55 protein-coding genes and 1 other annotated feature (2 of these 56 cut by a window edge) are annotated in these 57671 nt (G+C 37.7%); of the genes, 52 read left to right on the forward strand and 3 right to left on the reverse strand.

The annotated features are described in order from the left end of the window. Positions 1 to 328, forward strand: the 3' portion of a protein-coding gene (locus tag J2Z40_RS02765; protein WP_066393320.1) for a patatin-like phospholipase family protein. The gene continues 464 nt to the left of window position 1, outside the view; 328 of the gene's 792 nt are visible here — the last part of the coding sequence; the start codon falls outside the window, past its left edge; its stop codon occupies positions 326 to 328. Beyond that, positions 325 to 1341 (forward strand): SepM family pheromone-processing serine protease, encoded by a 1017-nt coding sequence (locus J2Z40_RS02770; protein WP_066393322.1) that lies wholly within the window; start codon positions 325 to 327, stop codon positions 1339 to 1341. Before J2Z40_RS02765 ends, J2Z40_RS02770 begins: the two co-directional genes overlap by 4 nt. Positions 1342 to 1354: 13 nt before the next feature. Here the strand turns inward: J2Z40_RS02770 and J2Z40_RS02775 are convergent, their stop codons facing one another. Further along, positions 1355 to 2572 (reverse strand): nucleotidyltransferase, encoded by a 1218-nt coding sequence (locus J2Z40_RS02775; RefSeq protein ID WP_066393330.1) that lies wholly within the window; start codon positions 2570 to 2572, stop codon positions 1355 to 1357. 611 nt (positions 2573 to 3183) lie between these two features. On the opposite strand from J2Z40_RS02775, the gene J2Z40_RS02780 reads away from it, so the two are divergent. From J2Z40_RS02780 to J2Z40_RS02795, 4 genes are all read left to right on the forward strand, one after another. Beyond that, positions 3184 to 3708, forward strand: a complete 525-nt coding sequence (locus J2Z40_RS02780; protein WP_066393332.1) for a YceD family protein — start codon at positions 3184 to 3186, stop codon at positions 3706 to 3708. Positions 3709 to 3794: 86 nt separating this feature from the next. After that, positions 3795 to 3968, forward strand: a complete 174-nt coding sequence (rpmF, locus tag J2Z40_RS02785; protein ID WP_053475556.1) for a 50S ribosomal protein L32 — start codon at positions 3795 to 3797, stop codon at positions 3966 to 3968. A gap of 185 nt (positions 3969 to 4153) precedes the next feature. After that, on the forward strand, positions 4154 to 4909 hold the full coding sequence (locus J2Z40_RS02790) for an enoyl-CoA hydratase/isomerase family protein (protein ID WP_066393333.1): 756 nt from the start codon (positions 4154 to 4156) through the stop codon (positions 4907 to 4909). Between the two features lie 99 nt (positions 4910 to 5008). Further along, complete coding sequence (locus J2Z40_RS02795; RefSeq protein WP_066393336.1) at positions 5009 to 5608, forward strand: RsfA family transcriptional regulator; 600 nt, start codon at positions 5009 to 5011, stop codon at positions 5606 to 5608. A 93-nt stretch (positions 5609 to 5701) separates the two neighbouring features. Here the strand turns inward: J2Z40_RS02795 and J2Z40_RS02800 are convergent, their stop codons facing one another. After that, positions 5702 to 6172 (reverse strand): N-acetyltransferase, encoded by a 471-nt coding sequence (locus J2Z40_RS02800; protein ID WP_066393338.1) that lies wholly within the window; start codon positions 6170 to 6172, stop codon positions 5702 to 5704. A gap of 323 nt (positions 6173 to 6495) precedes the next feature. Here J2Z40_RS02800 and J2Z40_RS02805 point away from each other — a divergent pair, with 323 nt between their 5' ends. From J2Z40_RS02805 to ftsZ, 24 genes are all read left to right on the forward strand, one after another. Next, positions 6496 to 7839, forward strand: coding sequence for an acetyl-CoA carboxylase biotin carboxylase subunit (locus J2Z40_RS02805; RefSeq protein WP_066393340.1), 1344 nt, complete (start codon positions 6496 to 6498; stop codon positions 7837 to 7839). A 29-nt stretch (positions 7840 to 7868) separates the two neighbouring features. Beyond that, entirely contained in the window at positions 7869 to 8081 is a 213-nt protein-coding gene (locus J2Z40_RS02810; protein WP_066393343.1) for a biotin/lipoyl-containing protein, read from the forward strand. 47 nt (positions 8082 to 8128) lie between these two features. Beyond that, positions 8129 to 9670 (forward strand): acyl-CoA carboxylase subunit beta, encoded by a 1542-nt coding sequence (locus J2Z40_RS02815; protein WP_066393346.1) that lies wholly within the window; start codon positions 8129 to 8131, stop codon positions 9668 to 9670. Between the two features lie 206 nt (positions 9671 to 9876). Then, the gene (locus J2Z40_RS02820; RefSeq protein WP_066393348.1) at positions 9877 to 10767 is read left to right on the forward strand and encodes a 2-dehydropantoate 2-reductase; all 891 of its coding nucleotides are present in this window, start codon (positions 9877 to 9879) and stop codon (positions 10765 to 10767) included. A 17-nt stretch (positions 10768 to 10784) separates the two neighbouring features. Next, the gene (locus J2Z40_RS02825) at positions 10785 to 11180 is read left to right on the forward strand and encodes a DUF3397 domain-containing protein (protein ID WP_066393350.1); all 396 of its coding nucleotides are present in this window, start codon (positions 10785 to 10787) and stop codon (positions 11178 to 11180) included. A 99-nt stretch (positions 11181 to 11279) separates the two neighbouring features. Then, on the forward strand, positions 11280 to 12914 hold the full coding sequence (gene bshC, locus J2Z40_RS02830) for a bacillithiol biosynthesis cysteine-adding enzyme BshC (protein ID WP_066393352.1): 1635 nt from the start codon (positions 11280 to 11282) through the stop codon (positions 12912 to 12914). A gap of 253 nt (positions 12915 to 13167) precedes the next feature. Next, positions 13168 to 13599 carry a division/cell wall cluster transcriptional repressor MraZ gene (mraZ, locus tag J2Z40_RS02835; RefSeq protein ID WP_066393354.1) on the forward strand — a complete coding sequence of 144 codons (432 nt, stop codon included), beginning with the start codon at positions 13168 to 13170 and terminating at the stop codon, positions 13597 to 13599. A 51-nt stretch (positions 13600 to 13650) separates the two neighbouring features. Further along, complete coding sequence (rsmH, locus tag J2Z40_RS02840; protein WP_066393355.1) at positions 13651 to 14583, forward strand: 16S rRNA (cytosine(1402)-N(4))-methyltransferase RsmH; 933 nt, start codon at positions 13651 to 13653, stop codon at positions 14581 to 14583. 178 nt (positions 14584 to 14761) lie between these two features. After that, positions 14762 to 15130 carry a cell division protein FtsL gene (ftsL, locus tag J2Z40_RS02845; protein ID WP_066393356.1) on the forward strand — a complete coding sequence of 123 codons (369 nt, stop codon included), beginning with the start codon at positions 14762 to 14764 and terminating at the stop codon, positions 15128 to 15130. After that, positions 15130 to 17391, forward strand: a complete 2262-nt coding sequence (locus tag J2Z40_RS02850) for a penicillin-binding protein (protein WP_066393357.1) — start codon at positions 15130 to 15132, stop codon at positions 17389 to 17391. The genes ftsL and J2Z40_RS02850 overlap by 1 nt, the downstream gene beginning before the upstream one ends. Positions 17392 to 17458: 67 nt before the next feature. Next, positions 17459 to 19384, forward strand: coding sequence for a stage V sporulation protein D (locus tag J2Z40_RS02855; protein ID WP_066393361.1), 1926 nt, complete (start codon positions 17459 to 17461; stop codon positions 19382 to 19384). 215 nt (positions 19385 to 19599) lie between these two features. Beyond that, positions 19600 to 21060 carry a UDP-N-acetylmuramoyl-L-alanyl-D-glutamate--2,6-diaminopimelate ligase gene (locus tag J2Z40_RS02860; protein WP_066393362.1) on the forward strand — a complete coding sequence of 487 codons (1461 nt, stop codon included), beginning with the start codon at positions 19600 to 19602 and terminating at the stop codon, positions 21058 to 21060. 448 nt (positions 21061 to 21508) lie between these two features. After that, positions 21509 to 21694 (forward strand): hypothetical protein, encoded by a 186-nt coding sequence (locus J2Z40_RS02865; RefSeq protein ID WP_157087812.1) that lies wholly within the window; start codon positions 21509 to 21511, stop codon positions 21692 to 21694. Next, positions 21691 to 22665 carry a phospho-N-acetylmuramoyl-pentapeptide-transferase gene (gene mraY / locus J2Z40_RS02870; protein WP_066393365.1) on the forward strand — a complete coding sequence of 325 codons (975 nt, stop codon included), beginning with the start codon at positions 21691 to 21693 and terminating at the stop codon, positions 22663 to 22665. Before J2Z40_RS02865 ends, mraY begins: the two co-directional genes overlap by 4 nt. After that, positions 22666 to 24018 carry a UDP-N-acetylmuramoyl-L-alanine--D-glutamate ligase gene (gene murD, locus J2Z40_RS02875; RefSeq protein ID WP_066393372.1) on the forward strand — a complete coding sequence of 451 codons (1353 nt, stop codon included), beginning with the start codon at positions 22666 to 22668 and terminating at the stop codon, positions 24016 to 24018. 110 nt (positions 24019 to 24128) lie between these two features. After that, on the forward strand, positions 24129 to 25229 hold the full coding sequence (gene spoVE, locus J2Z40_RS02880) for a stage V sporulation protein E (RefSeq protein ID WP_066393373.1): 1101 nt from the start codon (positions 24129 to 24131) through the stop codon (positions 25227 to 25229). Between the two features lie 499 nt (positions 25230 to 25728). Further along, complete coding sequence (gene murG, locus J2Z40_RS02885; RefSeq protein ID WP_066393374.1) at positions 25729 to 26832, forward strand: undecaprenyldiphospho-muramoylpentapeptide beta-N-acetylglucosaminyltransferase; 1104 nt, start codon at positions 25729 to 25731, stop codon at positions 26830 to 26832. A gap of 85 nt (positions 26833 to 26917) precedes the next feature. Next, a complete protein-coding gene (murB, locus tag J2Z40_RS02890; RefSeq protein ID WP_066393376.1) occupies positions 26918 to 27826 on the forward strand; it encodes a UDP-N-acetylmuramate dehydrogenase in 909 nt (302 codons plus the stop codon). 456 nt (positions 27827 to 28282) lie between these two features. Further along, positions 28283 to 29077 (forward strand): cell division protein FtsQ/DivIB, encoded by a 795-nt coding sequence (locus J2Z40_RS02895; RefSeq protein WP_066393378.1) that lies wholly within the window; start codon positions 28283 to 28285, stop codon positions 29075 to 29077. Further along, on the forward strand, positions 29049 to 29759 hold the full coding sequence (locus tag J2Z40_RS02900) for a DUF881 domain-containing protein (protein ID WP_083953998.1): 711 nt from the start codon (positions 29049 to 29051) through the stop codon (positions 29757 to 29759). The genes J2Z40_RS02895 and J2Z40_RS02900 overlap by 29 nt, the downstream gene beginning before the upstream one ends. 43 nt (positions 29760 to 29802) lie before the next feature. Beyond that, complete coding sequence (locus J2Z40_RS02905) at positions 29803 to 30534, forward strand: DUF881 domain-containing protein (RefSeq protein WP_066393387.1); 732 nt, start codon at positions 29803 to 29805, stop codon at positions 30532 to 30534. Further along, entirely contained in the window at positions 30534 to 30896 is a 363-nt protein-coding gene (locus tag J2Z40_RS02910) for a small basic family protein (protein ID WP_066393390.1), read from the forward strand. The genes J2Z40_RS02905 and J2Z40_RS02910 overlap by 1 nt, the downstream gene beginning before the upstream one ends. Positions 30897 to 31005: 109 nt before the next feature. Then, the gene (ftsA, locus tag J2Z40_RS02915) at positions 31006 to 32295 is read left to right on the forward strand and encodes a cell division protein FtsA (RefSeq protein WP_066393393.1); all 1290 of its coding nucleotides are present in this window, start codon (positions 31006 to 31008) and stop codon (positions 32293 to 32295) included. A 44-nt stretch (positions 32296 to 32339) separates the two neighbouring features. Next, positions 32340 to 33479 (forward strand): cell division protein FtsZ, encoded by a 1140-nt coding sequence (gene ftsZ / locus J2Z40_RS02920; protein WP_066393394.1) that lies wholly within the window; start codon positions 32340 to 32342, stop codon positions 33477 to 33479. Positions 33480 to 33601: 122 nt separating this feature from the next. Here ftsZ and hmpA read toward each other — a convergent pair whose 3' ends face one another. Further along, positions 33602 to 34831, reverse strand: coding sequence for an NO-inducible flavohemoprotein (hmpA, locus tag J2Z40_RS02925; protein WP_066393395.1), 1230 nt, complete (start codon positions 34829 to 34831; stop codon positions 33602 to 33604). A 314-nt stretch (positions 34832 to 35145) separates the two neighbouring features. On the opposite strand from hmpA, the gene spoIIGA reads away from it, so the two are divergent. From spoIIGA to J2Z40_RS03035, 22 genes are all read left to right on the forward strand, one after another. Beyond that, entirely contained in the window at positions 35146 to 36066 is a 921-nt protein-coding gene (spoIIGA, locus tag J2Z40_RS02930; RefSeq protein ID WP_066393396.1) for a sigma-E processing peptidase SpoIIGA, read from the forward strand. A gap of 30 nt (positions 36067 to 36096) precedes the next feature. Further along, entirely contained in the window at positions 36097 to 36816 is a 720-nt protein-coding gene (gene sigE, locus J2Z40_RS02935; protein WP_066393398.1) for an RNA polymerase sporulation sigma factor SigE, read from the forward strand. Positions 36817 to 36984: 168 nt separating this feature from the next. Beyond that, positions 36985 to 37764, forward strand: a complete 780-nt coding sequence (gene sigG, locus J2Z40_RS02940) for an RNA polymerase sporulation sigma factor SigG (RefSeq protein WP_066393399.1) — start codon at positions 36985 to 36987, stop codon at positions 37762 to 37764. Positions 37765 to 38135: 371 nt separating this feature from the next. Then, complete coding sequence (locus J2Z40_RS02945; protein ID WP_066393401.1) at positions 38136 to 38405, forward strand: YlmC/YmxH family sporulation protein; 270 nt, start codon at positions 38136 to 38138, stop codon at positions 38403 to 38405. A gap of 79 nt (positions 38406 to 38484) precedes the next feature. After that, positions 38485 to 39312, forward strand: a complete 828-nt coding sequence (pgeF, locus tag J2Z40_RS02950) for a peptidoglycan editing factor PgeF (protein ID WP_066399214.1) — start codon at positions 38485 to 38487, stop codon at positions 39310 to 39312. Continuing rightward, entirely contained in the window at positions 39309 to 39986 is a 678-nt protein-coding gene (locus J2Z40_RS02955; RefSeq protein WP_066393402.1) for a YggS family pyridoxal phosphate-dependent enzyme, read from the forward strand. The genes pgeF and J2Z40_RS02955 overlap by 4 nt, the downstream gene beginning before the upstream one ends. 15 nt (positions 39987 to 40001) lie before the next feature. Beyond that, entirely contained in the window at positions 40002 to 40445 is a 444-nt protein-coding gene (locus tag J2Z40_RS02960) for a cell division protein SepF (RefSeq protein ID WP_066393403.1), read from the forward strand. Positions 40446 to 40451: 6 nt separating this feature from the next. Then, positions 40452 to 40715, forward strand: a complete 264-nt coding sequence (locus J2Z40_RS02965; protein WP_066393409.1) for a YggT family protein — start codon at positions 40452 to 40454, stop codon at positions 40713 to 40715. A 62-nt stretch (positions 40716 to 40777) separates the two neighbouring features. Then, the gene (locus tag J2Z40_RS02970) at positions 40778 to 41551 is read left to right on the forward strand and encodes a YlmH family RNA-binding protein (RefSeq protein WP_066393412.1); all 774 of its coding nucleotides are present in this window, start codon (positions 40778 to 40780) and stop codon (positions 41549 to 41551) included. A 440-nt stretch (positions 41552 to 41991) separates the two neighbouring features. Then, the gene (locus J2Z40_RS02975; RefSeq protein WP_066393420.1) at positions 41992 to 42507 is read left to right on the forward strand and encodes a DivIVA domain-containing protein; all 516 of its coding nucleotides are present in this window, start codon (positions 41992 to 41994) and stop codon (positions 42505 to 42507) included. 48 nt (positions 42508 to 42555) lie between these two features. Further along, positions 42556 to 42827, forward strand: a binding site (T-box leader). 420 nt (positions 42828 to 43247) lie between these two features. Beyond that, positions 43248 to 46019, forward strand: coding sequence for an isoleucine--tRNA ligase (gene ileS / locus J2Z40_RS02980; protein ID WP_066393423.1), 2772 nt, complete (start codon positions 43248 to 43250; stop codon positions 46017 to 46019). Between the two features lie 162 nt (positions 46020 to 46181). Then, positions 46182 to 46469, forward strand: a complete 288-nt coding sequence (locus J2Z40_RS02985; protein WP_066393427.1) for a hypothetical protein — start codon at positions 46182 to 46184, stop codon at positions 46467 to 46469. Positions 46470 to 46548: 79 nt separating this feature from the next. Further along, positions 46549 to 47043 (forward strand): signal peptidase II, encoded by a 495-nt coding sequence (lspA, locus tag J2Z40_RS02990; RefSeq protein ID WP_066393429.1) that lies wholly within the window; start codon positions 46549 to 46551, stop codon positions 47041 to 47043. Next, complete coding sequence (locus J2Z40_RS02995) at positions 47015 to 47926, forward strand: RluA family pseudouridine synthase (protein WP_066393430.1); 912 nt, start codon at positions 47015 to 47017, stop codon at positions 47924 to 47926. The genes lspA and J2Z40_RS02995 overlap by 29 nt, the downstream gene beginning before the upstream one ends. Positions 47927 to 48110: 184 nt before the next feature. Further along, complete coding sequence (gene pyrR, locus J2Z40_RS03000; protein ID WP_066393431.1) at positions 48111 to 48653, forward strand: bifunctional pyr operon transcriptional regulator/uracil phosphoribosyltransferase PyrR; 543 nt, start codon at positions 48111 to 48113, stop codon at positions 48651 to 48653. Between the two features lie 62 nt (positions 48654 to 48715). Continuing rightward, positions 48716 to 50014: a solute carrier family 23 protein gene (locus J2Z40_RS03005; RefSeq protein ID WP_066393432.1), complete on the forward strand. Its 1299-nt coding sequence runs from the start codon at positions 48716 to 48718 to the stop codon at positions 50012 to 50014. A 171-nt stretch (positions 50015 to 50185) separates the two neighbouring features. Further along, positions 50186 to 51115 (forward strand): aspartate carbamoyltransferase catalytic subunit, encoded by a 930-nt coding sequence (locus J2Z40_RS03010; protein WP_066393435.1) that lies wholly within the window; start codon positions 50186 to 50188, stop codon positions 51113 to 51115. Next, complete coding sequence (locus J2Z40_RS03015) at positions 51078 to 52364, forward strand: dihydroorotase (RefSeq protein ID WP_066393438.1); 1287 nt, start codon at positions 51078 to 51080, stop codon at positions 52362 to 52364. Before J2Z40_RS03010 ends, J2Z40_RS03015 begins: the two co-directional genes overlap by 38 nt. Further along, positions 52361 to 53449, forward strand: a complete 1089-nt coding sequence (locus tag J2Z40_RS03020) for a carbamoyl phosphate synthase small subunit (protein ID WP_066393446.1) — start codon at positions 52361 to 52363, stop codon at positions 53447 to 53449. Before J2Z40_RS03015 ends, J2Z40_RS03020 begins: the two co-directional genes overlap by 4 nt. Then, a complete protein-coding gene (carB, locus tag J2Z40_RS03025) occupies positions 53446 to 56658 on the forward strand; it encodes a carbamoyl-phosphate synthase large subunit (RefSeq protein WP_066393449.1) in 3213 nt (1070 codons plus the stop codon). The genes J2Z40_RS03020 and carB overlap by 4 nt, the downstream gene beginning before the upstream one ends. Beyond that, positions 56655 to 57434: a dihydroorotate dehydrogenase electron transfer subunit gene (locus J2Z40_RS03030; protein ID WP_066393456.1), complete on the forward strand. Its 780-nt coding sequence runs from the start codon at positions 56655 to 56657 to the stop codon at positions 57432 to 57434. The genes carB and J2Z40_RS03030 overlap by 4 nt, the downstream gene beginning before the upstream one ends. After that, positions 57431 to 57671 carry the 5' portion of a dihydroorotate dehydrogenase gene (locus J2Z40_RS03035; protein ID WP_066393459.1) on the forward strand. Its footprint extends 701 nt past the window's final position, so only the first 241 of its 942 coding nucleotides appear in the window; the start codon lies at positions 57431 to 57433; its stop codon lies beyond the right edge, outside the window. Before J2Z40_RS03030 ends, J2Z40_RS03035 begins: the two co-directional genes overlap by 4 nt.

Genomic DNA, 57671 nt, shown 5'->3' on the forward strand with positions numbered 1-57671 from the left:
TGTGGTTGATCGAGTCCCAGTATCAGTTGTTAAGGACATGGGAGCAGATATCATTATTGCAATAGATGTCTCACATGTTAAAACAAGTGTAGAAATTACATCCATCTATGATGTGATTATGCAAAGCCTTGATATCATGCAAATGGAGCTCGTTGGCCATCGGGTAGTGGCTGCGGATATTATAATAAGGCCAAGTGTAGAAATGTATAGCTCAAGAGCGTTTACAAATATTGATGAAATTATCCAAATTGGAGAAGATGAAACGAAGAAACATATTCTCTCCATAAAAAAAATGATTGAAGAGTGGAAGGAGCAGCCTGTTGAATGAGTAAAAAAATTTATGGACGATCCCTTGTTGCAGCTATTATCTTTGTCATAATTAGCTCCTTTATTTATTTGCCTTATTATGTATCAAAACCAGGCATGGCAAAAGAGCTTGAGCCGATCATTGAAGTTGAAAACGGCTATGATGAAGAGGGAAGTTTTATGTTAACAACTGTAAGGATGGGAAGAGCTAACATCTACTCTTATGCAATTGCTAAGTTTAGTAAATATCAGGAGTTATTCCCTTTAGATGCAATTAGGAGAGACGATGAGACAGACAAGGAATATAATGTTCGACAGCTCCATTTAATGGATTCTTCGAAATTATCAGCAATAGAAATTGCTTATAAAAAAGCAGGAATTACAGTGAACTACGAGTATAATGGAGTTTTCGTATTAAATGTGTTAAAGAGTATGCCTGCAGAAGGAAAACTTGAACCAGGTGATCGAATCTTTGAAGTAGATGGAAATAAATTTGACTCTTCAGAGCAATTTATTAGCTATGTTTCAGGGAAAAAAGAAGGGGAAGAACTGAATTTTTCAATTGAACGCAATTTAAAATCGATGACTGTTCAAATCCCTGTAAAAAAACTGCCTGAGACAGGGAAAGTTGGGATAGGTATTTCCCTTGTTGATGATAAGGAAATTCAAGTAGAGCCTAAAGTGACAATTGATAGCGCTGATATTGGTGGTCCGTCTGCTGGCTTAATGTTTTCATTAGAGATTTATAATCAATTAGTTGAGGAAGATTTAACGAAAGGTTATCAAATTGCAGGGACTGGTACAATTAATACAGAAGGCAAGGTTGGACCAATAGGTGGAATAGAACAAAAAATAGTAGCTGCAGACAAGGCAGGTGCAGCTGTTTTCTTTGCACCAAATGAAAACGGAGCAGCGGATTCAAACTATCGTGCTGCAAAATTAACTGCAGAGGATATAAAAACCAAAATGGAGATTGTTCCGGTAGACACTTTTGATGATGCGGTGAAATATTTAGAGAGCATGGAAGAAAAATAGCGGCAAGATGCCGCTATTTTTTTATAATTATTGGCGGTTGCTTGAACTCCTTTTCAAGCAGTTTTTGTTGTTGAATCCCTGAAGCAGCCATTGCATAAACTCTTGAGGCTCGAAGATCGAGAAAAAGCTGTTCACTCGTTGTTGAGGATAATCTGGATATTAGAGGCAATGATAAATTGGATTTATACTTATTCAAGTATTTCTGCCCATTTGTTGTCATGCCTAATAATCGTAAATACTTTGGCTTCTCCTCTGCTAGATACATTTCTTCTTTCGTTGTATTTGTTAGTATATGTACACATGCCCTTTGAAGTCTTGTCCATGTATATCTTTTTGTCTTTACCTTTTCCATAAAATGTTGGAAGTCTTCGGATTGCAGGGCAGCTTGCTGCATTCGATTCTCTAAGCCTTCCTCAATCTCATATATCTTTTTTAAGTCATTAAGAGCTGACTGAACTAGCCGGTACTTTAAGAATGGCCAATAATGCTCCCAATCATGAAAAAGCCCATACTTCTCCTTGTATGCTATTAAACCTTCAAATGTTGATTCGGGTACATACTGACGAATGGATGAGATTTGGGTCTGTTTAGAGCTGAGCACCTTTCTTATACTTGTAGCACTCGCAATTGATTCAGAGGAGAAATGAAGATCATGATAGTCTGCGTTTTTTCGGGCAATTGTCAATGCTTGAATGGAAGCATGCTGCTCTTTGGCTGATTTTATATATTGGTATCCCAGTATATTATTCGGCTTGGATAAATCAATTAAATGTTCATCAGGTACGAGAGCATGAAAAGCCAAAGAGGAGGCTTTCGGATAGCTATTGCCTTCGTGCAAATATTGCTTTATTTTGTTTTGATATTCCTTATTATTTTCTTCGAGAAAAGAAAGGGTTTGGTAGAAGCGATCGATCTGCCCATCTTCGCTTCCGAAGCAAAGATGGCGACATCCAGCAGCTTCAAGAATGGATACAGCTCCAGAAGCAAATGTATTGGCTTGTTGGGTTGCAAATGCATAGGGCAATTCAAAGACGATATCAACACCTGCTTTTAAAGCCATTTCCGTTCGTGTCCATTTTGAAATGAAGGCAGGCTCTCCACGTTGTAGAAAGTTTCCGCTCATGACTGCAATGACTATTTCTGCATTAGTAGCTTTTCTTGCTTCGCAAATATGATAGTGATGTCCATTATGGAATGGATTGTATTCAACGACTACACCAACTGCATTCATCTTTATTTTTCTCCTTTATTATAGAATAACGTCTAACTACTCCTTACTTGAAAGCAAAGGCTCTTTTCTAAAAGATTGCTGCTTTTGAATCAAATGTTTTACCAATTAAGTCGGTTGATTGGAGCGGAAGGTGCGAGATCCTCGAAAATGCTGTCGCATTTCCTTCGTGCGGTGTGAATCCTAAGAAGCCAATTCAATGTCCTGTGGGATGCGTTGGACAGCTAAGACCTAAGCAGGAGAGGATGCTCCGAGGAGGCTCAAGCGGACAACCCCACGTAAAGGGAGCACACGTACGCGGAAATCAACTTTTACCAACTTTATCTTAATAAGCAACAATGCTTGCAAAAACAGCCAAAGCAAAAAATGAACGTTAAGAATTTTTAAGTAGAAAAAGCCATATTCAATCTGTTAATATACAGTGAGATGGAACAGATGTGATAGCCTGCTTTTTGAAAATTCATTTAACCCGTTTAAAATAAGAATGTCATGTGAAAGCTATGCAAAATAGGTTATAATAATCTGATAATGCTCACATTATACTGTAAAGAAATTTTATTGACAAATAATTATAGGAAAGCTATAATTACCTTTGTTGCCTTGGGGTGATTTGTATGAAATGGACTTTAAGTCAGTTACAAAAATATCGAAGCAAGGATTTTCCATTTGATGAAATGGTCAATGTGGATGAGATCAAAACGATTGATCCAACTATAATAGGCGCTTCACAAATGCATATAACTGGCCGAGCAGATATTGATTCGGCTAAGGTGACCTTTCATATGAAAATTAAAGGTCATTTAATCCTTCCTTGTTCTCGTACTTTAGTTGATGTGAATTTCCCAATCAATGTGGAAACAACAGAAACTTTCCTCTTAAAGGATTTGGATTACGAAACCGAAGAGGAAGTACATCGAGTAAAGGGTGAAGTGATTGACCTAATGCCGGTCATTCAGGAAATTCTTTTACTTGAAGTACCAATGCAAGTATTCTGCGATGATCATAGTGAAGAAGGAGCTCCACAATCCGGTAAGGATTGGGAGGTTATTCAAGAGCAAGATAAGAAGGAAAAGATTGATCCTCGTCTTGCAGGACTTGCCCAATTTTTTGATCAAAATGATCCTTCTTCCGATTCATAAACGGAAGAAAACAAAAGAAGCATTTGAAGGCCAAAGTTTACTATGGACTTCATAACTTTCTTAATACTTTTAAGGAGGTGTTTGATTTGGCTGTACCTTTTAGAAGAACATCTAAAACTGCAAAAAGAAAACGTCGTACCCATTTTAAATTACAGGTACCTGGTATGGTATCATGCCCAAACTGTGGTGAAATGAAACTTGCTCACCGTGTTTGCAAAGCTTGCGGAACATACAAAGGGAAAGAAGTTGTAAATAACTAATTTCTACTTCGGTTAAAAAGCACAAGAACATATTGTTCTTGTGCTTTTTTCGTACGTAGATTTTGTAAGAGTTTTTGGAGACGTCACGATAAATATGCTAAAGTTTAAGTTAAGCATATCTTAAGCAATAAAGTTTGTGAAAAACCTTATAACTAGAATGAAATAATTAAATAAGGGAGATATCTATGAAGCCATATACAATAGAAATACATAATGATGGATTATTGGTATTTACAATCAACAGACCAGAAAAGAGAAATGCAATAAACTATGAAGTAATGGCCGGGTTAGAAGAAGCACTTCTTTTAGCTGCTGATGATCAAGTAAAGATGTTTGTAGTAACAGGTGCTCATGATCAAGCATTTTGTTCTGGCGGTGATTTATCCTCCTTTCACCATTTAAAGACAGAAGAAGAAGCATATACCATGCTTAATAGAATGTCCAACTTATTAGTAAGCTTGCTTTTCCTTCCAAAGCCTACTGTTGCACTATTGAATGGCACAGCTGTTGGTGGAGGCTGTGAGCTTGCCTCTTCATGTGATTTTCGGATTGCGCGGACAGATGTGAAGGCAGGCTTTATTCAAGGTACATTGAATATTACAACAGGTTGGGGTGGGGGGACGATTTTATCTGAAAAGTTATTGCCTGCTGATGCGATGAAGATGCTGATGGAAGCGCGTCTCTTTGATACGGTAGATTTGATGGAAATGGGATTTCTACAATCGACCTTTAGCGGGGATCCAATTGAAAATTGCAGGAAATTTTTAAATAGAATGCTAGTACTAGAAGTGGAAGTTTTAAAAGCTTATAAACAGTTGTATATAAATAAATGGAAATACACAGGGGTTCAAGAAAGAATCGAACAAGAAGTCCGCAATTGCTCGGTTTTATGGCAAGGGGAAGCTCATCATCGCCAAGTAGCAAAATTCCTAAATAAGTAAAAAAATAACGAGTATTTGTGAAGATTCAAGCAGGATATCAGTCTATCTTTTCTAGCATATGCATATGTATAAATAAAAAAACACTAGGAGGGTAAACTGATGTCTTCAACTAGACAAGATGCTTGGACCCATGATGAAGATTTGTTGCTTGCAGAATACGTGCTTCGATATATTAGGGAAGGAGGTACACAGCTGCAAGCCTTTGATGAAGTTGGAAAACAACTGACAAGAACGGCTGCAGCATGTGGCTTCCGTTGGAACTCGTACGTTAGAAAACAATATAAATCGGGAATAGAGCTTGCAAAAAGACAAAGAAAAGAAAGAAAGCAAAATCAGCAGCTCGAATCAATAGAAAATCAAGAGCCGAATGAACAAGAACAAAATTCTTTTGTAGAAGAGGGTAGTGTTGTAGAGGGAGAGCAAAAGGGAACTGAAATTGAATTTAGTGTCATAGTGGAGTACTTACAAGATTTATTTGAGAAGGCAGAAAATGCTGGTTTACAAAGTGAAGAAATAAAAAAATATGAAGAGAGCATAAAGAAACTTGAAAATCAATTATATTACTTAGCATCAGAAAATGAGAAATTACTAAAAGATTTAAATTCTGTGCAAAAGGATTATAAAGCATTATTAACTATTATGGAAAGAGCACGGAAAATGGTGGAGCTTAAGGAAGCTGATAGTGAACAAAAGGTATAGGTATGAATTATTTGAAAAAGCGGACAAAATTTGTCCGCTTTTTATCGTCAACTCTTTCGGGGTTTCAAAGTGCAGACTAAAGGACGCCCCATCTTAATGAGTTTTCTCTTTAACGCCATCTGGATACCAAACGAGTGGATTTTCTCCAAGGTCCCTTTCCATATCGTATGAAACAGTTGAGAATTCCATCTTATTCCAAAACTCTTGTGAATTAACTCTAGGATTCGTTTTTATAGGAAGGCCGTAGCTCTTTGCATATTCAACTAATGCAGTGCCGTATCCTTTATTTTTGTAATCAGAAATTACTTCTAGTTTCCATAGCTCCAAATAGTCTTGAGCAGGCTCGAAATAACGGTCGAATTGTTTTTCGACTCGATACAGGCTCATTCTAGCTACTAGTTTGTCCCCAAAGTATATTCCATAGAATGGAGAAGCGCTATCATCTTCTATAATATTAGCCTCAAGATCCTCAAGCATAGATAGCTCTTGTATACCGTATTCTCTAAACTTTTTAAACTCTTCAAGTGTTTTGTAGTTTACTTTTAATTTTTCAACTTTTAGCATGATAAAATTCCTCCTCTTCTTAGCTGCAATTTATTTGCATAATTTATTTTTGTATCATACATGAATCAATCTAAAGGTATTCATCTTATTCTATAATTCTCATTATATAACAAAAATACAAATAATTCTGCACTTACTTAGAAATGGGGAGATCTTCATAAAAAAATCGAAAGCGTTTTCAAATAAAGAAGGAAATTGTCGTAAAGTTGTAGAAATATATTATATTGTAGGAAGAATTAGAATATTTATTACAACTACTTCCTGCTATTAAAGAAGCAATGAATGGAAGTCCATTAACATCAAAGATTAAAGGGGGATCGTGAGTGAAGAAAATATTAGTAGCTAATAGGGGAGAAATTGCCTTACGAATTATTCGTACATGCAATGAAATGGGAATTGAAACTGTAGCAGTTTATTCAGATGTTGATAAAGAGATGCCTTTTGTTAAAGAGGCGACTTATGCTTTTAGAATTGGAGAAGCACCTGTAAGTCAATCTTATTTAAGGGCTGATGCTATTCTAGAAGTTGCACAAAATCAAAATGTAGATGGGATTCACCCAGGATATGGATTCCTTTCTGAAAATGCCCATTTCGCAAAAGCTGTCAATGATAAGGGAATTATATTTATCGGACCAGATCCAGATACGATTGATTTAATGGGGGACAAAATTGTTTCTAGAAAGACAATGATTGAAGCGGATGTGCCAGTTGTACCAGGAAGTGCAGAGGGGACATCAACGCTTGAGGAAGCAATTAGACTTGCAGAATCAATGGGTTATCCAGTTATGTTGAAAGCAAGCAGTGGAGGTGGCGGCATTGGTATGGTGCGCTGTGAAAATGAGCAAGCGCTCACTAAGTCATTCGGATCCACTAGAGCCCGTGCGAAAGCCTATTTTGGCTCAGAGGAAGTGTTTGTTGAGAAGTATATACAAAATGCTAGACATGTGGAGGTTCAAGTTTTTGGAGATCATCATGGCAATCTTGTTCATTTATTTGAAAGAGATTGCTCCATCCAAAGAAGACATCAAAAAGTCATTGAAGAATCTCCTTCCCCCAATTTATCAGAACATGTCAAGCAAAGGATGTACGAAACTGCATTGAAGGCAGCATCAGCTGTTCATTATAAAAATGCTGGCACAATAGAATTTATCGTTGATGAGGAAGAAAATTTTTATTTTCTCGAAATGAATACAAGATTACAGGTGGAGCATCCGGTAACAGAACAAATTACAGGATTGGATCTAGTAAAGTGGCAAATTCTTATCGCAAGAGGAGAAAAGCTGCCGCAAGAGCAGTTTGAAATACAGCAGTCGGGACATGCGATTGAATTCCGTTTGTATGCAGAAGATCCAAAAAACTTTCTCCCATCACCAGGTGAGATTGAACTATTCCAATGGGATCAATCACTCGGGGTTCGCGTTGACTTAGGCTATGAATCCCATTCAACTGTAACACCTTTTTACGATCCAATGATTGCTAAATGTATTATTCATGGTTCGACTAGAGAGGAAGTATTGAATAAGGCAGACAGCTTTTTCAGAGATTTAACAATAAAAGGGATAAAAACAAATGCACCGTTATTTAGAGGGATTCTTAAAGATTTAGATTTTCAAAAAGGCAACTACTCAACAAGTTTTCTTACAGAACGAGAAATTATTGTGAATTAAACACTATTATTATTAGGAGGAATCTTTTCATGAAAGAAATCACATCATCAATGGCAGGTACAGTATTAAATGTTTTAGTTAGTAATGGAGATGAAGTAGTAGCTGGTCAGGAAGTAATGATGCTTGAATCAATGAAAATGGAAATACCGATTGAAAGTCAAGTGGTAGGAAAGGTAGTTGAAGTAAAAGTGAATATTGGTGATTTTGTCAATGAAGGAGATGTACTACTTACTCTCGAATAATTCAATTATTCATTGAAAGGATAAATCTGATAAGCAGGAGGGATAAAATGACAACAACTAATACATTAGTGGAGAAATTAAGAGAAAAGAGCAGAGAAATTGAAGCTGGTGGCCAGCCTAAATACCATGAAAAGCTTGAACAACAAAATAAATTATTCGTTCGAAAAAGATTAAGCCTCCTTTTTGATAATGGCAAATATGAAGAGGATGGGAAATTTGCAAACTGTATGGAGAAAGATCTTCCAGCAGATGGAGTTGTTACGGCAATCGGAAAGGTAAATGGACAAACAGTCTGTGTCATGGCTAATGATTCGACTGTGAAAGCTGGTTCTTGGGGGGCAAGAACGGTCGAGAAAATCATCCGCATACAAGAAACAGCTGAAAAGTTAAAGGTACCTTTGCTTTATTTAGTTGACTCTGCTGGTGCTAGAATAACAGACCAGCTTGAAATGTTTCCGAATAGGCGTGGAGCAGGACGAATTTTCTATAATCAAGTCAAGCTTTCAGGGATGATCCCACAAATTTGTCTATTATTTGGTCCATCCGCAGCTGGCGGGGCATATATTCCTGCTTTTTGTGATATCGTCATTATGGTTGATAAAAATGCATCCATGTATTTAGGTTCTCCGAGAATGGCAGAGAAAGTAATCGGTGAAAAGGTCACGCTTGAAGAAATGGGTGGCGCGAGGATGCATTGTACAGTTAGTGGATGTGGAGATGTTCTTGCTTCAAATGAAGTGGAGGCAATTGAATCTGCAAAAAAATATCTTACATATTTTCCGGCAAGCTTTAAAGAAAAAACTAAAAAATGTGAACCAATCGAACCAAAAGCAGGTCGAGATTTAGAAGAAATTATTCCTAAAAATCAAAATGCACCATTTGATATGTATGAATGTATTGGTTCATTGATTGATGAAGGAAGCTTTTTTGAAATTAAGAAGCTTTTTGCACCAGAGATTATTACTGGATTTGCTCGAATGGATGGACGAACAATCGGTATTATAGCGAATCAACCAAGGGTGAAAGGCGGCGTCCTTTTCGTTGATTCAGCTGACAAGGCAGCTAAATTTATTCAACTTTGTGATGCCTTCCATATTCCTTTATTATTTCTTGCAGATGTACCAGGCTTTATGATTGGTACAAAGGTAGAGAGAGCAGGAATCATTCGTCATGGTGCCAAGTTAATCGCAGCAATGAGCTCAGCGACAGTGCCCAAAATCTCTGTTGTTGTGAGAAAAGCGTATGGTGCGGGTCTTTATGCAATGGCTGGTCCGGCATTTGAACCAGATTGCTGCATTGCTTTACCGACTGCTCAAATTGCTGTCATGGGGCCAGAGGCTGCCGTGAATGCGGTTTATTCGAATAAAATAAATGAAATCACGGATCCTAAAGAAAAAATTGCATATGTTCAAGAAAAACAGCGTGAATACAGTGAGCATATTGATATCTATCGATTAGCTTCAGAATTAATTGTTGATGAAATTGTTTCTCCTTTTGACTTAAGGGATGTCCTTATTTCACGCTTTGACTTATATGAGACGAAGGAACTCAACTTTAGTGTCCGTAAGCACCCGGTATACCCAGTTTAAACGAGGTACTCCCTTTCCGTATTTTGGAAAGGGGGCTTTTTTTAATTATTGCTGTATTTGCAAGCATGTTGATATTTAAGATAGAAAGTTGTAAAGGCTGATTTCCGCTTCAGGTTGCTCTCTTTCCGTGAGAGAGCTTTTCTTATATCTTCGTTTCTATTTTTCTGTTAAAATATGACTAAATACATACATATGAAGAGGTAATTATGAAAATTGGGATAATAGGTGGAGGCTCGATTGGTCTGTTGCTCGCACATTATTTGATGAAACAGCATGATGTTTGTGTTTATGTTCGCTCAATACAGCAGATGCAAAGGTTAAAGTCAGAAGGTTTGCTATTTGAAAAAGATCAAAAATGCGACAAAGAAATCTTAAATGCTACCTTGTTTTCTAATTGGACGGGAGAAGAAGAATTAACGATTATTGCAGTAAAGCAATATCAACTTTCCCCTGTTTTAGCGCATCTTACTGTTGCGAATACGAATAAGAAAGCAGCATTTTTGTTTCTTCAAAATGGCATGGGACATTTAAAAGAATTAAAAGATATTGAGGTGAATAATATCCTTGTCGGTACAGTTGAGCACGGTGCAAATAAGCTGAATGTCAATCATGTTATCCACACGGGTGAAGGATTGATAAATATTGCTCTATTTCGGGGAGAATTCACCCCTGGATTAACCGATTTATTTGAATCACCTATCAATCACTTTCCATTTGTTATTAAGGATAGCTATTTAGACATGCTTAGTAAAAAGTTAATTGTCAATGCAGTAATCAATCCATTAACAGCTGCTTTGAATGTCTCTAATGGAACCCTCATAGAAAATCCTCACTACTATTCTCTTTTTAAGAAGCTATATAAAGAGGTCAGCTCTGTTATACGCATAAGAGAGAAAGAGAAAGCTTTTGCATACGTAGAAGATATATGTAGGAAAACAGCTGCGAATCGATCATCGATGTTAAAGGATATTGATGAGAATCGGCTGACAGAAATAGATGCAATTCTCGGTTACGTGCTTGAGCAGGCAAAGAAAAAGGAGATTGCCACTCCTATTTCAGCGTTCCTTTTTGAGATGATCAAAGGGAAGGAGTACTAAAGAGGGGAGGAAGTCGGATGGATTCTTTTTTTTCATCAATTATTGCTACTTTTGTAACAATCCCGCTATTAGGCTATTTACTCGTATTTATTGTGAGTAAGCAAATAACCAAACATCACCGCCGTTCAGTACATATTGCATTAGATAGTAGCACTTTTTTATTAATTTTTTCTGTGCATTATTTAATTATAACTATTTGGGAGCAGAATTTTTTCTGGATCATTATTTTATCTTTGTTAATCATTGCGATCATCTTTGTCCTTATTCACTGGCGAGTGAAGCAGGAAATTAATTTCCAACGAGTGTTCCGAGGGTATTGGCGTTTTAATTTTCTACTTTTCTTCATGGCATATGTCACTTTAACTGTCATTGGTCTTATCCAAAGTGTTCAATCATTTGTTTCCATGCAATAAGCAAAGTTTTTTCTTTTCATTTCAGACAATGATATACTCATATGGATATTAGTGAATGTTTTGGAAGAGAAAATTGTTGATCAGAAAGGAAGTTCTATAATGGAGATTCTAAATCTCTCATTGCCGGCAACGAACCGGTTTGCTACAGAGTACCTAGAACAAACAGATGACATTCAGCGTTTTTTTCATTATCGCTACAATGATCATTCAGAATATGAAAGTCGAGTGAGGGAATTACAAGAGCACTCGTATATGCGAATGGAAATGGCTAATTATATTGAAGAATTTATGGCCAATTATCCTACTTCAGACCATGTTCATCATTCCATTGAGAAATTTAAACAAGAAAATAGTGCAGTCATAATTGGTGGACAGCAAGCAGGGATATTAACTGGACCTTTATATACGATCCACAAAGTCATTTCGATTATTACACTTGCCAAACAAAAGGAAAAGGAACTAAATATACCAGTTGTTCCAATTTTCTGGATTGCTGGTGAGGATCATGATTATCAGGAAGTAAATCATGTTTTTATTGAAAAAGACAATAAAATTGAAAAAAAGATTTATCCTGAACGCGTTCTTGATAAAAGGATGGTTTCAGATATTCCGATTAACCAGGATTTATGTATTCAATGGACTGAAGCGATTATCCAATCCTTTGGTGAAACGATACATACGAAGCCATTGCTTCATGAATTACAAAAGGCAGTGCATCACTCCAATTCGTTTGTTGATTTTTTTGCCTATATTATTATGTATTTGTTTAAGGATTCTGGTCTTCTAATCATTGATTCAGGAGATGGCAACATCCGTAAACTTGAAAAAGAGTTCTTTATTAAGCAAATAAATAGCTCTGTAGAAATTACGAAAGCAGTAAAATCAAAGCAAAGTGAACTCCAAGATAAAGGGTTTCCAAATACTATTGATATAAGCAGTCAAGCCGCAAATCTTTTTTATTATGATATGGAAAATAATGAGCGGATTTTGCTTGAATTTGATGAGCACAAAAATGTTTTCATTGATAGCAATAGTCGCTTTCAATTTTCTCTTGAACAAATGCTAGAGCTTGCTGGGGAATTTCCAGAAAAGCTTAGCAATAATGTGGTAACAAGGCCATTAATGCAAGAATGGCTATTTCCGACCCTAGCTTTTATTGCTGGTCCGGGGGAAATTGCCTATTGGGCTGAGCTAAAGGGAGCTTTTGAGTTGTTCGGGCTGAAAATGCCTCCAATTGTTCCGCGTTTAAATATTACAATATTGGATCGCTCGATTGAAACGGATATGAATGAGCTTGGTCTAGATTTACATGAAACGTTGACAATCGGAACTGAAAAGAAAAAAAGAGAATTCCTTCAATCATTGAAAGATGAAAATATTGAGAGCTTATTTGAGAAAGCGAAAAAAGATTTGCTTCAAAATTACGGTGAGTTAGAGACATATTTATCTAAAGAAAACAAAGGGTTGATCCCATTACTTAAAAAAAATGAAAGCAAATTAATTGAACAGCTAATGTTTATGGAAGCAAAAATAGAACAAACAGAGCAAATAAAGTTTGAAGTAGTCATTAATAAATTCGACCGAGTAGAGAATGCGTTATGGCCTGCTGGCTCGCCTCAAGAAAGAGTATTAAATGGATTTTATTTCATCAATCAGTATGGACCATCTCTGATTAATGATCTGCTTGATTGTTCCTTTACTTTCGATGGAACACAAAAATTAATAAGAATTTAAGCACTGTGGTTATCATAAAAATACTAAATATCAACAAAAAAAGACGCGATCTCTTAAAAGATCACGTCTTTTTTTGTTGATGAAATGAAGCAATTATAAAAACATGCTGCCTTTTGTAAGGAAAAGACGAACGAAAATGACGGGAAAACCTGCATTAAGTAAAGGAAATCGCAACCTATCATCGAATATAAAAAATATGTGGAGGAAAGTGGGGGAATGTGGTACATTTGAGTAAGAAAGTGGGGTTAGCGGCATGTTCATGGGTGAGTATCATCATAACGTTGATAGTAAAGGCCGATTGATTGTGCCTGCCAAGTTCCGTGACAATTTAGGGGAAGCCTTTATATTGACGCGTGGATTGGATCAATGCTTATTCGGCTACCCAAAGAATGAGTGGGGAATACTAGAAGAAAAACTTAAAGGTTTGCCACTTACTAAAAAGGATGCCCGTGCTTTCACCCGTTTTTTCTTTTCAGGTGCAACTGAATGTGAAATTGATAAACAAGGAAGAATAAATATAGCATCTCCTCTGCAACAATATGCAAAATTAGAAAAAGAGTGTGTTGTATTAGGTGTTTCCAATCGAATTGAAATCTGGGATAAAAATATTTGGGAAGAATATTTTACAGATTCAGAGGAATCTTTTGCAGATATTGCTGAGAATATGATTGGATTTGATATTTAATGAAAATGCCTTCTATCCTCTCACCTCTAACCTCCCGAAAGGTGGACAACTATGTTTGAACATACAACAGTATTATTAAAAGAAACAGTCGATGGCTTGAATATCCATCCTGATGGAATTTACGTGGATTGTACATTAGGTGGAGCAGGTCATAGTGAATTAATTTTGTCTAAGCTATCGGAAAAGGGAAAATTATACGCTTTTGATCAAGATGATACAGCCATTGCTTTTGCTAAAGAAAAACTAGCAAAATACGGCGATCGCATCACAATTATAAAAAGTAACTTTCAATTTTTACAGCAGGAGCTAGAAGCTTTAGGTGTGAATCAAGTGGATGGCGTATTGTATGACTTAGGTGTTTCATCTCCTCAGTTAGATACTCCTGAACGTGGATTTAGTTATCATAATGATGCGCCCCTTGACATGAGAATGGATACAGAAGCACATATATCTGCCTATGATGTCGTTAATCATTGGAGTTATGCTGAATTAGTGAAAATATTTTTTAAATACGGGGAAGAGAAGTTTTCGAAACAAATAGCTAGAAAAATTGAAGCAGCAAGAGAAGAATCTCCAATCGGCACAACTGGAGAGCTAGTGGAATTAATTAAGGATGCAATACCTGCTCCTGCAAGAAGAAAAGGTGGCCATCCGGCAAAAAGAGTGTTTCAGGCTATAAGAATTGCTGTGAATGACGAACTAGGTGTATTTGAGAAATCATTGCAGCAAGCGATCGATATTATTAAGCCTGGTGGAAGAATAAGTGTCATCACTTTCCATTCGCTGGAGGATCGTATTTGTAAGGTTTCATTTAAAAAAGCAAGCGAGACACCAAATCTTCCACATGGATTACCGGTTATTCCTGACGAATATAAGCCAATTCTAAAATTAATTACTAGGAAGCCGATTCTACCTACTGATATCGAACTTGAGGTAAACAATCGGGCAAGATCTGCCAAGCTTAGAGTGGCGGAAAAGCTATAAGATGAAAAACCTTTTCTATATGATTGTTTTTAGTGGCTAAGATGTTCGAAGGAAACAATTATAAATATGGTCTGGTTGATTGTAGCATCATGAAGCAAAAATCAACCTTTACCATATAGGTGTTGATGAGCTAGTTTTGGAAAACAGCTAAATAAAAAATGATTGTAGGAGGAGAAAAATGGGTAACTTAGCACGTAAGCTCCAACAAGAAGAGCGTCATGAGCAGCAGCGTAAATATCAAATAAAAACACCGACAAAATCAAAAAAAAGAAGTCCATGGCTTTCTCCGGGAGAAAAGATTTTAGGCATCATTTTTACAGGGATTGTTTGTTTTGGAGCGATCCATATTGTTTCAAATCAAGCTGCGATATATGGAATGAATAAAGACATACAGGATACAGAAAAATCAATTCAAGAACAGCAGAAGGTAATCGGTGATCTTGAAATGCAAGTAGGAGAACTAAGTACATATGAACGTATTTGGGCAAAAGCTAAGGAGCTAGGACTTAAATTAAATGAAAATAATGTGAAGGTTGTGCAAGATTAATGAGCAAAAAACAGCCGAATATTAATTTTGGAGCAGCTATTTTATTTGTTATATTTAGCCTGCTCTTTTTTGTCTTATTATATCGTTTTGTTTCCATTCAAATAACAGGTGAAGCTGGCGGTGAGGTACTTGCTGCGAAAGCACAGCAAAAATATGAGAGAGAAAGAACGATAGAAGCCCAAAGGGGAACGATTTATGATCGTAATGGTGAAGTAATTGCAACAGATACAAACTCATATAAGTTAATCGCAATATTAGATGAGAAAATGACAACAAATGAGAAATATCCAAGACATGTGGTGGATCCAAACGTAACATCAACAGAATTAGCGAAGGTCATTGATATGGAAGCTTCTGAGATTTATAGATTGCTAACAAAATTAAAAGCAGATGGTGAAAAGCCGTTTCAGGTCGAGTTTGGGAAGGCAGGACGTGATTTGTCTAATCAAACCAAAAGGAAAATTGAAGAATTAAAGCTTCCAGGGGTTACCTTTATTAAGGACACAAAACGCTTTTATCCAAATGGTGTTTTTGCTTCACATTTAGTCGGTTACGTGGAGAAAAAGGAAACGGAAGATAATAAATCAGAAACGGTCGGAATGCTTGGACTTGAACAAAGCTTAAATGATATTTTGACAGGTGAGAATGGCAAAGTTAATTATGAAAGTGATATTTGGGGGTATTTATTAGCAGATAGTGAGGAACAAATTACCCCTGCTAAAAATGGGAAAGATGTTTATTTAACGATAGATAAAAAAATCCAGACATTTCTTGAAGACTCATTAAGTAAAGTAGATGAAAAGTATAAGCCGAAAAAGATTATTGCTGTTATTGCAGATCCTAAAACAGGTGAAATTCTAGCTATGTCACAGAGGCCCTCTTTCCACCCAAAGACTAAGGAAGGCATTACAGATACTTGGCATAATGAAGCGATTGAAAATTCATATGAACCTGGTTCTACAATGAAAATATTTACTTTGGCGGCAGCGATTGAAGAAGGCGTATTCAATCCAAATGAATTATTTAAGTCAGGTCGTTATTCGGTCGATTCAAAATCTAGACCGATCGGTGACCATAATAATGGGCAAGGATGGGGAACAATCTCTTACTATGATGGCATACTCCGTTCATCTAACGTAGCCATCGCAAAGATCGTTCAGGAAAAGTTAGGTTTTGAAAAGTTTCATGAATATATTAAAAGATTTAAACTCGATCAAAAAACAGGTATTGAATTACCTAAGGAAACATCAGGGAAAATTCTTTATAACTGGGCATTGGAAAAAGTGACCACTGGTTTTGGGCAGGGCTCAGCCATCACACCTATTCAGCAAGTTCAAGCGGCTACAGCGATTGCGAATGGCGGGAAAATGATGAAACCACATATAATAAGTGAAATTGTTGACCCGAATAATGATGGTGAAGTAACTAAAACAGAACCTGAAGTTGTTGGAAATCCTATTTCTGCCGAAACAGCAAAAGAAGTAAGAGATATTCTTAAAGATGTTGTTGCTTCTCCAATAGGAAGCGGTTATAAGCTTTACAATATAGAAGGCTATGAAATTGCAGGGAAAACAGGGACAGCGCAAATTCCAAGACCTGGAGGAGGCTATTTAACTGGTCGTCAAAACTTTATTTTCTCCTTTTTAGGAATGGCACCAGCAGATGATCCGAAATTGATTGTTTACGTAGCAGTACAACAACCAGAAATCGACATTCATACGACAGGAGCGCAGCCGGCATCAGAGATTTTTAAGCCTGTTATGAAAAGTAGTCTTCAATATTTGAATATTGAACCTTCCGTAAAGGAAGTAGCTCAATACCATTCAATTCCAAATGTGGAAGACGTATCAACGAATGAAGCAATCAAACAATTAGAAAATAAAGGGTTTAATCCTATAGTTCTAGGAAATGGCAAGAAGGTAGTTGGTCAGCTTCCAGCTGCTAATTCAAAAAATATAACAGGGGAAAAGGTTGTTTTATTAACTGATAAGGAGCTAACCATTCCAGATATGACAGGTTGGTCATTAAGAGATGTAATGAAGGTGGCTAAACTAAGTAAACTTGAATTAAATTCAGTCGGAAATGGGTACGTTGTTAAACAAAATATTACATCAGGTTCCACTTTTGCTGATGGTGACTATTTAATAGTTGAACTTGAACCTCCTAGTAAAAAGTATTTGAAAACAGAAGAGGAAGAACTTGAAAAGGATGGTACTGATAAAGTGGAGGACGAAGAAGAAACAGTTGAAATGCAAGATTAAATATTCTAATTAAAAAGGTACAAGCATATATTGGAACGAGCCATAATCGGAGGAGGTTCGTTCTTTCATGCGTGTTTCAAATGTAACAGTAAGAAAAAGGTTAATGATTGCTTTAGTAGTTGGGATTCTTGTATTTTTTATTATTGATTTACGATTGGGGTATGTTCAGTTCTTTCTAAGTAATACATTGACTGACGGTGCGAAGGAATTATGGAGCAGAGATATTCCCTTTGAACCTGAAAGGGGAGAAATTGTCGATCGGAATGGGGTTCCACTGGCAACGAATGTAAGTGCACCTACGATATATGTAGTTCCAAGACAAGTGAAGGACCCTGAAGAAACAGCAGAAAAATTGGCTGCGGTTCTTAATGCCCCGCAAGATAAATTGTATGCTGAAATTACAAAGGTTGCAAAGGATGTTCGAATCTCCGCAGGAAGAAAAATCTCTCATGAGAAAGCAAAAGAAATTCGAGCATTAAATTTAGATGGTGTGTATTTAGGCGAAGATTCTAAACGGCATTATCCATTTGGTGACTATTTATCACATGTGCTTGGATTTGCGGGAATCGATAATCAAGGACTAATGGGCCTTGAACTTTATTATGATGAAGAATTGAAGGGCAAAAAGGGTTCGGTTCAATTTTATGCAAATGCAAAAGGTGAACGGATGAATGACATGGCTGATGATTATGTGGCACCAGTTGATGGGCATGATTTACGTCTTACGATTGATTCAAAAGTGCAGACAATTGTTGAGAGAGAGATGGATATTGCTGAAGCTACTTATAATCCGGATGGAATTATCGCCATTGCAATGAATCCAAATAATGGCGAAATTTTAGCAATGTCGAGCAGACCTAGTTTTGATCCAGCGAATTTTAGAAATGTGGATCCAGACATTTTCAATCGAAATCTGCCAATTTGGAGTACGTATGAACCTGGTTCTACTTTCAAAATTATTACTTTGGCTGCTGCATTAGAAGAAGGAAAGGTTGATCTTGAGAAGGATCACTTCCATGATCCAGGCTCAGTTAAGGTAGGTGGTGCACGCCTTAGATGTTGGAAGAAAGGCGGCCATGGCAGCCAGTCGTTTCTAGAAGTTGTTCAAAATTCTTGTAACCCTGGTTTTGTTGAATTAGGAGAGCGTTTAGGGAAAGAAAAGCTTTTTAAATACATTAAGGATTTTGGATTTGGCGAAAAAACAGGGATTGATTTACAAGGTGAAGGAAAAGGGATATTATTTAACCTTGATCGTGTTGGACCAGTTGAACAAGCAACAACTGCTTTTGGCCAAGGCGTATCAGTTACACCGATTCAACAGGTTGCAGCCATTTCAGCTGCTGTCAATGGGGGAACGTTATATACTCCGTTTGTCGCCAAGGAATTGATAGATCCAAAAACCGGTGAAGTTATTATGCGAAAGACTCCGGTTGCAAAACGAAAAGTCATATCCAAGGAAACATCTGAAGAAATTAGACATGCTCTTGAGAGTGTTGTTGCACAGGGTACTGGAGGAAAAGCATTCATAGAAGGCTATCGTGTCGGTGGGAAAACAGGAACAGCGCAGAAAGCGAAGGATGGAAGATACCTTGAAAATAATCATATCGTATCTTTCATTGGTTTCGCACCAGCAGATGACCCAGAGCTTGTTGTGTATGTTGCGGTTGATAACCCGAAAGGAACGGTTCAATTTGGGGGTGTTGTTGCCGCACCGATTGTTGGGAATATTATGGAAGATAGTTTAAGAGCGTTAGGTGTCGAACCAAGAAAAGACCAAATTGAAAAAAAATATACATGGCCTGATGCTCCTATGATTGAAGTGCCAGACCTCGTTGGGATAACCAAACAAGAACTTGGTGAGCTATTTATCAATCTAAAAATTGATGCGAGCGGATCTGGGAATAAAGTGGTCAAGCAAACACCAGAACCAGGGATTAAATTAAAAGAAGGTTCAACAATAAGATTATATTTCGATCAAGTCGAGGATGGCTAAATGAATCATTTTCATGTAAAATAAAAAACGCATTCTAGTTTCTACTTAAACTATGTATGTAATGTACATTTATTATTCACTGTGATATGAGCATAAGTGGAAGGATCAACAATTTATTTTCACCCATAAAAATAAGGCTTGTTTTTAATATTGTTTTGCATATGTATGTAAGATAAGTCATTTAAAAGTTTATTTTTATGAAGGGAATGAACAAAATGAATTTACATACATTGCTGCATTATTTACAGCCTTATATGGCGTTCAGCGGGATTAATCCAGAAATTTCCTCAATCGAAAATGATAGTCGAAATATTGTAAAAGGTAGCTTATTTATTTGTATTAAAGGCTTTAATGTGGATGGGCATCAATTTGCAGCAGCAGCGGTGGAAAGAGGAGCTGCTGCAATTGTTTCTGAGAAGGAGATGAATCTTCCAGTACCTGTTATTGTTGTTTCAAATTCCAAACGGGCTATGGCCGTTTTAGCAGCTGCGTTCTTTCAGCAGCCTAGCAAAAAGCTTCATTTAGTTGGAATCACTGGAACAAATGGGAAAACGACCGTCAGTCATTTAATTGAAAAGATTCTATCCGATACAGGAAAGAAAACTGGCTTGATAGGAACTATGTATACAAAAATTGGCGATAAAAAATATGAGGTGAAAAATACTACACCCGATAGTTTAACTCTCCAGCGGATATTTAAGCAAATGGTTGATGAAAAGGTAACCCATTCTGTAATGGAAGTTTCTTCCCATGCCTTGGATGAGGGTAGAATACATGGGTGTGACTTTTCGATTGCAGTGTTTACAAATTTAACTCAGGACCATTTAGATTACCATAAAACAATGGATGAGTATAAAAGTGCAAAGGGGTTGTTGTTTTCTCAGCTTGGAAGTGCTTTTTCCCAAGTATCCCCCAAATTTGCGGTTTTAAATATTGATGATGCGGCTACAGAAACGTATATGAAGGCAACAGCTGCACATATCATTACTTATGGGATTGATAAGAGCGCTGACTTGCAAGCAAAAAATATTCAAATGAACTCGAGTGGGACAGTATTTGATTTATTGAGCCCATTTGGGGTGCATAAAATTTCGATTCAATTGATTGGAAAATTTAATATTTATAATGTGCTTGCGGCAATTGGTGCAGGAATTGCTTCAAATATTCCAATAGAAGACATTATTCAATCTGTTGTTCATATGAGAGGTGTTTCAGGCCGTTTTGAAACAGTGGATGCTGGACAGGATTACTCGATCGTTGTTGATTATTCACATACACCTGATAGCTTGAAAAATGCATTAATTGCTATCAATCAATTTGCTCAAAAACGAGTATTTGTGGTCATTGGCTGTGGAGGAGATCGAGATCGCTCCAAACGTCCGTTAATGGCAGAGGTTGCATGTAATTATAGTACAGATCCGATTTTTACTTCTGATAATCCTCGAAGTGAAAACCCGGTTCAAATATTGCTGGATATGGAAGATGGCGTACGAGGCAAGCAATATAAAGTCATTGTTGATCGGAGAGAAGCTATTCATTATGCTGTGAGATCAGCTAGTGAAGGCGACGTGATATTAATTGCAGGCAAAGGACATGAAACATACCAGTTAGTCGGAAATCAAATCTTAAACTTTGATGACCGTGTTGTGGCAAAAGAGGCGATAGAGGAGCGATAAAATGTTGATAGCGTATGGTAATTTAGCTATTTTATTTTCAAAAGTCTCTTTTTTAAAGGCACTTTTCTAAAAGATTATTGCTTTTGAATCAAATGTTTTACCAATTAAGTCGGTTGATTGGAGCAGAAGGTGCGAGATTCGTTGAAAATTCTGTCGCATTTCCTTCGTGCGGTGTGAATTCTAAGAAGTCTACTCAATGTCCTGTGGGATGTGTTGGACAGCTGAGACCTAAGCAGGAACGTGAGCGACGAGGAGGCTCAAGCGGACTCCCCTACGGAAAGGGAGCACACGTACGCGGAAATCAACTTTTACCAACTACTTTATCTTAATAATCAACAATGTTTGCGAAAACAGCCTTGGAATAGAAGGGGGATTATTCCAAGATACACACTCAATTTATTGTTTATTTATTTTAAATACTAATGACTTAGTGAAAGGCTTAAAGGACATGATGGAACTATATTTGGAAAAAATGGATTTATTTACTCAAAGTGAAGAAAATATGACGAATTACCTCTTTTTAGATAAATTACTTCTGAAAGAAAAGAAAGAAACATATGATATTGCTGAACTAACTGAAAGTGTACAACAGATGAAAGCCAAGCTTCAACAAGGAAGGGAGGGAACAAGATGATGGAGAAAGTTATAATTTTCACAATAATTATGGGTTTTTTAGTTACTGTTTTACTTTCTCCACTTTTTATTCCCTTTTTACGCAGATTAAAGTTCGGGCAAAGTATTCGGGCAGAAGGTCCGCAATCACATCTTAAGAAAACAGGAACCCCTACAATGGGGGGGATTATGATCCTTCTCTCAATTACAGTTACTACACTTGTAATGACAGGGAAGTTTTCTGAACCAACAATGAAAATTTATTTATTATTACTAGTCACGCTCGGATTTGGGTTACTTGGTTTTCTAGATGATTTTATCAAGGTAGTTATGAAGCGAAACTTAGGATTAACTTCACTTCAAAAATTAATTGGGCAAATCATTATTTCTGTTATTTTTTATATTGTTTTACGGCAAAATGATTTTTCTACAGAAATACATATCCCATTGACCGACTATTCCTTTGATTTAGGGTGGATGTATGTATTCTTTATTATTTTTTGGTTAGTTGGCTTTTCAAATGCAGTGAATCTTACCGATGGTTTAGATGGTCTCCTTTCTGGTACTGCAGCAATCGCCTTCGGTGCGTTTGCTGTTTTGGCATGGAATCTATCGCAATTTGAAATTTCGATATTCTCCGTTGCTGTTTCAGGGGCAGTCCTTGGCTTTTTAGTCTTTAATGCTCATCCAGCTAAAGTATTTATGGGCGACACGGGATCACTTGCATTAGGGGGAGCAATTGCTGCTATTGCAATCTTAACAAAGCTCGAAATAATCCTATTAATTATTGGCGGGGTATTTGTTATTGAAACATTGTCTGTTATCTTACAGGTGATTTCATTTAAAACTACGGGAAGAAGAATTTTTCGGATGAGTCCCTTGCACCATCATTATGAGTTGGTTGGCTGGTCTGAATGGCGCGTAGTCGTTACATTTTGGACGGTAGGTTTACTTTGTGCAATTTTAGGAATTTATATTGAGGTGTGGATGTAATTGAAAAAGGTTAATCACTATCATCATAAAAAAGTGCTAGTCCTTGGACTAGCAAAAAGCGGAGTAGCTGCTGCATCCCTTTTACATAGACTTGGCGCGTTTGTTACAGTCAATGATTACTTGCCGCTTTCAGAGAACCAGGAGGCTCAGGGACTATTAGAAAAGGGGATTACAGTCATATGTGGTGGTCATCCGATTGAACTGCTTGATGAAGGCTTTGAACTGATTGTTAAAAACCCTGGGATTCCCTATCATAACCCGATGATTGAAGAGGCTGTAAAAAAAGGTATTCCAATTATTACAGAAGTAGAGCTTGCCTATCAAATATCTGAGGCGGATTTTGTTGCAATAACAGGTACAAATGGAAAAACAACGACAACTACACTCGTTTTTGACATGTTGAAAGCTGGAGGGAAACTTCCGCTAATTGCCGGAAATATTGGCACGGTTGCTTCAACTGTTGCCGAGGAAGCAACAGTTGATCATACAATTGTTATTGAACTATCCTCTTTTCAGCTAATGGGGATTACGTCATTTAACCCGAAAATTGCGATTTTAACAAATCTGTATGATGCACATCTTGATTATCACGGGACAAGTAAAGAATACGTTCAAGCAAAGTCAAATATTACAAGAAACCAAACAAATAATGAATTTTTAATTGTTAATGCTGATCAAGAGGAAACAATGAGAGTAGCGAGTCATTCTCATGCAAAGATTATCCCATTTTCAACAAAAAGGAAGCTTGATTTTGGTGCTTATCTGAATGACGGTGCAGTATATTTTAACGATGAACAAGTGATTGAATTGAATGAAATTCTTCTGCCTGGAGCACATAATTTAGAAAATATTTTATCTGCAATGGCAGCTGCAAAGCTATCCGGTGTTAGTAATGAAGCAATTATTCACGTTTTACATTCCTTTACGGGTGTTAAGCATCGCTTACAGTTTATTTGTGAACATAAAGAAAGAAAATTTTATAATGATTCAAAAGCAACCAATATATTAGCGACGAAAAATGCAATTGCTGCTTTTCGAGAGCCAATTGTTTTATTAGCAGGTGGATTGGATCGAGGGAATGAATTTGATGAATTAATTCCTTATTTAAAAAATGTCAAGGCTGTTGTCACTTTTGGGCAAACGGCTAAGAAAATTGAGCAAGCAGCAATAAAGGCAGGAATAAAAACAATACAGCATGTCGATAATGTTGAAAAAGCAGTGCCCGTAGCATATCAGCTATCAGATCCAGGGGATGTCATCCTTTTGTCACCTGCTTGTGCTAGCTGGGATCAATATAAAACTTTTGAGGTTAGAGGAGACATTTTTATACAAGCGGTGCATATGCTTAAGTGAGGGCTTGGACACGTTAGAGCAAGTTGCAGCTTGGTGAATCAACTTATTCGCTTGTGTGCGGGTTATGATGCGTAACGGAGCCCTAAAACTTGCATTCGAGGTGTTTTAAGTTGCCAACAAAAAGAACGACTCCTGACCTAATATTAATAATTGTCACGTTATCATTACTAGCTGTAGGGCTGACAATGGTATACAGTGCTAGTGCAGTGTGGGCAGAGTATAAATTTAATGATTCCTTCTTTTTCGCAAAGAGACAAATGCTATTTGCGGTCGTTGGCATTGCAGCCATGTTTTTTATAATGAATATTGATTATTGGACATGGAGAACATGGGCAAAGGTTCTTGTTATTATCTGCTTTGTATTATTAATTTTAGTGCTAATACCTGGAATAGGGAATGAGAGAAATGGATCAAGAAGTTGGATTGGAGTAGGGGCTTTTTCAATACAGCCTTCAGAGTTTATGAAGCTTGCGATGATCTCCTTCTTAGCGAAGTTTCTTTCAGAAAGGCAGAAGGTGATTACGTCCTTTAAAAAAGGATTAGTACCATCTCTAGGGATTGTGTTTCTAGCTTTTGGACTCATTATGCTACAGCCAGACCTGGGAACAGGCACCGTTATGGTTGGGACGTGCATAGTAATGATATTCATTGCTGGTGCACGGATTCGTCATTTCGTTTTCCTTGGTTTAATCGGTTTGGCAGGCTTCATAGCACTTGTCCTATCAGCACCCTATCGAATGAAAAGGATCACTTCATTTTTAGATCCATGGGAAGATCCGTTAGGGAGTGGATTTCAAATTATCCAGTCCTTGTATGCAATTGGACCAGGCGGCTTGTTTGGCTTAGGTCTTGGACAGAGCCGTCAGAAGTTCTTCTACTTGCCAGAACCACAAACAGATTTTATCTTTGCAATTTTATCAGAAGAGCTTGGGTTTATTGGTGGTTCATTTGTTATTTTATTATTTGCCCTTCTTTTATGGAGGGGAGTAAGAATCGCACTAGGTGCACCCGATTTATATGGGAGTTTTTTAGCAGTAGGGATTGTTGCGATGGTAGCAATACAAGTAATGATCAATATTGGTGTTGTTACTGGATTGATGCCTGTAACCGGAATCACGCTCCCATTTTTAAGCTATGGAGGGTCCTCGCTCACACTTATGCTTATCGCAATTGGTGTGTTATTAAATATAAGTCGATATTCCCGTTTTTAAGCTTGACCCTGTGCAGCAGGGTTTCTTTTTTATTTTTATACAAAATTATAAATTAAAATATTGTGGGTAACTTTGCGATATGTTCTGCGCCAAGCTTCACAAGGAATCCTTCGGCAGCATAAGCATCGCACGAGTATAAGTGCGATGCTTATAGGAGGAGGTCTACTCCCGACGTACAGGGTGTACTAGTGTTGACAATGCAACAGGACATCGCGTTTTTGTCGACTTCGAGGGTCAACAAGCTAATCCTCCAAAGATTGGTAAAGAACATCTTTCCGTGAGGCTCGTCTTGTGCTATGCCTGAGGCTGATCAAGGCGCTTGCGCTTTCGTTTTTTTTATAAAGTTTTTGTCATAATACAGGTAGATCTACCTATATTTTATTACATTTACATATCAAAAGGTTTTCTGTTTTTATTCCTTAGATTATCTATAGTAGAATAGGGGAAAATGGTGGCCAATTTAATTAAGAAGGTAACACTCAAACTTTGAGGTGAAAAGATGAAGATAGTTGTTAGTGGCGGTGGTACGGGTGGTCATATTTACCCTGCATTAGCCCTTATACGAGAAATCCAAAAAGAAAATAAAGATGCTGAGTTTTTATACATAGGGACTGAGAAGGGATTAGAAAGTAAAATTGTTACAAGAGAAAATATCCCATTTAAATCAATACATATAACGGGCTTTAGACGAAAGCTTTCATTTGAAAATGTGAAGACGGTCCTTCGTTTTCTAAAAGGTGTTCAAAATAGTAAAAAAATGCTAAAGGAATTTAAGGCTGACATCGTAATTGGTACAGGTGGATATGTATGTGGACCTGTAGTATATGCGGCTGCAAAGCTTGGAATTCCAACAATTATTCACGAACAAAATAGTGTTCCTGGATTAACAAATAAATTCTTAAGCAGGTATGTGGATCGCGTGGCCATTTGTTTCAATGAGGCAAAGTCATTTTTCTCAAGTGAAAAAGTTGTATTAACAGGAAATCCACGTGCATCTGAGGTTATTGGCAAGGACGGGATCAAAGGGAAATTATCTGTGGGATTAAAAACAAATCAACCAGTTGTTTTAATTGTTGGCGGGAGTAGAGGGGCAAAACCTATTAATGAAGCTGTATTAAAATCACTAACTGAACTTGGTGAAAAACCGTATCAGATTCTTTATGTGACAGGTGATGTCCATTATGAAGAAGTCCGAAAAGAAGTGGATTTAATCGGAAATCCAGATAATGTGATTATTAAGCCGTTCATTCATAATATGCCTGAGGTTCTTGCTGGAACTGATCTTGTGGTTGCTCGTTCTGGTGCCACATCTTTAGCTGAAATCACTTCATTAGGCATTCCGAGTATCTTAATTCCAAGTCCATATGTAACGAATAATCATCAGGAGAAAAATGCTAGGGCCGTTAGTGATCACGGTGCTGCAATACTCCTTTTAGAGAAGGATTTAACTGCAAAGAAGCTTATTGAACAAATGGATCAAATTCTGTTAGACGATCAGAAATTAAAAGAAATGAAAAAATCAGCTAAACGGCTTGGAATTCCAGATGCAGCGTCTAAGCTATACGATGTAATGGAAGAGCTTGTGAGGGAAGCAGGGAAATAACTCAAAAAAGAAGGCAGTAGCCTAATACAATACGATGCATAAAATAATATTAGTTTTGAATTTTGACTAGGAAGGGGAGAGGTTAGTGGAGGACTTAATAACAAAGCTCAAAGAATTAAATATTGGGAAAGTAATCGAAAACGAACCTTTGGCTAATCATACAACAATGAAAATAGGCGGACCAGCAGATATATTTATCGAACCTTCATCGATTGATCATATGATTAAAGCAATGGAGCTTATCAGAGAATCTAATGTGAAATGGACTGTAATTGGAAGAGGGTCTAACTTACTTGTTTCTGATTTAGGAATAGAGGGTGCGGTCATTAAGTTAGGGAAAGGATTGTCTACACTTGAAGTCAATGGAACGGAAGTAAAAGCAGGTGGGGGCAACTCGATTGTGGCTTTGTCCACACAAATTAGTAGACAAGGGCTATCAGGCTTGGAGTTTGCTAGTGGCATTCCTGGTTCAGTGGGCGGTGCTGTCTTTATGAATGCTGGCGCACATGGTTCCGATATATCAAAAGTATTAAAGAAAGCACTCATTCTATTTGCAGACGGTAAAATCGAATGGCTATCAAATGATGACATGATGTTTTCTTATCGAACCTCAGTATTGCAAAAGCTACGGCCAGGTATTGTGCTTGAAGCTGTCTTTCAGCTAAAAGCAGGGGATAAGGAACTCATTTTTTCAGAAATGCAAAATAATAAAGAATACAGAAAAGAAACCCAGCCATGGAATTTCCCATGCGCAGGCAGTATATTTAGAAACCCACTCCCTAATCATGCTGGTAAACTAATCCAAGATGCAGGCTTAAAAGGTTATTCCATTGGCGGAGCAAAAATATCCGACATGCACGGGAATTTTATAATTAATACTGGTCATGCAACTGCAAACGATGTGCAGTCATTAATCAATTATATCAAGAAAAAGATCTATGATTTATACGAAGTAGAGATGCATACTGAAGTGGAAATAATCGGTCGAAAGTAACGGGAAATAATCCTTACTTATCCCATTTTTTGTGATATAATTGTACTCTAGAATGAAGTAATTTACAGAACAAAAGCGCAGGCACCTAAGGTCTCGCCGTACAATGTGGATAACTGCCCCTCTCGATAAAGGAAACACGGTGAGCGTTAGCTAACCACGTTTGACGCAATCGTTGCGGAGTAGTACTGAAGTTTGATAGGCGATAGGCGCCGAAGCCGGACGTAGACTAAACTACTCATAAAGTTATATAAAACGTGCGATTTATAATTACCTAAACAACTAGAAAGCGGCATGTCTAGGCGTGCCGTTATTTTCTTGGTAGTAAAATACAAATAATTAGGCCATTTTTAGCTGTTTCGGAAATAATATGATCAACTGTGGCGTCATACGAATCAAGATGCTTGCACTTTCTGTTTTATTTTCTTTGGACAAGCTGTTTTATGTGGGGTGAATTGAATGGAGAAAGGGAAGATCGTTTCTTTAGAGGATCGAATTCCAAAAATTAAAGAGCAGCGAAGAAAAAAAGCGAATAGAAGACTCATTCTCTTGTTGCTATTATTCTTCTCATTAATTATTTTTATTGTCTATTTCCAATCACCTTTAAGTCATGTTCATAAAATCGAGATTTCTGGAAACACATTTTATAGTGATGAAGAACTTCTTTCTATCGCCAATCTGTCAAAAGATACAAATATTTGGAAGGTAGATGAAGCAGTAATTGAGGGTAAATTAAAGAAGCTCCCTGAACTAAAAACAGCAAAGCTTCAAGTACACTTGCCAAATAAGGTTTCGATCACTATAGAAGAATATAAACGAATTGCCTATATAAAAAAAGATAAGAAGTATGTGCCAGTCATTGAAAATGGAAAGCTATTAAATAGTGTAGATGAAAATAAGGAAATTCCAACAAATGCGCCTATTCTTATTCATTTTTCAGAAGGAAATGTATTAAATAAAATGATTGAAGAGCTTGAGTTGCTGCCAGAAGAAGTCATTAACTCTATTTCAGAGATACATCATACGGCAACTGAGACCGATACTTATCATGTCACTCTTTATATGAATGATGGGTATGAGGTGAGTGCAACAGTAAGAAGTTTTGCTGAAAATATGGCACATTACCCTTCAATAGTAAGCCAGTTAGAACCAGGTAAAGAAGGGATAATAGACATGGAAGTCGGCTCTTATTTTAAAGCTTATGAACAAGAGGGAGCTGATGAAGATGAAGAAGAAACCGAAGCTGAAGGGTAGCCAAGTCATTTTTTCATTGGTTTTTCTTGTTTTAGGCTATATTGTTGCCTTTTCATACCATGTCACTCAAAGTGATAGTGAGAAAACGGCTATCTCAGGAAAGCAATGGAATAGGGATTTAGAGCTTCGTGATCAATTAGTTGAATTGGAAAATAAAAATTTCACATTACAAAAAGAATTACATGAAAAACAAGAGCGTGTCCGTAAAATTGAAACGGAATTATCACAAGAAGCACAAATCTATTTTAATCTTGCTGAGGATACAGAAAAGTTAAGAATGTATCTTGGTAAAATGGGTGTAATGGGCCAAGGAGTTGAAGTGATCCTTGCTGACGGAGCTTATAATCCAGAAGAGGAAAATATAAATAATTATATTGTACATGAGCATCATGTGTTCAAGGTCATCAATGAATTGTATATATCTGGTGCATCAGCAATTGCGGTAAATGGCCAAAGATTATCCCATAATTCATATATTTTATGTAATGGTCCTGTAATTGAAATTGATGGTTATCAGCATCCTGCGCCTTTTGTTATTACAGCAATTGGAAATGGCGATGTTTTAGCCTCAGCATTGAACTTAACCGGTGGAGTGAAGGATTCGTTAGTGAATGAGAATATTCAATTTAGTTTAGTGCAAAAAGCTGAAATAGTAATGGAACCTTTATTGAAAGCTAGTTAACGTCCACATTTTAAATTAAGTTTGGAAATGAAGGTGATAAAACGTGGACAAGAAAAAAATGCTCAGTTTTACACTTATTACAATTGTTATTGGTTTTATGCTTGCCATACAATTTAGAACGATTAAAGAGCCGGAAGTTCGCGATACTCGTGATACATGGCAGATTCGCGAGGACATTTTAAAAGAGAATGAACTTCAATCAAAATTACTTCGAGAAGTTCGTTCCTATGAAGAAAAAATTGCCCAATATGAAACAGAACTCAATCAAGGAAAAGAAGCAATCTTAAGAAATACACTTGAAGAATTAAGAGTGGAAGCAGGTTTAACAGAAGTAAAGGGATACGGGATTATTTTAAGGATTGAGCCAGTGATTGAAGATTTACTTATTGGCAATACTGTCTCAAACGTATCGCCTGATTTATTAAAAAGATTGGTTAACGAATTGAATATGTACGAAGCGTTGCACATCTCAATTGACAATCAACGTGTAATAAATACAACTGTTATACGAGATATAAATGGAGAAACTAAAATTGACGGACATTCGATTAATAAATTGCCATTTGAAATTAAGGTGATTGCTGATAATAGCCATAGTGCTGAAAAGTTATATAATCGGATGCAGGTTTCTAAATCAGCAGATGAGTTTTTTGTAGACAATCTTCGTGTGAAAGTGATACAACCAGAGGGACAAATAACGATCCCCGCATATGATGACTCAATTAGAATTAGGGATATGAAGCCAGTGGACCCTGAAAAAGGAGGCAATTCATAATGTGGCTTCCTATATTAGGGTTAATTATAGGAGTAATTCTTGGCCTGTTAACAGAGATTAAAGTATCTGAAGAATATGCGAATTATTTATCAATTGCTGTGTTAGCAGGACTTGATACATTATTTGGAGGAATACGAGCACATCTACAAAATATTTACGATGAAAAAGTCTTTGTGTCAGGTTTCTTTTTCAATATCATTCTTGCTGCAAGTTTAGCTTTTCTAGGTGTTCATCTTGGTGTAGACTTATACTTAGCAGCAGTATTTGCTTTTGGGGTAAGATTATTCCAAAACATTGCTGTTATTAGAAGGATTATCTTAACAAATCTAACGATAAAACGTGAAAAAACAGAAAAAAATTAATTTTTTAAAAGGGAATAGAATAGTTTTGACGAATAATTTTATTAATTAATAAAATGAATGGCTATTCTCGTGATATTAATTATTGATTTGCAAAAGGAGGTGCCAAAGAATGAACAACAATGAAATATATGTAAGTCTTGACATCGGTACATCCAGTGTAAAAGTTATCATTGGAGAAATGGTCAATGACTCTTTGAATATTATTGGTGTCGGCAGTGTGAAGTCTGAGGGATTAAGAAAAGGTTCCATTGTTGATATAGATGAAACCGTTCATTCAATAAGAAAAGCAATTGAGCAGGCTGAAAGAATGATAGGAATGGAAATTACTAGTGTGATAGTTGGGGTTACTGGCAATCACGTTATGCTTCAACCTTCTCATGGAGTTGTTGCGGTATCGAGTGAAAATCGCGAAATCTCTGATGAAGATGTAGCAAGAGTAATTGATGCAGCACAAGTTGTCTCTATTCCACCTGAGAGAGATATTATTGATGTCATTCCTAAGCAGTTTATTGTAGATGGGCTAGATGAGATTAGTGATCCTCGTGGAATGATCGGGGTACGTCTTGAAATGGAAGGGACCATTATTACCGGATCTAAGACAATATTACATAATACTTTGCGTTGTGTTGAACGTGCAGGACTTGAAATCGTTGATATAACACTTCAGCCGTTAGCTGCAGGTTCATATGCATTATCAAAAGATGAAAAAAATCTTGGTGTTGCCCTTATCGACATTGGTGGTGGCTCAACAACGATTGCCTTGTTCGAAAATGGCTTTTTGAAAGCAACAAGCGTTCTTCCTGTTGGTGGGGATCATATTACGAAAGATTTATCTATCGGTCTTCGTACATCAACAGAAGATGCAGAAAAGATAAAAATAAAATATGGCTATGCATTCTATGATCATGCATCAGAGGATGAGGTTTTCAGTGTTCCGATTATTGGCAGTGATCAACATCAGCAATTTAATCAATTAGAAATTTCTGACATTATTGAAGCGCGGATGGAAGAGATTTTTGAACTAATCCAAAATGAAATCAAGCGACTTGGAGCTCATGATTTACCTGGTGGCTATGTACTCTCAGGAGGAGTAGCCAATACGCAAGGGTTGCTTGAATTAGCGCAGGAAGTATTTCAAAATCGAGTTCGAATCGCCATTCCAGATTATATTGGTGTAAGAGAACCACAATTTATTACTGCTGTAGGACTTATTCAATTTGCATATAAAAACGCAAAGATTCAAGGCAGGAAAATGGGAGGAGTTACTCCTTCTGCTACACACGAAATGAAAGAAAAGCGTGTACAAAAACAACCGCAACCAAAAACAAAGCCGGAAAAGCAACCGGAAGAAAAAATTACATCAAGAGTGAAGAAGTTCCTTGGATACTTTTTTGAGTAAAAAATGGTATTCTCTGGAATATCGACGAATTAGGAGGATTTGTCATGTTGGAATTTGATACTAATTTAGATTCATTAGCAACAATAAAAGTCATCGGCGTTGGTGGCGGCGGTAATAACGCGGTTAACCGAATGATCGAACATGGGGTTCAAGGTGTAGAATTTATCGCCGTTAATACAGATGCACAGGCTTTAAATTTATCAAAAGCAGAAGTGAAAATGCAAATTGGTGGCAAACTTACTCGTGGACTAGGTGCAGGTGCTAATCCAGAGGTAGGTAAAAAGGCAGCAGAGGAAAGCAAAGAACAAATTGAAGAGGCATTAAAAGGTGCTGACATGGTTTTCGTAACAGCCGGAATGGGTGGAGGCACAGGTACAGGTGCAGCTCCAGTTATCGCCCAAATTGCTCGTGAACTAGGTGCTTTGACTGTCGGTGTTGTGACTCGTCCTTTTACATTTGAAGGTCGAAAGCGTTCAACACAAGCGGCAGGTGGGATTGCATCCATGAAGGAAGCGGTAGATACGCTTATTGTGATTCCTAATGATCGTCTATTAGAAATTGTCGATAAGAGCACACCAATGCTTGAGGCGTTCCGTGAAGCAGATAATGTACTTCGTCAAGGTGTACAAGGTATCTCAGATTTAATAGCAACACCAGGATTAATCAATCTAGACTTTGCTGATGTGAAAACAATTATGTCAAACCAAGGTTCTGCATTGATGGGAATTGGTATTGCAGCTGGTGAAAATCGTGCTGCAGAAGCTGCTAAGAAGGCCATTTCATCTCCATTACTTGAAAAATCAATTGATGGAGCTCAAGGTGTTCTAATGAACATTACTGGTGGAACAAATTTAAGTCTTTATGAGGTTCAAGAAGCAGCTGATATTGTTGCTACTGCATCAGATCAAGATGTAAATATGATTTTTGGATCTGTAATTAATGAAGATTTAAATGATGAAATTGTCGTGACTGTCATTGCGACTGGATTTAATGAAGAAATTCCTCAACAAAAGCAAGCTCGTCCTACTTTTGGACAACAAAAACCAAATCCAATGGGTGCGGTTAAGCGTGAACAGAAGCGAGAAGAGGTTTCTCAAGAACCAGTAAGAAATACACAGTCTCAACAATCAGAAGATACATTAGATATTCCTACATTTTTACGTAACAGAAATCGTAGAAGATAATTAATAGAGAATATACCTGCTCAGATGTTGTTCAATTTGGTCAGGTTTCTCTTCTGAATAACATGCAAAAAGGCACGTAAGCTAATTGAGCATTCGTGCCTTTTTGTATGTCCTTATTTTGATTAAACAATTGCTGGCTCTTTTAATTCCATTGCTGGACCAAAGAACTCGTAGCGAATTTGATCCTTATTAAATCCTGCCTCTATTAACGCTGTGTACATTGCTTGCATGAAGACAACAGGGCCACACATATAGATAATAGATTCTTTATTGACTTTAATATCTTTCAGCCAGTCTGCGGTAATATAGCCTTCTTTCTGATAAACTTTAGCTTCTTTATCTGAGGCAGTAGGTTTTTCATAGCAAAAATAGCTTGTAATCTGTTCATTATTTTTCTCTATTTGTTTCACTTCATCGATGAAGGCATGTACATTCCCATTAATAGCAGCATGGATAAAGACAGTTTTTTGATCTTTATTTGCTAAATGGTTAAGCATGCTTAGCATTGGTGTGATGCCAACTCCTCCACTTAGAAGTAATATTGGTTTGTCACTGTTATCTTCTAGTACAAATTCACCAGCAGGCACACTGATTTCAATTAAATCTCCTATTTTCACTTGAGAATGTAAGTAAGTAGATACGATACCAGCAGGCTTATTGTCGTTTGCATCTTCTCTTTTTACTGAGATTCGATAATAATCATTATTTGCTGAAGTAGATAAGCTATATTGACGTATATGTGTATACTCTTCACCTGGAATATTTGTTAGTTTTAGACTAATATACTGTCCAGGAATATGGTCAGTGATTTTTCCGCCATCCGCCGGTTTAAAATAGAAGGATTTGATGACTTCACTTTCTTGGATGATATTTGCTACTTTAAAGCTTCTGAAATCTTTCCATCCGCCTTCTTTGCTTTCTGCATTTTCGTATAGATCGTTCTCGACATTAATGAATGCTTCAGCGATCACACCATAAGCCTTTCCCCAAGCGTCCACAATCTCTTCAGTCGCTGCATCCTTTAATACTTCTTTAATTGCTAATAGTAAATGTTCACCTACAATTGGATAGTGCTCTGGCTTTATCCCTAAAGATCGATGCTTATGGGCAATTTGAGTAACAACTGGAATGATCATTTCAAGTTGATCAATGTACTTGGCTGCAGCATAGACTGTGCCCGCTAATGCTTTTTGTTGACGACCTTGTTTTTGATTGGCGTGGTTGAAAATATTTAATAGTTCAGGATGGTTATTGAACATTAATTCATAGAATTTTTTTGTAATTGATTCTCCGTGTTGTTCTAATACAGGAACGGTGCTTTTAATAATATCGATTGTTTTTTGATCTAACATGCTGCAAAACCTCTTTTCTTTATTATCACTGTAATTATAGTGAATAACAACACTGTGTTCTGTGATCTAAATCACACATGCGGAAGAGAGGGACGTTAAATTGTGACAAAATCAAGTCGAAGTATATCGATTCAAGATAAGTATAGCTACTCGTTAATCTCTGATAAATATTGACAAAATACGAAGAGAATAGTGAAAATTTCTTGTGTTTTCACTACAGAAAGTGACACACTCCATCTATTGATGTGGGCTATACTTTTTTTAACAGATTAATAGTTAAATAATAGAACGTTTTGAATAAAGGAGGAAAATGATTGGAGGTATATTTGGATATAATTTGGGCATTGAATTTTTTATTTGATAGCCTACTCCTTTATTTGACTGCGATCATTCTAAAAAGGGATGTGCGGTTTTGGCGGATTTTTACTGGTGGATTGATTGGCTCAATGATTATCCTATTATCAATTACTCCATTTGATGCTTATTCTGGACACCCAATCGTGAAATTAATATTTTCAGTTGTAATGGTCCTTACTGTATTTGGATTTAAGAGAATTCGTTATTTTTTCAGTGGTCTCTTTACTTTCTACTTGATCACTTTTTTAATCGGTGGATCTTTAATTGGTGTACACTATTTTATTCAATTTGATTTCCAACTCTCTTCATCTGTTTTGCTCGCAAGTGTAAAAGGATTTGGTGATCCGATCAGTTGGCTATTTGTATTGCTAGGATTCCCAATTGCTTGGCATTTCTCAAAGCGAAACATGGAAGGGATTGAAATGACGAAGATCCGATATGATTCATTAGTGAGAGTGATTATAACGATAAATAATAAAGACTATCATTTCAAAGGTCTAGTTGATAGTGGAAATCAGTTATATGACCCTATATCAAAAATGCCAGTTATGTTTATATCGATAAAGGATCAACAAGGGGATTTTCCTGTACAACTAATGAAAATTGCTCAAAATCCTGAGAAGATTATATTAGGAAATGAGCGTATCGATTCTGATTGGGAACATAAAATGCGAGTCATTCCATACAGTGTTGTTGGACAAGAGCATCAATTAATCATTGCGTTAAAACCAGAAAAAATAGTTATCGAAAAAGATAATGAGTTTTACTGTGTAGATAAGGGTCTTATTTCATTTACCATTCAACAACTATCTTCTGATGATGCTTTCCAATGCATCGTTCATCCAAAAATGTTAACAGGTTTCAGAAAAGCAGGATAGGAAAATTTACATAAAAGGGGAGGACATTTCATGAAAAGCTTAAAGCTTCGCATCTCATACTATTGGTATAAATTATTAATGAAACTAGGACTGAAAACAGATGAAGTATTTTACATCGGTGGAAGTGAAGCATTGCCTCCTCCATTAAGTAAAGAAGAAGAGGAAGTCTTATTAGAGAAGCTTCCAAACGGAGATAAGGCAGCAAGATCCATTCTCATTGAAAGAAATTTACGGCTTGTTGTCTATATTGCAAGGAAGTTTGAGAATACCGGGATCAATATTGAGGATCTGATTAGCATCGGTACAATAGGACTCATTAAAGCAGTAAACACATTCAATCCGGAAAAGAAAATAAAACTTGCTACGTATGCATCCAGATGTATTGAAAATGAAATCTTAATGTACTTACGAAGAAATAACAAAATTCGTTCAGAAGTTTCGTTTGACGAGCCATTAAATATTGATTGGGATGGAAATGAGCTTTTACTATCTGATGTCCTTGGAACAGATGATGATATTATTACGAAGGACCTTGAGGCGAATGTGGACAAAAAACTACTCTCAAAAGCATTACATCAATTGTCCGATCGTGAAAAGCAAATAATGGAGCTTCGTTTTGGCCTCGGCACTGGTGATGAAAAAACACAGAAAGATGTGGCTGATATGCTAGGGATATCGCAATCTTATATTTCTCGTTTAGAAAAAAGGATCATTAAACGATTAAAAAAGGAATTTAATAAAATGGTATAAGACGACTTTACGAAAAAAAATATTTTCAGATAGAAAGCCGCAAATCACTTGTTTTCATGACGTTTTTCTTGTTTTTCTGCTCAATGATGCAATAGGGCATGTGCATATTTTTCCTGCTCAAGGAAATACTGTTTTTTGTACAGCAGCTCCTGTGAGGAGGGAAAAGGATTGACTCGAAATAAAGTAGAAATTTGCGGTGTTGATACTTCAAAGCTTCCAGTATTGAAAAATGAAGAAATGAGAGAGCTCTTCAAGCAAATGCATAAGGGGGATATATCCGCACGGGAAAAACTCGTCAATGGTAATTTACGTCTCGTATTAAGTGTCATCCAACGTTTTAATAATCGAGGCGAGTTTGTTGATGACCTATTCCAGGTCGGCTGTATCGGTCTGATGAAATCGATAGATAATTTTGATTTAGGACAAAACGTAAAGTTTTCCACCTATGCTGTTCCAATGATTATTGGTGAGATCAGAAGGTATTTGCGAGACAATAATCCAATTCGTGTGTCTCGGTCATTAAGAGATATCGCTTATAAGGCATTACAGGTGAGAGAGCGCTTAATGAGTAAAACATCAAAGGAGCCAACTGCTGCGGAGATTGCGAAAGAATTAGATGTCCCACATGAGGAAATTGTCTTTGCGTTGGATGCTATTCAAGATCCTATCTCATTATTTGAACCAATTTATAATGATGGTGGAGATCCAATATTTGTACTAGATCAATTAAGTGATGAAAAAAATAAAGATATTCAATGGATTGAGGAAATTGCTTTAAAAGAGGGGATGCGTAGATTAAACGAGCGCGAGAAAATGATACTAAGAAAACGATTCTTCCAAGGCAAAACCCAAATGGAGGTTGCTGAGGAAATTGGTATTTCACAGGCACAAGTATCAAGACTAGAAAAGGCCGCAATTAAACAAATGAATAAAAATATTCAAAGCTAAAGCTGCCATTATGGCAGCTTTATTGCGTTTAGGCAGCCATGTTGGATATTAAGCTAAAGTGTTTGTTTATCGTCCAGTTGCCTGACAAGGAAGGCATCAAAGCATATGCGTCGCAAGAGTAGAAGTGTTTCCTTATAGCAAAAATGCCTATTTGCCAATCCAACCTCAGTACGGCTCCGCAGCAATTGTGCCAAAGCACGTGTCGATCTACCCGCAAACCGCATTTTTTTAATCGAATAGGGCAGAGGAACAAGGTGCACGCACATTTGTTCCTTTCTAGAATGAAAATAATATTCCCCCTCAGGTTACGATAATTTTATGAATACAATCATATAGTTATTTATATAAGTGAAACATGTGGGGGTGGGAATGTGATTAAAATTTCAGAGTTTCAATTGAAGGATGTCGTGAACGTGGCAAATGGTAAGAAACTAGGGAATATTGGTGATATTGATATAAATGTTCAAACAGGGAAAATAGATGCGGTTATTATTGGAGGTCCAGGGAGGGTGTTAGGCTTTTTCGGCCGTGAGGAAGATATCGTGATTCCTTGGAAAAATATCTTGAAAATTGGTGAAGATGTCATATTAGTGCGTCACAAAGAATTAAATATGTTGAATGATGTCGAAGATGAGGTATAATTATCTCTTTTAACTGTGAACGGGATGAAGGATATGGTAAACTAGAGAATATATGAAAATGAAGGCTGAGGATTTGCGAATGGAGCCATTTATTTTACAACAGAATGGGTTGTTTTTCATTAAAGAGTGGATGGATCGATATCCTGGATTAGTTGCTGGTTTTACTAGTAAAAATGGCGGGATTAGTCAATCCCATTTCTCTACAATGAATCTTGGATTACATGTGAATGATTCTATTGAGTCTGTTTGCCATAATCGAAAGGAAACGGCAGATCTGCTTAATATTCCATTAAGTAAATGGATTGGCGCAGAACAAACGCATGAAATAAACATTGAAAAGGTTTTTAAAAAAGACGGCGGAAAAGGAGCCATTCATTATGATGAATCCTTTAAGCAAACAGATGGGTTTTATACAAGTGAAGCGGATCTATTATTAACGCTTTGTTTTGCTGATTGCGTTCCTTTGTACTTTTTTCATGAGAAATCTAGGCTTATTGGTACAGTTCATGCAGGCTGGAAGGGGACTGTACATGGCATTGCCGAGGAAATGGTAAAGAGGTATAAAAGCGAAGGCATTGATGAGAATGAACTACAAGTCATTGTTGGTCCATCCATTTGCAAAAATTGTTATATAGTTGATCGACATGTGATATCTTTAGTAAAAGCAAGAGTTGGTCAAGATGATAGTAACCGATATGAACAAATAGATGATGATCAATTTAAATTAGATTTAAAACAAACAAATAATGCGATCCTCTTAAACGCAGGAGTCAGAGAAGAAAACATTCATGTAACGAATTTTTGTACCAGCTGTCATGAAGATTATTTTTTCTCCCACAGAAGAGATAAAGGGCGTACGGGGAGAATGATGAGTTTTATCGGCTGGAAGGAGGATTTACAAGCTTGAAAGTAGAAGAAAACCTGAAACTTATTCAAAAAAATATTCAGCATGCTTGCACATTATCTAATCGTGATCCTGAGGAAATAACGATTATAGCTGTTACAAAGTATGTTACTACAGAAAGAGCGGCTGAAGCGGTGCAAGCGGGAATTACCCATTTAGGAGAAAACAGAGATGAAGGTCTCATAGCTAAATGGGAAGTACTTACGGACAAGCCAAATTGGCATTATATTGGTTCACTGCAAACACGTAAAGTGAAAAATATAATTGATAAAGTTGATTATATCCATTCCTTAGATCGACTTTCTTTAGCGAAAGAAATTGATAAAAGAGCGAACAAGTTAATTAACTGTTTTGTTCAAGTGAATGTTTCTGGGGAGGAATCAAAACAAGGGATTTCTCCAGAAGAAGTATGTGATTTTATAGTCAATCTAAGCGAGTATAGAAATATCCGAGTATGCGGGTTGATGACAATGGCTCCATATACAGAGGATGAACAAATGCTGCGTACTTGTTTTCAAAGCTTAAAAAAGGGGCAGAAGAAAATACAAGAATTAGAATTAAATCATGCGCCTTGTACAGAGCTTTCCATGGGAATGTCCAATGATTATGTGATTGCAATTGAAGAGGGAGCAACGATGATTCGAATTGGAACAGCTTTAGTAGGTGAAGAGGAGTAGGAGGGTGACCTTATAATGAGTATTAAATCAAAATTCAAAACATTTTTCTTCCTTGATGATGAATACGATGAAAAGGAAGAGGAATTTATCGAAGAAGAAGCCGAGCCAATGAAACAATCTCAGAAACATCAGCCTGCTCAAAAGAATAATATCGTAAGTTTGCAAAGTGTGCAGAAATCTTCCAAAATGGTGTTAATGGAACCTCGTGTATATGCAGAAGCTCAAGATATTTCTGATCATTTAAAAAATAGGCGAGCGGTTGTCGTCAATTTACAAAGGATTGAGCGTGACCAAGCAAAGCGAATTGTTGATTTTTTAAGCGGGACTGTGTATGCCCTTGGTGGAGATATACAAAAAATTGGAACAGATATTTTCCTTTGTACACCTGATAATGTAGAAATATCAGGGAATATCTCACAAATGATACAGGAACAAGATTTTGAAAATACGAGGTGGTAGTATTTAATGTATACGTTATATAGTGTTCTATCGACTTTAATTTATTTTTACTCATGGGGATTAATCATTTATATTCTGCTTTCATGGTTTCCAAATGCAAAAGAGTCAGCAATAGGTCAGCTTTTAGCTAGAATTTGTGAGCCTTACTTAGACCCATTTAGAAAAATTATTCCGCCACTTGGTATGATTGATATTTCTCCAATTGTAGCTATTTTGGTTCTCCGTCTTGCAGATGGCGGCTTAAAACAGCTTTTCCTTTGGATTGCTTAATATAGGAAATGAGTGGCCTTTTTTTGAAAGGCCCTTTATTCTTTTCATAAAGGGGTTTTTTAATGTCGATTTATCAGCATTTTCGTCCTGAGGAGAAGGAGTTTATCGATCAAGTTCTGAACTGGAAGGAAGCAGTAGAAAATGCTTATGCTCCTAAGTTGACCGATTTCCTTGATCCCCGTGAGCAGGAAATAGCAAGGACGATTATTGGAAATCAAACAGATGTGAAGATTGATTTCTTTGGGGGAACTGACGGGACAGAACGAAAAAGAGCATTCCTATATCCTGAGTATCATCAATTAGCAGCAGATGATTTTGAGATTTGCCTTTATGAGCTTGACTATCCAAAGAAATTTATTACAATCGAGCACCCTCAAGTGCTCGGTAGTTTAATGTCACTTGGGTTAAAGAGGGGGAAATTCGGTGATATTCTTGTCTTTCGAGATCGAATTCAATTTTTTGTTACGAAAGATGTTGCCGAGTACATAAGTTTACAATTAGAATCTGTAGGAAGAGCAAAAGTAAGCCTTATTCAACAGCCAATTGCGCATGCGATCCAACTACAAGAACAGTGGCAAGAGATCGTAGTGACTTCTACTTCTTTAAGATTGGATACAGTTATTTCTGCCGTACATAATCTATCAAGACAAAAATCCCAAATGTTTATTCAACAAGGTTTGGTAAAGGTAAATTGGATGATAATTGAAAATACTGCTTTTGAGTGTCGAGAATCTGATGTAATTTCAGTCCGTGGATATGGCCGTTTGAAGATCATCTCACTTGATGGCAAAACCAAAAAGGAAAGATGGAGAATTACTGCAGGCAAAGTGAAATAAATGTAGGCTGTTTTCTAAAAGATCTTTTCTAAAGGATTGTTGCTTTTGAATCAAATGTTTGATCAACAAGGTCGGTGATTGGAGCAACCTGGAGTGGAAATCAACCTTTACCAACTTTATCTTAATAGCAACAATGTTTACGAAAACAGCCTAAATATAAAATAAAATCCATAAAACAATTGAGGAAAAAGTCCATTTATGTAAAAATATTTTTGAGTAGCGTGCAGGATTATGGTGCACGTTGTCGAATATTAGATTTATTCCACTTTAATGGTTATTACGCCATTATGAGAAATGTTATGCAAAAAGGATGAATCGAGTGCTACTAGCCTGTAAAATCCATTGGTTTAATGAACAATCCAGTAGGGATGATACCCTATCTGATTGAGTTTTACATTATACATATGAGAAGAAAAAGGAATTTTTGGGAGGTGGCCATTATGCCATTAACACCGTTGGATATTCATAATAAAGAATTCAGCAAAGGGTTCCGAGGTTATGATGAGGACGAAGTAAACGAATTTCTTGACCAAGTGATTAAAGACTATGAAATCGTAATCCGTGAGAAAAAGGAATTAGAAGAAAGATTAAGTGATTTAAACGATCGGATTGGCCATTTTACAAATATCGAAGAGACTTTACACAAATCAATTGTCATCGCACAAGAGGCGGCAGAAGATGTAAAGAGAAATGCCCAAAAAGAGGCAAAGTTAATCATTAAAGAAGCAGAGAAAAATTCTGATCGAATTGTTAATGAATCGCTATCGAAGGCCAGAAAGATTGCTCTTGAAATTGAAGAGTTAAAGAAACAATCAAAAGTATTTAGAACCCGGTTTAAAATGCTGATTGAAGCACAATTGGATTTACTAAATAATGATGATTGGGATCATCTACTTGAATATGAGCTAGATGCTACTGAATTAAAATCAGCTCAAGAAGAGGATTCATTGGCTTGACGAAAAAAGAATTAATGAATATAATTTTAAAAACAAAGTAAATTAAAAATTTCAACTGTGAGAGGGACAGTACAATATTTAATCGCTTTTATCAATGCTTGAATAGTTTTATTCTAGCATGTTAGCGAACTAGGGATGGTGCAAGCCTAGTATAAGCGGAATATTGGAAAATCACCCTGGAGTTCCTTGCTGAACATTTCTGTCGAAACAGTAAGCAAAGGCGTGTCATTCGCGTTAAGGATGCTTTGAGCGGATAGAAAAGAATTTGTTTTCTGTCTACAAGGGTGGTACCGCGGGAGATAAACCTTCTCGTCCCTTTATTGGGATGAGAGGTTTTTTTTATTTGGCTCTTTCTAAAAGATTGTTGCATATGAATCAAATATTTGAATAAATGTGTTTGACCAACTAGGTCGGTTGATTGGAGCGAAAGGTGCGAGACTCCTCGAAAATGCATTCGCATTTCCTTCGTGCGGTGTGAATTCTAAGAAGTCTACTCAATATCCTGTGGGATGTGTGGGACAGCTGAGACCTAAGCAGGAGCGTATGCGACGAGGAGGCTCAAACGGACCACCCCGCGGAAAGGGAGCACACGTACGCGGAAATCAACCTTTACAAACTTGTTCTTAATTAGCAACAATATTTACGAAAATAGCTTTTTATTTTCTCAAAAATGGTTTTTCGTTTGATTACAATTAATAATGGCAATCATGAAGTTAATGAGAACTACAGGAGGAATTGAAATGGATTACAAAGATACGTTACTAATGCCGAAAACAGAATTTCCAATGCGTGGCAATTTACCAAAACGCGAGCCTGAGATCCAAGAAAAATGGGAAGAATTAAATATTTATAAAAAGGTACAAGATCGGACAAAGGGCCGTCCGATGTTCGTCCTACATGATGGACCTCCATATGCGAATGGGGATATCCACATGGGGCATGCATTAAACAAAATTTTAAAAGATATGATCGTTCGTCACAAATCAATGACTGGCTATCATGCTCCATACGTGCCTGGCTGGGATACACATGGTCTTCCAATTGAGCAGGCATTAACAAATAAAGGTGTAAAGCGTAAAGAAATGACTGTTGCCGAGTTCCGTAAGTTGTGTGAAGAATATGCATATGGACAAATTGACAGCCAACGCTCACAATTCAAACGATTAGGTGTAAGAGGGGATTGGGAAAATCCTTATATTACATTAAAGCCTGCATATGAAGCACAGCAAATTAAGGTGTTCGGTGAGATGGCAAAGAAAGGCTATATTTATAAAGGGAAAAAGCCTGTATACTGGTCTCCATCTTCTGAATCAGCATTAGCTGAAGCGGAAATTGAGTATAAAGACAAACGTTCCCCATCTATTTATGTTGGTTTTAAAGTAAAAGATGGAAAAAATGTGATTGATACAGATACACAAATCATCATTTGGACAACTACACCTTGGACAATTCCTGCTAATCTTGGGATTTCTGTTCATCCAGACCTTAAGTATGTAGTTGTTGAGGAAAAAGGGAATAAATATCTTGTTGCAGAAGAATTATTGTCGGCTGTTACAAGTGAGCTAGATTGGGAAAATCCGCAACTAGTGAAAACAGTAAAAGGGGCAGAGCTTGAACATATTCTTGCCGTCCACCCACTTTATGGACGTGATTCACTTGTTATGCTAGGAGACCATGTAACAACAGATGCAGGTACTGGTTGTGTTCATACGGCACCAGGACATGGGGAAGATGACTTCTATATCGGTCAAAAATATGGTCTAGATGTATTATGTCCAGTTGATGATCGTGGAGTAATGACAGATGAGGCACCTGGATTTGAAGGACTATTTTATGATGAGGCTAATAAGCCGATTACTGAAAAGCTTGAGGAAGCAGGAGCATTATTAAAGCTTACATTCATTACACATTCCTATCCACATGATTGGCGTACGAAAAAACCAGTTATTTTCCGAGCAACTGCTCAATGGTTTGCATCAATTAAAGATTTCCGTAATGAACTAATGGATGCGGTGAAGGAAACAAAATGGGTACCTGCTTGGGGAGAAACTAGACTCTTCAATATGGTTCGTGATCGTGGCGACTGGTGTATTTCTCGTCAGCGTGCGTGGGGAGTGCCAATTCCTGTATTTTATGCCGAGAACGGTGAGTCCATCATTACGGATGAAACGATTGATCATGTTTCAAATTTATTCCGTGAGCATGGATCAAATATTTGGTTTGAGAAGGAAGCGAAAGATTTGCTGCCAGAAGGATTTACACATCAAGGAAGTCCGAACGGTGTATTTACGAAAGAAACGGATATTATGGATGTATGGTTTGATTCTGGTTCATCACATCAGGCCGTTTTATTAGAGCGTGATGACCTGCAAAGACCAGCTGATCTTTACCTTGAAGGATCGGACCAATACCGTGGCTGGTTTAACTCATCCTTATCTACTGCTGTTGCAGTTACGGGAAAGGCTCCATATAAAGGAGTTCTAAGTCATGGGTTTGCATTAGATGGAGAAGGAAGAAAGATGAGTAAGTCGGTTGGAAATGTCGTTGTTCCTTCTAAAGTGATGAATCAGCTTGGAGCAGATATTTTAAGACTTTGGGTAGCGTCTGTTGATTATCAATCAGATGTACGTGTATCTGATCCGATTCTTAAGCAAGTTGCTGAAGTGTACCGCAAAATCCGTAACACATTTAGATTTTTACTTGGAAATTTAGATGATTTTGATCCAGCTGTAAACTCTGTACCATATGAAAAATTGCGTGAAGTGGATCAATTTATGCTTGTTAAGTTAAATAAATTGATTCAAACAGTCCGAGATGCATATGAAAACTACGAATATGCAGGCATTTACCATGCGATTAATAATTTCTGTACATTAGATTTAAGTGCCTTCTATCTTGATTTTGCAAAAGACATTCTTTATATTGAAGGAGCAGATCATGCGGATCGTCGCGCGATTCAAACTGTTCTATACGAAAGCTTGCTTGCGCTGACAAAATTAACAGCTCCAATTCTTTCTCATACGACAGATGAAGTATGGAACTTTATCCCTGCTGTCACTGAAGAAAGTGTTCAATTAACAGATATGCCAGAAGCAAAAGAGCTGCCAAATGCGAAAGAACTAGAAGTGAAATGGACATCATTTATGAAGCTTCGTGATGATGTATTAAAGGCATTGGAAGAAGCGCGAAATGAAAAAGTAATTGGCAAATCACTTGCTGCTAAAGTAACCCTATATGTGAACGATCAAGTGAAGGAATTACTTGCATCAATTGATGAACATTTACATCAGCTCTTTATCGTTTCTAGTTTTGAGATTGCTGGAACATTTGAAGATGCGCCTGAACATGCCATTAAATTTGAAAATACTGCAATTGTTGTTTCAAAAGCAGAAGGTGAAACATGTGAGCGTTGCTGGACAGTCACACCTGAAGTTGGGAAAGTTGAAGAATTCGAGACATTATGCCCGCGTTGTGCAGATGTTGTTCAAACACATTATAGTCACCTCGTATAATTTTTTTTCAGAGTCCCTGTGCTAAACAGGGGCTTTTTTGAATGGAATTTTTCTATAATTTCCAACTCCGTTAATTGTTGTTCCCATTGTAAAAACTTTTCCCGGTTCGTATAGCCGATCATTGAGATACTAAAAGATAAATAAATGAACGGAGGAAAAGACATGGATGCAAACATTGAAAAGCTCTATTCAGAACTCCGTAATACAAGACAGGAACTATTAGAAAAATTAATGGATGATAACAGTTCAAAATTAATTAGGCCTTATATTTTGGATGAGCTATTTGATATTGAAAGCACATTAGCGAGAATGGAAAAAGGCGAATATGGAAAATGTGAAATTTCAGGTGAGCTTCTTCCTGATCATCTTTTAGCGGAGGTTCCAACAATAAAGTCAATTGATGATTGCAGCAGGTTAGAACAATATTATCGTAAATCTTTATATGATTGAGTGAAAGTGCTTACTGTCGTTTTTATACAGAATGTGCTAAAATGCAAAGGTACATAAATGAGATATGGGGGTTTCCTTTGTGTTTTATTACATAATTGCCTTATTTGTAATTGCACTTGATCAATTAACAAAATTTTTGATTGTAAAGAAAATGGAACTTGGTGAGAGTATCGAAGTAATTGAAAACTTTCTTTATATTACATCCCATCGTAATAGAGGAGCAGCCTGGGGAATATTACAAGGACAAATGTGGTTCTTTTATATTATCACAGTCATTGTCATTATTGGAATTGTCTATTATATTCAAAAGGCTGCTAAAGGGAAGATGCTTCTTGGCATTTCATTAGGGTTAATGCTTGGAGGAGCAATTGGGAACTTTATTGATCGGGTATTACGGAAAGAAGTCGTTGATTTTGTAAACACCTATATTTTCAGCTACGACTTCCCTGTGTTTAATATTGCTGATTCTGCATTAGTCGTCGGGGTAGCGATGCTTATGATACAAATGTTATTAGAAGAAAGAGCATTAAAAAAGGAGAAATCGCATGGAGAAAATGGAACACACCATTCTTGAAGATCAAAGAGGGGAAAGAATCGATAAGGTTCTTTCGACAGTTAATAAGGAATGGTCAAGAACTCAAGTTCAGCAATGGATTAAAGATGGAAATGTCCTTGTGAATGAGAAAAAAATAAAAACGAATTATAAATGTAATCCTAATGATAAAATTGAGATTTCAATCCCAGAACCTGAGGAATTGGATGTTGTTCCTGAAGAAATGGATTTAGATATTTACTATGAAGATCAAGATGTGCTGGTTGTGAATAAACCAAAAGGGATGGTTGTCCATCCTGCACCTGGACATTTAACAGGTACATTAGTAAATGGGCTAATGGCTCATTGCAAAGACCTTTCAGGTATTAATGGGGTAATGAGACCAGGGATTGTTCATCGTATTGATAAGGATACTTCAGGGCTCTTAATGGTAGCAAAGAATGATCTTGCCCATGAAAGCCTCGTTAATCAGTTAGTAGAGAAGACTGTTACAAGGAAGTATAAGGCCGTTGTCCATGGTGTGATTCCGCATGATTATGGCACGGTTGATGCACCGATTGCTCGTGATCAAAAAGAAAGACAAAGTATGGCTGTTACAGATAATGGGAAACACGCAGTTACTCACTTTCATGTGCTTGAACGTTTTGAGAATTTTACATTTGTTGAATGTCAATTAGAGACTGGAAGAACTCATCAAATCCGTGTGCATATGAAATATATTGGTTACCCTCTTGCTGGTGATCCGAAATATGGACCGAAGAAAACAATACAAATGAATGGTCAGGCATTACATGCAGGCATTCTTGGTTTTGTGCATCCAAGATCTGGTGAGTATATGGAGTTTGAAGCGCCATTACCTACTGATTTTCAACAGTTACTTGAAAAGATGAAAAATAATCATTGACATGTAAATGCTATTCCACTAAACTAAATTTAGTTGAATAGAGTCCTTTAAATACAGTCCCGTGAGGCTGAGAAGGAAACGGATATAAATAGGGGTGAAGTATGCCCTTATTTAGAAAGCTGCTCGTTTACCCTCTCGCCGTATCGGTGAGAGGGTTTTTTATATAAATTTGAGGTGATAGATGATGACGAAAAAAGCAGTAGTCCTTGATGAACAAGCGATTAGAAGAGCATTGACAAGGATTGCCCATGAAATCATTGAAAAAAATAAAGGGATTGAAGGCTGTGTAATCGTCGGAATTCGAACAAGAGGAATTTACCTTGCCAATCGACTTGCCGAACGGATCGAACAAATTGAGGGAACAAAAGTAGCCGTTGGGGAATTGGACATTACTTTATACCGAGATGATTTAACGAAAAAGACAGCCAATCAGGAGCCTTTAGTCAAGGGTTCAGATATCCAGAAAGATATTAATGAGCAAAAAGTCATTTTAGTCGATGATGTACTCTACACAGGAAGAACGGTTAGAGCTGCACTTGATGCGCTGATGGATATTGGCAGACCATCCTCGATCCAGCTTGCTGTCCTAGTTGACAGGGGTCACCGTGAACTGCCAGTTCGAGCAGATTTTGTTGGCAAGAATATTCCTACATCCAGCTCAGAAAAAATTGTGGTTGAATTGAAGGAAGTTGACGAGGCTGATCAAGTTAGTATTTATGAGAACTAGGTTTTGCCCCCTTTTAAAGATAGTCCAGTGAGACTAAAAAAGGAATCGGAGGAGAATGAGAAATGAATAGACCAGTATTAGATGTTAATGATGTCCCAAGTAAAACGCAGCTCATCACATTAAGCTTACAGCATATGTTTGCCATGTTTGGTGCAACGATCTTAGTACCGAAACTAGTTGGACTAAGCCCAGCAATCGCCCTATTAACAAGTGGGATTGCAACGATTCTCTTTTTAATCATTACCCAATTTAAAGTGCCAGCATACTTAGGCTCTTCCTTTGCCTTTATCGCCCCAATATTAATTGCTTCTAACGGCGGGGATAATCCAGGAAATGCAATGATTGGTGCTATGGCAGTAGGTATCACTTACGGGCTCGTTTCATTAATCATATGGAAAGCTGGTTACAAATGGTTAATGCGCCTCTTGCCACCGATTGTTGTCGCCCCAGTTATTATGGTAATCGGCTTAGCTTTATCGGGAACAGCAGTAGATATGGCAATGAATGTGAATGGTGAATATAACTTCTTACACTTTACAGCTGCACTTGTCACATTATTCGCTGCGATTATCTTTACAGTCTATTTTAAAAATATCTTAAGTGCAATGCCAATTTTACTAGGCTTAATCATCGGTTATATATACTCAGCTATCGTAGGTATTGTCGATTTCACAGCAGTAAAGGAAGCGGACCTGTTTGAAATGCCAGAATTCCTTTTCCCGGGGATACATTATGATTTTACTATCACATCAACAATCATACTCGCAATGGTACCAATCGTGTTAGTAACCATCTCAGAGCATATTGGTCATCAATTAGTATTAGGAAAAGTAGTGAATCGCAATTATCTTAAAGATCCAGGCTTACATCGTTCGATTGTTGCAGACGGCTTAGGAACATTTGTCAGTGCTTTCTTTGGTGGACCACCAAAAACAACTTACGGGGAAAACATTGGAGTACTAGCCATTACACGCGTATATTCAGTTTACGTAATACTAGGAGCAGCTGTGTTTGCGATCATCTTCTCATTCCTTGGGAAGGTCATGGCACTCATTCAAACCATTCCGACTGCGGTACTAGGCGGAATTTCAATCCTGCTGTTCGGTATCATCGCATCAAGCGGATTACGAATGCTTGTAGAAAATAAAATTGATTTTAGTAAAAATAGAAACTTAGTTATATCATCTGTCATCCTTGTGATCGGAATTGGCGGGGCAGCATTTAAGTTCTCGGAATCCTTTGCAATTGAGGGAATGGCGCTTGCGGCAATCATCGGTGTACTTCTAAATGTAATTTTACCTGGAAGAGAAGCTGTAGCAGATGACGAAGAAGAAGAAATGAAGAAAAAGAATATTGCATAAATAGACCTTTTAATAAAGTCCAGAGAGGCTTTCAAGGGTGTTGACTGCAACATTTGGCAGTGGGGGATATTTATACCCTTCTTTAGCCAAATCTGCTCTTCAACTCGTAAACACCCTGACAAAATTGGTCAGGGTGTTTTTCTTTAGAAAAAATAAAGGAGTGGAAGATGGATGGAAAACCTGTTAACGACAACAGATCTATCGATTAATGAAATAAATAAGATCCTTTCAGATGCCCAATACTTCTTAGATGGCGGGAAGTGGATACCGGATAGAAAAGTATTTGTAGCTAATCTGTTTTTTGAAAATAGTACACGGACGAAATGCAGTTTTGAGGTGGCGGAGAGAAGGCTCGGCTTAGACATTATTCCTTTTGAAGTAAGCACATCAAGTGTCTCAAAGGGTGAAACCTTATATGACACGGTGAAAACATTGGAAGCAATTGGTGTAAATGCAGTCGTCATTCGCCATAATCAGGATCGCTATTTCGATGAACTTGTTGGCAAAGCGGATGTGTCTGTTATTAACGCTGGTGACGGCTGTGGTCATCATCCAACACAATCGCTGCTAGATCTTCTGACGATTAAACAGGAATTCGGAAGTTTTGAAGGATTGAAAATCGCCATTATCGGTGATATCAGACATAGTCGTGTAGCAAGATCGAATGCCGATACACTAGCACGTCTTGGGGCAACGGTCGTTTTTTCCGGACCAGAGGAATGGTTTGATGAAGAAATCCTTGAAAATGGAACTTATGAAAACATTGACACAGCAGTGGAAACGTCAGATGTCATCATGCTGCTAAGAATTCAACATGAGCGTCATGAGGAAAAAGGAAATACAGCTGCAGCTGACTATCATAAAGCATTTGGTTTAACGGAAGAAAGAGAAAGAAGAATGAAGGCTGGAAGCATTATCATGCACCCGGCTCCAGTAAACCGAGATGTTGAAATTGCGGATAGCTTAGTCGAATGTGAACGTTCAAGAATCTTTAAGCAAATGCAAAATGGTGTATACATCAGAATGGCAGTACTGAAAAGATTAATTGAAGGGAGCGGTCAAAATGACAACACTAATAAAAAATGGTCAATTGCTAACTAATGAAGGGGAATTAAAGAGAGCAGATATTTACATAGAAACAGGGAAAATTACCGAGATAAGTAAAGAGATTGATAGAGAGGCAGAAGAAGTAATCGATGCAAAAGGTCTATTAATTGCACCAGGATTTCTTGACCTGCACATTCATTTACGGGAACCTGGCGGTGAGAAGAAAGAGACAATTGCCACAGGAACAGCAGCAGCGGCTAAAGGCGGATTTACAACTGTTGCGGCAATGCCAAATACAAGACCTGTACCTGACTCGAAAGAGCAATTGACTTGGTTAAATCAAAGAATTGAAGAAACAGCTAAAGTAAAAGTACTTCCATACGCATCGATCACGGTTCGGGAGCTTGGTGTGGAGTTAACAAATTTCCAAGAGCTGAAGGAAGCGGGTGCCTTTGCCTTTACGGATGATGGTGTCGGCGTGCAATCAGCAGCGATGATGCTTGAAGCGATGAAGAGAGCAGCAGAAATCGATATGCCGATCGTTGCCCATTGTGAAGAAAATACACTTATTAACAAAGGCTCAGTTCATGAAGGAACTTTCTCCAAAAAGAACGGATTAAACGGGATTCCCTCTGTATGTGAATCTGTCCATATCGCAAGGGATGTACTCTTAGCGGAAGCAGCTGATTGTCATTATCATGTATGCCATATTAGTACAAAGGAATCTGTAAGAGTTGTTAGGGATGCAAAGCGCGCCGGCATCAAAGTCACAGCTGAAGTAACACCACATCATCTTCTCCTATGTGAGGAAGATATTCCAGGACTTGATACAAATTATAAGATGAATCCACCACTTAGAGGTGCAGCAGATCGAGCAGCATTAATTGAAGGGATTCTCGACGGAACGATCGATTTTATCGCAACTGATCATGCACCACATACTGCCGAAGAGAAAGCTGAAGGCATGCAGCTTGCACCATTTGGAATCGTTGGCTTAGAAACAGCCTTCCCGCTGCTATACACACATTTTGTTGAAAAAGGAAACTTTACATTAAAGCAATTAATCGACTTTTTAACAGTAAAACCTGCAGAAGCTTTTAAACTAGCATCAGGCAAGCTTGAGGTTGGAGCAGTAGCAGATATCGTCCTGCTAGACTTGAATCATACAGAAGAAATAAACCCAGAACAATTCCTTTCAAAAGGAAAGAACACGCCATTCGCTGGCTGGGAATGTAAAGGCTGGCCTGTATTAACGATGGTGAATGGAAAAATAGCATGGAATAAAGGGAGTGTGACAACATGAAGAAGCAGCTAATTCTAGAGGACGGCACCGTTTTTATTGGAGAAGGTTTCGGAAGTGAGGCAAATACAATTGGAGAAGTCGTTTTTAATACAGGGATGACTGGGTATCAGGAAATCATTTCCGACCCCTCTTATTGCGGGCAAATTGTGACGCTTACGTATCCGCTTGTCGGAAATTATGGTATTAACAGAGATGACTTCGAATCGATTTCTCCTGCGATTCAAGGCTTTATTGTAAAGGAAGCAGCTGATTTTCCATCCAACTGGAGAAATGAAAAAACGCTTCATGAGTATTTTCAAATTAAAAATATTCCTGGGATTGCTGGCATTGATACACGTAAATTAACTCGAATAATTCGTCAGCATGGCGCGCTAAAGGGAGCGATTTGCGGGATTGAAGAAGATGTAGATACGATAGTAGAAAAATTAAGAGCATCCAAGCTTCGAAATGATCAAGTGAAGCAAGTTTCTACAAAAACACCTTACCCGAGCCCAGGGCGTGGAAGAAGGGTTGTTCTAGTCGATTTCGGGATGAAGCATGGGATTTTACGCGAGTTAAATAAACGTGATTGTGATGTGATCGTTGTTCCTTACAATACGACTGCAGCAGAAATTCTCAATTTAAGTCCTGATGGTGTGATGCTCTCAAATGGTCCTGGAGATCCGAAAGATGTGCCAGAAGCGATAACGATGATTAATGAGCTATTAGGTAAAGTGCCATTGTTCGGCATCTGTCTTGGCCATCAGCTGTTTGCGCTTGCGTGTGGGGCGAATACGGAGAAAATGAAATTCGGCCATCGTGGGTCGAACCATCCTGTGAAAGAATTATCGACAGGAAAGGTTGCAATCACTTCACAAAATCATGGCTACACGGTTGAAGAGCAATCAATTATAAATACGAGACTTGAAGTTACTCATATTGCTTTAAACGATGGAACGGTTGAAGGTTTGAAGCATAAGGACTATCCAGCATTTACTGTCCAATATCACCCAGAAGCTTCCCCTGGACCTGAAGATGCAAATGGATTATTTGAACAATTTTTAACAATGATCGAATCTGAGATACAGGAAGGTGCGAGCAAATGACAAAGCGTACAGATATAAAAAGCATACTAGTTATTGGATCAGGACCAATCGTCATCGGTCAGGCAGCAGAGTTTGATTATGCTGGAACACAAGCGTGTATCGCCTTGAAGGAAGAGGGATACCGAGTCATCCTTGTCAATTCCAACCCAGCGACAATCATGACAGACACAGAAATCGCTGATGCTGTTTATATCGAGCCGCTTACATTGGAATTTGTCAGCCAAATTATTCGCAAAGAGCGTCCAGATGCGTTAGTTCCAACACTTGGCGGGCAAACAGGTTTGAATCTTGCTGTCGAGCTTGCGAAGTCAGGTGTACTGGATGAGTGTGGCGTTGAAATTTTAGGAACAAAGCTTTCAGCTATTGAACAAGCGGAGGATCGCGACCTGTTCAGAAACTTGATGAATGAGCTTGGTGAGCCTGTGCCTGAAAGTGAAATCATCCATACGTTAGAGGAAGCGTATCAGTTCGTTAATCAAATTGGTTATCCTGTTATCGTTCGTCCAGCATTCACACTTGGTGGTACTGGCGGCGGTATTTGCCACGATGAAGATGAGCTAATTGAAATTGTAACGAGTGGTTTGAAAAATAGCCCAGTAACCCAATGTTTGTTAGAAAAAAGTATTGCTGGGTTTAAGGAAATAGAATACGAGGTTATGAGAGATTCAGGTGATAATGCAATCGTCGTTTGTAACATGGAAAATATTGATCCTGTCGGCATCCATACTGGTGATTCGATTGTCGTTGCCCCGAGCCAAACACTGAGCGACCGAGAGTATCAACTGCTTAGGAATGTCTCACTGAAAATTATTCGCGCTTTAGGGATTGAAGGAGGCTGTAATGTTCAGCTTGCACTCGATCCATACAGCTTCAACTACTATATTATTGAAGTCAATCCACGGGTGAGCCGTTCATCTGCTTTAGCATCAAAAGCAACGGGGTATCCAATTGCCAAGCTTGCGGCAAAAATAGCTGTCGGCTTAACATTAGATGAGATGATGAATCCAGTTACTGGGAAAACCTATGCAAGCTTTGAGCCTGCACTTGATTATATCGTGACAAAAATTCCGCGCTGGCCATTTGATAAATTTGAGTCGGCGAACCGTTCACTAGGAACACAAATGAAAGCTACTGGCGAGGTAATGGCGATCGGCCGCACACTAGAGGAATCGTTATTGAAGGCTGTTCGTTCACTTGAAGCGAATGTGTATCATCTTTCTCTGAATGATGCAGATACGATCGATAATGAATTACTAGAAAAAAGAATTCGCAAAGCTGGTGATGAGCGATTATTTTACATCGGTGAAGCACTTAGAAGAGGCGTAACAATCGAAACCATTCATGAATGGAGCCAGATTGACCTATTCTTCCTTCATAAAATGGAGAAAATCGTTTCTTTTGAAAAAGATCTTGCTGCTAAGCGATTTGATATAGAAATTGGCAGGAAAGCAAAGGAAATGGGCTTTGCAGATATAACGATCGCGAATGCTTGGGAAACGAATGAATTAGCTGTCTATAATTGGCGAGTTGAAAACGAGATTGTACCTGTCTATAAAATGGTAGATACTTGTGCGGCCGAATTCGAATCAGAAACACCGTATTACTATGGCACATACGAGGATGAAAATGAATCCATCGTTACAGAGCGCAAGAGTGTTGTTGTACTTGGCTCGGGTCCAATCCGCATTGGGCAAGGGGTTGAGTTTGACTATGCGACTGTTCACTCAGTATGGGCGATTAAAGAAGCAGGCTATGAAGCTATTATCATTAATAACAACCCAGAAACGGTTTCAACAGATTTCAGTATTTCTGACAAGCTTTACTTTGAGCCATTAACGATTGAAGATGTGATGCACATTATTGACCTAGAAAAGCCTGAAGGAGTTGTTGTTCAGTTTGGCGGACAAACAGCTATTAATCTAGCTGCTAGTCTAGTAGAAAGAGGCGTAAAGATTCTGGGGACTTCCCTTGAGGACCTGGATCGAGCGGAGGATCGAGATAAATTCGAACAGGCGTTATCTGAGCTTCAAATTCCTCAGCCAAAAGGAAAAACAGCACTCTCAGTAGAAGAGGCTGTCACAATCGCAAATGGAATTGGCTACCCGGTTCTTGTTCGTCCATCTTATGTTCTCGGCGGCCGGGCAATGGAGATTGTTTATAAAGAAGAAGAGCTTCTGCACTATATGAAAAATGCAGTGAAGATTAATCCTGAGCATCCGGTGCTAATTGACCGTTATTTAACAGGAAAAGAAATTGAAGTGGATGCGATCTCAGATGGTGAAACGGTTCTAATTCCTGGAATTATGGAGCATATCGAACGGGCTGGAGTTCACTCTGGCGATTCGATTGCGGTCTATCCGCCACAGAGCATTTCAGCTGAGGTAAAAGCGAAACTTGTTGATTATACAGAAAAGCTTGCCAAAGGACTTGGCATCATTGGCTTATTAAACATCCAGTATATTGTTGCAAATGAAGAAGTGTTTGTAATTGAAGTTAATCCAAGATCAAGCCGTACCGTACCATTTTTAAGCAAAATTACGAATGTACCAATGGCAAAAATTGCAACAAAGGTGATTTTAGGTCAGTCAATTACACAGCAAGGCTATCAAGCTGGCTTAGTGCCAGAAAAATCCGGTGTGTATGTAAAAGTACCAGTGTTCTCTTTTGCTAAATTAAGAAGAGTTGACATTACTTTAGGACCAGAAATGAAATCGACAGGTGAAGTCATGGGGAAAGATACTACCCTTGAAAAGGCTCTATATAAAGGATTAGTTGCCTCAGGAATGAAGATTCATCCGTTCGGTTCGGTATTGATGACAGTTGCTGATAAAGACAAGGAAGAATCACTTCAGCTAGCCAAACGCTTTGCTTCGATTGGGTATCGTTTAATGGCGACGAGTGGAACAGCGCAATTGCTGCAAGCAGCAGGCGTTTCAGTCGATGTCGTTGATAAGATCGGCTCAGACGGTCCTAACTTACTTGATGTGATCAGAAATGGCAAAGCGCAAATCGTCATCAATACATTAACAAAAGGAAAACAGCCAGAACGAGACGGCTTCCGCATTCGTCGTGAGGCTGTTGAGAACGGTGTGCCTTGTCTGACTTCACTTGATACTGCAGATGCAATCTTAAAAGTTATTGAATCAATGAATTTCTCAGCCGATCCAATGGGAAAAACGGCTGAGGTACAGGAGGCGGTTCTTGTATGATAAAAAAAGAATTATGCAAAATCGTTTCACAAAGAAAAATTGCCGAACAAATTTACGAGCTCACCCTTCAAGGTGAGCTTGTCCGCGAAATGGGTGAACCTGGTCAATTTGTTCACTTGAAGATTACAGACCAATTTGAACCACTTCTCAGAAGACCCATTAGTATTTCTTACATCAATAAGGATAAGAACCAATTTACAATGATTTACCGGGCAGAAGGCAGAGGGACTGCATTACTTTCTGAGAAAAAGCCAGGAGATTTCGTAGATGTTCTTGGACCTTTAGGTCATGGCTTTCCAATTGAAGAGGCGAGTGCTGGAGAAACAGCCCTTCTTGTTGGAGGTGGAATTGGTGTTCCGCCATTATACGAATTGTCAAAACAGCTCGTTAAGCAAGGAGTTCATGTCATCCATGTTCTAGGGTTTCAATCAGAAAATGTTGTTTTTTATGATGAAGCCTTCTCACAGCTGGGTGAAACATATGTAGCCACAGTCGATGGCAGCTACGGCACGAAAGGATTTGTTACAAACATCATCGAAGATCGAAAGCTTGAATTTGATGTGCTGTATATATGTGGTCCAACACCAATGCTTAAGGCGCTTGAAAATAATTATCGAGAAAAGAAGGTCTTTCTTTCACTTGAAGAACGGATGGGCTGTGGGATCGGTGCTTGTTTTGCCTGTGTATGCCACACTGGAGACGATCCAACTGGCTATACATATAAAAAGGTTTGCAGTGATGGACCTGTATTTAAAGCTGGGGAGGTCGTTCTATGAAATCATTACAAATAAGCTTACCAGGATTAGAATTGAAAAATCCGATCATGCCAGCTTCCGGTTGCTTCGGATTTGGCCGCGAATACGCTGAGCTCTTTGATTTAAGCGGTCTCGGGGCGATTATGATTAAAGCAACAACATTAGAGCCTCGTTTTGGAAATCCGACCCCTCGTGTAGCGGAAACGTCAGCAGGAATGCTTAATGCGATCGGACTGCAAAACCCGGGACTTGAAAAAG

This window comes from Cytobacillus eiseniae (assembly GCF_017874625.1).
In the GTDB taxonomy this organism is placed as follows: domain Bacteria; phylum Bacillota; class Bacilli; order Bacillales; family Cytobacillaceae; genus Cytobacillus; species Cytobacillus eiseniae.

Coding starts and splice junctions, on each gene's coding strand:
- hmpA (WP_066393395.1), bottom strand. CDS start 34,831: ATGTTAGATCAAAAAACAATCGATATTATTAAAAGCACCGTTCCTGTA.
- J2Z40_RS03005 (WP_066393432.1), top strand. CDS start 48,716: ATGAATAGACCAGTATTAGATGTTAATGATGTCCCAAGTAAAACGCAG.
- J2Z40_RS02995 (WP_066393430.1), top strand. CDS start 47,015: ATGGAGAAAATGGAACACACCATTCTTGAAGATCAAAGAGGGGAAAGA.
- sigE (WP_066393398.1), top strand. CDS start 36,097: ATGAAAAGCTTAAAGCTTCGCATCTCATACTATTGGTATAAATTATTA.
- murG (WP_066393374.1), top strand. CDS start 25,729: ATGAAGATAGTTGTTAGTGGCGGTGGTACGGGTGGTCATATTTACCCT.
- J2Z40_RS02860 (WP_066393362.1), top strand. CDS start 19,600: ATGAATTTACATACATTGCTGCATTATTTACAGCCTTATATGGCGTTC.
- J2Z40_RS02770 (WP_066393322.1), top strand. CDS start 325: ATGAGTAAAAAAATTTATGGACGATCCCTTGTTGCAGCTATTATCTTT.
- J2Z40_RS02775 (WP_066393330.1), bottom strand. CDS start 2,572: ATGAATGCAGTTGGTGTAGTCGTTGAATACAATCCATTCCATAATGGA.
- bshC (WP_066393352.1), top strand. CDS start 11,280: ATGGAGATTCTAAATCTCTCATTGCCGGCAACGAACCGGTTTGCTACA.
- J2Z40_RS02910 (WP_066393390.1), top strand. CDS start 30,534: ATGTGGCTTCCTATATTAGGGTTAATTATAGGAGTAATTCTTGGCCTG.
- J2Z40_RS02900 (WP_083953998.1), top strand. CDS start 29,049: ATGAAGAAGAAACCGAAGCTGAAGGGTAGCCAAGTCATTTTTTCATTG.
- J2Z40_RS02960 (WP_066393403.1), top strand. CDS start 40,002: ATGAGTATTAAATCAAAATTCAAAACATTTTTCTTCCTTGATGATGAA.
- pyrR (WP_066393431.1), top strand. CDS start 48,111: ATGACGAAAAAAGCAGTAGTCCTTGATGAACAAGCGATTAGAAGAGCA.
- J2Z40_RS02810 (WP_066393343.1), top strand. CDS start 7,869: ATGAAAGAAATCACATCATCAATGGCAGGTACAGTATTAAATGTTTTA.
- carB (WP_066393449.1), top strand. CDS start 53,446: ATGACAAAGCGTACAGATATAAAAAGCATACTAGTTATTGGATCAGGA.
- J2Z40_RS02970 (WP_066393412.1), top strand. CDS start 40,778: ATGTCGATTTATCAGCATTTTCGTCCTGAGGAGAAGGAGTTTATCGAT.
- pgeF (WP_066399214.1), top strand. CDS start 38,485: ATGGAGCCATTTATTTTACAACAGAATGGGTTGTTTTTCATTAAAGAG.
- ftsA (WP_066393393.1), top strand. CDS start 31,006: ATGAACAACAATGAAATATATGTAAGTCTTGACATCGGTACATCCAGT.
- J2Z40_RS02985 (WP_066393427.1), top strand. CDS start 46,182: ATGGATGCAAACATTGAAAAGCTCTATTCAGAACTCCGTAATACAAGA.
- J2Z40_RS02790 (WP_066393333.1), top strand. CDS start 4,154: ATGAAGCCATATACAATAGAAATACATAATGATGGATTATTGGTATTT.
- rsmH (WP_066393355.1), top strand. CDS start 13,651: ATGTTTGAACATACAACAGTATTATTAAAAGAAACAGTCGATGGCTTG.
- ileS (WP_066393423.1), top strand. CDS start 43,248: ATGGATTACAAAGATACGTTACTAATGCCGAAAACAGAATTTCCAATG.
- J2Z40_RS03010 (WP_066393435.1), top strand. CDS start 50,186: ATGGAAAACCTGTTAACGACAACAGATCTATCGATTAATGAAATAAAT.
- mraY (WP_066393365.1), top strand. CDS start 21,691: ATGATGGAGAAAGTTATAATTTTCACAATAATTATGGGTTTTTTAGTT.
- J2Z40_RS02815 (WP_066393346.1), top strand. CDS start 8,129: ATGACAACAACTAATACATTAGTGGAGAAATTAAGAGAAAAGAGCAGA.
- J2Z40_RS03015 (WP_066393438.1), top strand. CDS start 51,078: ATGACAACACTAATAAAAAATGGTCAATTGCTAACTAATGAAGGGGAA.
- J2Z40_RS03020 (WP_066393446.1), top strand. CDS start 52,361: ATGAAGAAGCAGCTAATTCTAGAGGACGGCACCGTTTTTATTGGAGAA.
- J2Z40_RS02795 (WP_066393336.1), top strand. CDS start 5,009: ATGTCTTCAACTAGACAAGATGCTTGGACCCATGATGAAGATTTGTTG.
- J2Z40_RS02975 (WP_066393420.1), top strand. CDS start 41,992: ATGCCATTAACACCGTTGGATATTCATAATAAAGAATTCAGCAAAGGG.
- J2Z40_RS02895 (WP_066393378.1), top strand. CDS start 28,283: ATGGAGAAAGGGAAGATCGTTTCTTTAGAGGATCGAATTCCAAAAATT.
- ftsL (WP_066393356.1), top strand. CDS start 14,762: ATGGGTAACTTAGCACGTAAGCTCCAACAAGAAGAGCGTCATGAGCAG.
- ftsZ (WP_066393394.1), top strand. CDS start 32,340: ATGTTGGAATTTGATACTAATTTAGATTCATTAGCAACAATAAAAGTC.
- J2Z40_RS02800 (WP_066393338.1), bottom strand. CDS start 6,172: ATGCTAAAAGTTGAAAAATTAAAAGTAAACTACAAAACACTTGAAGAG.
- J2Z40_RS02965 (WP_066393409.1), top strand. CDS start 40,452: ATGTATACGTTATATAGTGTTCTATCGACTTTAATTTATTTTTACTCA.
- mraZ (WP_066393354.1), top strand. CDS start 13,168: ATGTTCATGGGTGAGTATCATCATAACGTTGATAGTAAAGGCCGATTG.
- J2Z40_RS02825 (WP_066393350.1), top strand. CDS start 10,785: ATGGATTCTTTTTTTTCATCAATTATTGCTACTTTTGTAACAATCCCG.
- J2Z40_RS02850 (WP_066393357.1), top strand. CDS start 15,130: ATGAGCAAAAAACAGCCGAATATTAATTTTGGAGCAGCTATTTTATTT.
- J2Z40_RS02865 (WP_157087812.1), top strand. CDS start 21,509: ATGATGGAACTATATTTGGAAAAAATGGATTTATTTACTCAAAGTGAA.
- J2Z40_RS03030 (WP_066393456.1), top strand. CDS start 56,655: ATGATAAAAAAAGAATTATGCAAAATCGTTTCACAAAGAAAAATTGCC.
- J2Z40_RS02820 (WP_066393348.1), top strand. CDS start 9,877: ATGAAAATTGGGATAATAGGTGGAGGCTCGATTGGTCTGTTGCTCGCA.
- J2Z40_RS02780 (WP_066393332.1), top strand. CDS start 3,184: ATGAAATGGACTTTAAGTCAGTTACAAAAATATCGAAGCAAGGATTTT.
- J2Z40_RS02855 (WP_066393361.1), top strand. CDS start 17,459: ATGCGTGTTTCAAATGTAACAGTAAGAAAAAGGTTAATGATTGCTTTA.